Consider the following 42,842-nt stretch of genomic DNA (forward strand, 5'->3'; position numbering starts at 1 on the left):
GCCGCTCCACCGGCTCGCTGGTGACGTACTTGCGCAGCTTGGCGGTGCCCAGCACATGCCACTCGGTGGTGATGTCCAGGCGCTCCTCGCGGCAGGTGATCTCCACCGGGCCGCTGGGGGAGGAGGCGGCGGGGCCGCCCTCGGGCTGCGCGCTGCCCGCGGCGGGCGTCGCGGCCGCGCCGGCCGGGGCGACCGACGGGGCCGCCGGGGTGTGCGGACGCGGTTCGGCGGCCTGCTGCGGCGCGGAGGGTGTCGTGGTGGTGGGCAGGGGCGTGGCGAGGGTCCGCACGGGGGCCTCCGGGGCGGGGTCGGACGGCTTGCCGAGGTCGGCGGCCGGGCTCGGGACGGGAGTGGGGGACTGGTGGAGGCCGAGCGGCTTGGCCGGATGCGCGGTGCCCGTGCCGTTGGTCGTGCCGATGCCATTGGCGGTGCCGGTGGCGTTGGCGTTGGTGGTGCCCGTGGCGTTGGCGGCGGCCGCGCCCACCGCGGCCGTGCCGGCTGCCGTGCCCCGGTCGGCGGTGGTGCCGAAGTCGAGGTCGGCCGGTTCCGAGCCCGAGCCGTCACCCGCCGACGGCCGGCCGTCCACCGGGGTGTCCAGCCCGTAGTAGCGGTAGAGCTGGAGCTCCTGGGCGGGCGACAGGTGCTGGCCGACGCCGAAGTCCGGTGATTCCTTCACCAGGGACTTGTCGTACGGCACCCTCAGCTCGTCGCCGGAGAACTCGCTCGTGGTCAGGGGGACGAAGGCGTCCCGGCCGAAGATGCCGGTCCGCACGGCCGCCCATTCGGGTCGGCCGGTGGCGTCGTCGAGATACACCTCGTCGATGGTGCCGATCTTGTCCCCGTTGCGGTCGACCGCCTTGTGGCCGATGAGGTCCCGGGGGTCGATGTCGGTCTGCACTCTTTCCTCCAGTGCGGTGATCCTGCGGAACTCCCGCAGGACGACGGCCGGCCCGCCCGCCCGGTCCGCCACTTCACACCAAAAGCCATGAACCGGACCCGCGCGACCGGGGCGGGGCCGGACGGGCGCGGCGCTGAGCCGTCCGGGGCAGGCCGGGCGAGCGGGCCCCGGCGGCGAAGTGACCGGACGCACCCGTGATCGTCGGCCCTCCCGCTGGTACCCTGGGCGCGACCGCCGAGCCCGCGCGGGAGAGTCCCCGGCAGTGGAAACCGCTGGTCGGGGCGCCGAAGGAGCAACTCCTCCCCGGAATCTCTCAGGCATCCGTACCGTGCGGGATAGGTCACTCTGGAAAGCAGGGCAGGAACGCGGGCGAGGGAGCCGGCGGACCCCACCCTCACCGACGGTGCAAGCCGGCGGGGCGTCCCACGGCGCCTCCGCGCGGGCGAAGCTCTCAGGTCCCGATGACAGAGGGGGAGGCCTGTCGGGTTCGTCCGACCGGGTCCTCCGCTGTTGTCCGCAGCGGCGAGGCAGCCCGGCGTGCGCACCCCCGCCGGTCCGTGACCAGGAGGCCTCGACCACCATGAACGCCCAGCCGAACTCGGGACGCCCGACCACCCCCGCGACCCTCACCGAGCTCGAACAGGCCAGCCCCTTCGAGAACCGCCACATCGGCCCCGACGCCGCTGCGCAGGAGAAGATGCTGGCCCACGTCGGCTACGGCTCGCTGGACGAGCTGTCCACCGCCGCCGTTCCCGAGGCGATCCGCTCGATCGCCGCGCTGGACCTGCCCGCCGGCCGCTCCGAGGCCCAGGTCCTGGCCGAGCTGCGCCAGCTGGCCGACCGCAACTCCGTCCTCCGGTCGATGATCGGCCTGGGCTACTACGGCACCTTCACCCCGCCGGTGATCCTCCGCAACGTCATGGAGAACCCGGCCTGGTACACGGCCTACACGCCGTACCAGCCGGAGATCTCGCAGGGCCGCCTGGAGGCGCTGCTCAACTTCCAGACCCTGGTCGCGGACCTGACCGGCCTGCCCACCTCCGGCTCCTCGCTGCTGGACGAGGGCACCGCGGCCGCCGAGGCGATGGCGCTGGCCCGCCGCGTCACCAAGGTCAAGGGCGGTGTCTTCCTGGTCGACGCCGACACCCTGCCGCAGACCGTCGCGGTGATCAACACCCGCGCCGTGCCGACCGGTGTCGAGGTCGTCGTCGCCGACCTGTCCGAGGGCATCCCGGCCGAGATCGCCGAGCGCGGCGTCTTCGGTGTGCTGCTCCAGTACCCGGGCGCCACCGGCGCGGTCCGCGACCTCGCCCCGGTGATAGAGCAGGCCCACGGCCTCGGCGCGATCGTCGCCGTCGCCGCCGACCTGCTCGCGCTCACCCTGCTGAAGTCCCCGGGCTCGCTCGGCGCCGACATCGCCTGCGGCACCTCGCAGCGCTTCGGCGTGCCGATGGGCTTCGGCGGCCCGCACGCCGGCTACCTCGCGGTGCGCGCCGACTACGCCCGCTCGCTGCCCGGCCGCCTGGTCGGCGTCTCCGTCGACACCCACGGCAACCGCGCCTACCGCCTGGCCCTGCAGACCCGCGAGCAGCACATCCGCCGCGAGAAGGCCACCAGCAACATCTGCACCGCCCAGGTGCTGCTCGCCGTGATGGCCTCGATGTACGCCGTCTACCACGGCCCCGACGGCCTGGCCGACATCGCCCGCCGCACCCACCGCTACGCCGCCGCGCTGGCCCAGGGCCTGCGGGCCGGCGGGGTCGAGCTGCTGCACGGCGAGTTCTTCGACACCGTCACCGCGGTCGTCCCGGGCCGCGCCGCCGCGATCGCCGCCGCCGCCCGCGCCAACGGCATCAACGTCTTCCAGGACGGCGAGGACCGGATCTCGGTCTCCACCGACGAGACCACCACCCGCGAGGACCTGGCGGGCGTCTGGGCCGCGTTCGGCGTCGAGGCCGTCGAGGTGGCGGAGGACGCCGACACCCTGCCGGCCGCGCTGCTGCGCGAGGACGAGTACCTGACCCACCCGGTCTTCCACAGCCACCGCTCCGAGACCGCCATGCTGCGCTACCTGCGCCGCCTGTCGGACCGGGACTACGCGCTGGACCGCGGCATGATCCCGCTGGGCTCCTGCACCATGAAGCTCAACGCGACCACCGAGATGGAGTCGGTGACCTGGCCGGAGTTCGGCCAGCTGCACCCCTTCGCGCCGGTCGACCAGGCCGCGGGCTTCCTCACCCTGATCCGCGGCCTGGAGCAGCAGCTGGTCGAGGTGACCGGCTACGACGCCGTCTCCATCCAGCCGAACGCCGGGTCCCAGGGCGAGCTGGCCGGTCTGCTGGCCGTCCGCGCCTACCACCACGGCAACGGCGACACCCAGCGCGACGTCTGCCTCATCCCGTCCTCCGCGCACGGCACCAACGCCGCCTCCGCGGTCATGGCCGGCATGCGGGTGGTCGTGGTCAAGACCCTGGTCGACGGTGACGTCGACGTCGAGGACCTCAAGGCCAAGATCGAGCAGCACCGCGACAACCTGTCGGTGCTGATGGTCACCTACCCGTCCACCCACGGCGTGTACGAGACCCAGATCACCGAGATCTGCGGCCTGGTGCACGAGGCCGGCGGCCAGGTCTACGTCGACGGCGCCAACCTCAACGCCCTGGTCGGCCTCGCCAAGCCGGGCAAGTTCGGCGCGGACGTCTCGCACCTGAACCTGCACAAGACCTTCTGCATCCCGCACGGCGGCGGCGGCCCCGGCGTCGGCCCGGTCGCGGTGCGCGCGCACCTCGCGCCGTACCTGCCGAACCACCCGCTGCAGGCGGAGGCCGGCCCGGCCACCGGTGTCGGCCCGATCTCGGCCGCCCCGTGGGGCTCGGCGGGCATCCTGCCGATCTCCTGGTCCTACGTCCGCCTCATGGGCGGCGAGGGCCTCAAGCGCGCCACCCAGGTCGCGGTGCTGAGCGCCAACTACATCGCCAAGCGGCTGGCCCCGCACTTCCCGGTGCTCTACACCGGCCCCGGTGGCCTGGTGGCGCACGAGTGCATCATCGACCTGCGCCCGCTCTCCAAGGAGACCGGCGTGACGGTGGACGACATCGCCAAGCGCCTGATCGACTACGGCTTCCACGCGCCGACCATGTCGTTCCCGGTCGCCGGCACCCTGATGATCGAGCCGACCGAGTCCGAGGACCTGTACGAGATCGACCGGTTCTGCGACGCGATGATCGAGATCCGGGCCGAGATCGAGAAGGTCGGCTCGGGCGAGTGGGCCGCCGACGACAACCCGCTGCGCAACGCCCCGCACACCGCCGCCACCCTGGCCGGCGACTGGGCGCACGGCTACTCGCGGCAGGAGGCGGTCTTCCCGGCCGGCGTGAACCCGGCGGACAAGTACTGGCCGCCGGTCGGCCGGATCGACGGCGCGTACGGCGACCGCAACCTGGTCTGCTCCTGCCCGCCGATGGACGAGTACGGCGCCTGATCCCGCTGCGCCGTCCGGACCGGACGGCGCACGGAACGGCATGTGGCAGGGCCCCGGCGGTGCTTCCGCCGGGGCCCTGCCCTGTGGTGCTCCGTGGTGCCCTGGTGTGCCCGGTGGTGCTCGGCTGTCCGTGCGGCTGCGGCTGCGGCCGGTGCGGCCGGTGCTGCCCGGGGCGCGGTCGGTGCGTCGCCCCCGGGTCGGCCCGGCGGCTCAGACCACGCTGGCGGCCGGACGGCGCGGGGCGATCACCCGGCCGTCGGGCAGCAGCTCGCCGGTGTCCTCGAAGAGCAGGACGCCGTTGCAGAGCAGGCTCCACCCCTGTTCCGGGTGACAGGCCACCGTGAAGGCGGCCTCGCGGTCCTCGGACTCGGCCGACGGACACTCAGGACGGTGCTGGCACATACGCGTACCCTCGCTTCGCTCCGCGATCCTCCCCGTGGTGCGGTGCCGTCGGATGGCCGGCGGGCGCCGCCGCGGCGGTCGGATCCTGTCCGGCGCCGGGCCAGGTGTGGACCGGCGCTCAAGTGGGTAGGACAGGAGGTCCTTCCACGCTGGTTCCCAGTGTCGGCATCCCGGGACCCGCGCGCAGCGATTTGGTGACACGCGCCACAACCCCCGGCCAGAGATCACCCGTTCAGGTGGTGAGCGGCCGGAATCGATGCCGAACGGGTCAGAGGTCCGACGGCCCGTCCGGGCCATGCCGGATGGCCCGGACGGGTGGGTCCGGACGAGTGAACCGATCGGGTGGGTTCCGACGTCGGGTCCGGAGGTCGGGTCCGGACCGGAGGTCGGCGACGGGTCAGAGCGCCCCGGAGGCGAGCCGCGCCGGATCGACGGGCGTGCCGAGGAGTACCGGGCGGGCGATCGGCGAACGGGCGAGCGGTCCCCGGGCCAGCACCGGCAGCAGTTCGGCGGCCGGGTGGGCACGGTGCGCGGTGACCCCCATCGGCGCCGGGGCCAGGGGGATCAGCAGATCGGTGCCGGGACCGCCGTCCGGACTGTGCAGCCACAGCGCCGTCGCGTACTGGCCCGGGAACGTCAGCAACCTCGGCTGGCAGCGGGTCCGGGAGGACTGGGCGAGCTGCCACGCCTGGCGCAGTGCTCTGACGGTCGAGTCCAGGTAGGGGCCGGCGGTGAAGTGCGAGAAGGTATGGCCCTCGGCCCCCTGAACCACCTCGGCCGCGGCCGCGACCTCGGTGCCGTCCTTGATCAGGAAGCGCCATCCGGTCCGGCGGGCGGCGGCGAGTTCGGCCCGCGGCCCGTCCAGGACGTGGACGGCGAGCGGGTGCGCGGGGAGGAGCGGCCCGGTCGGACGGCGCAGCGCGGCGGCGGCGGGCTGGCGCAGCGCTGTCTCCGAGTCGAGCGCGGCGAGCACCGCGCGCAGGGCACTGGGCGGGGGCTGGGGGGTCTGCAGAGTCATGGCAAGGTCGCCTCTCCGTGCGAGATCGGCGTGCGAGTGCGGCATACCGGCATGGCGGGTGCGTCGGCGGTGACGGGACCTGGGCCTTGTCCGGTTGGGCAGGATCGCGGTGCCGGCGTGGCGGCCGTCCTCGGGTCTCGGGCGATGGCCGACCGCGCCGTGGCGCAGTGCGAATTCTACTCGAACAGGTGCGCAGGGTGACCTGTTTATCACAGGCGGTGGCGTCGGGCAAGTCGGCAGTTGAGCTGAAACGACGTCAGTTCCCTTGCATTGCAAGCCATTCGACGCGTTCGGGTATCGATCTTCGGGGTGGGCATGATGCTTGCACGGTCGAGGGCCGGCCGGCTCAGGAGGAGGGGACCATGGGCGAGAAGGTCGTGGCGACTCGAGCGGAACTGTCGGACCGGCAGATGTACCGCCGCAAGCTCCAGTCCTGCCTGGAGACGCTCGGCCGGATGCTCCGCGAGGACCGCTTCGACCGTCCGAAGGCCGTGATGGGCCTGGAGATCGAGCTCAATCTGGCCGACGAGCAGGGCCTTCCGGTGCTGAACAACGCGCAGGTGCTCACCTCGATCGGCTCCGCCGACTTCCAGACCGAGCTGGGCCGCTTCAACATCGAGGTCAACATCGCGCCGCACCGGCTCGGCGGACACGTCTTCGAGGAGCTCCGCGAGGAGATCGACACCGGCCTGCGCTACGCCGACCGGAGGGCCGGGGAGGCCGGTGCGCGGATCGTGATGGTCGGCATCCTGCCGACCCTGGAGCTCGACCACACCGGGCTCGACGCGATGTCCCACAACCAGCGGTACAGCCTGCTCAGCGACCAGATCCTGGCCGCCCGCGGCGAGGACATCACCCTGGACATCGAGGGCGTGGAGCGCCTCGAACTGGACTCGATCACGATGGTCGCCGAGGCCGCCGCGACCTCGCTCCAGCTCCACCTCCAGGTGACCCCGGAGCGGTTCTCCTCGGTGTGGAACGCCGCCCAGGCGATCTGCGGGCCGCAGCTCGCGCTGGGCGCCAACTCGCCGTTCCTGTTCGGCCGGGAGCTGTGGCGGGAGACCCGGCCGGTGCTGTTCCAGCAGGCCTGCGACACCCGTTCGGCGGAGCTCAAGGCCCAGGGCGTGCGGCCGATCACCTGGTTCGGCGAACGCTGGGTGGACTCGGCCTACGACCTGTTCGAGGAGAACCTGCGGTACTTCCCGGCGCTGCTGCCGATCTGCGACGACGAGGACCCGGCGAAGGTGCTGGCCTCCGGCGGGGTGCCGCGGCTCGCCGAGATGCGGCTGCACAACGGCACCATCTACCGGTGGAACCGGCCCGTCTACGACGTCAGCGGCGGCGTGCCGCACCTGCGGGTGGAGAACCGGGCGCTGCCCGCCGGGCCGACCGTGGCCGACACGCTCGCCAACGCCGCCTTCTACTACGGCGTGGTGCGGGTGCTGGCCGAGCAGTCCCGGCCGATCTGGACCAGGCTGCCGTTCGAGCTGGCCGACGAGAACTTCCGGCAGGCGGCCCGGTACGGCATCGACGCGGTGTTCCAGTGGCCCCGCTCCGGCCGGGCCGGGCGCGGCGGCGGGACGACCACGATCTCCGCCGTCGACCTGGTGCTCAACGAACTGCTGCCGATGGCCCACCAGGGGCTGGACGCGTGGGGGGTGGAGCCGGCCGACCGGGACCGCTACCTCGGCATCATCGAGCAGCGCTGTCTGCGCCGGACCAACGGCGCGGCCTGGCAGAGCGCGACCTTCCACCGGCTGCGCGAGCAGTACGGGACGGACCGCTCGTCCGCGCTGGCGGCGATGACCCGGCGCTACATGGAGCACATGCGGGGCGGCGAGCCGGTGCACACCTGGCCGGTGGGGTAGGCCTCCCGGTCCGCGCCCGGGGCCCGCGCGGCGGGCTGTGGCAGGATGACCGCTCCGGTCCGCCGTCGTCGCCCGCCGGCGGCCGGAGCACCGTCCGCCCGCCGCCGTCCGCGCTGGAGCACCCCCGTGACGACCGTTCCGACCGCACCGGAGACCGCGAAGCCGACCCGTCGGCTGCTCGGTGTGGAACTGCTGACCGTCCTCGGCCTCTCGCTCGGGGCGAGCGGGATCGGCGCGCTGATCAGCTTCACCGGCTCGCTCACCGAGACCCTGAAGCTGGGCCAGCAGGTGGCCACCCTGAACGGCTCGCGCGCGCCCGGCCGCCCCTGGCTCGACCTGGTCTGGCAGCTCTACTACATCGGCCGCGGGCTGATGCCGGTCGTGCTGGTCGGCTATCTGCTGGTCCGCGAGGACGTGTCGCTGCGGGTGCTGGGCTTCGACCTCGGGCAGAAGCTGCGCGACCTCGGCCGTGGCGCGGCCGTGGCGGCGGCGATCGGCGGTTCCGGGCTGGTGCTCTACCTGGGCTCGCAGGCGGCCGGCTACAACCTGACGGTCGCGCCGTCCGGGCTGCCCGACGTCTGGTGGCGGATCCCGGTGCTGGTCCTCTCGGCCTGGCAGAACGCGATCCTGGAGGAGGTCGTCGTCCTCGGCTACCTGCTGCGCCGGGTGACGCAGCTGGGCTGGACGTGGCCGGCCGCGGTGGCGGCGAGCTCGCTGCTGCGCGGTTCGTACCACCTGTACCAGGGGGTCGGCGGGCTGGTCGGGAACATCGTGATGGGTGTGGTGTTCTGCCTGCTGTACCGGCGGTGGGGGCGGGTGATGCCGCTGGTGGTGGCGCACGCGCTGATCGACACGGTGGCGTTCGTCGGGTACGCGCTGCTGGCCGGGCACGTGAGCTGGCTGCCCACCGGCTGACCGGGGAGGGCACGGCCCCGGCCGGGTGCGTCAGTCGGCCGCCCGGTACTTGACCGAGGACATCGCGCCGGGGCGCGGCGGGCGGGCCAGCAGCCGGTCCACGTGGCGCCGTTCGAGCCCCTCACCGGGGTCGATCGGCAGCAGCACCCGGTCGCGCCGCCAGAGCGAGCCGCGGACCAGACGGGGCGGGATGACGTCGTCGATCCAGGCGAAGGGGCGGCCCGCCGCGTAGCGCAGCAGGGGTGCCCACTTGCGGGCGGAGAACAGTTCCATCAGCGGGACGCGCGGGTCGCCGGGCTGCGGGACGTAGCCGGTGAAGCGGACGAAGGGCAGCTCGGGCAGGCCGATCGCCGGGGAGATGTGGGTGTTGGCGTGTTCCTCCCAGAGCGCGGGGTCGCCCTTGCACCTCCGGGGTGCGGGCACGCGCTGCTGACTGGAGAGTGGAACCATGGCACGCAAGGTATCGGTTGCGGAGCCGACCCGGTACGTTGACCTGCTGCTTCGCAAGTCTCAGGTGGTGCGGGGTACGGCTACCCGGGACATCCTGTCGCTGAAGGCACAGGAGGTGAAGGGCCGGGCGTGGGCGAAGGACAACCGGTACGAGATCCGCCGTATCTTCCGCGAGAACCTGTCCGCGTACAAGAAGGGTGTGGCGCGTCCGGAGTTCGACGCGGCGGTGCACGCGCTGCTCGACGGTGACTCGGATTGCCTCTGGGTGTATGACTCCTCGCGGTACTCCCGCCAGGGTGCTGGCGACGTGCTCAAGATCCTGGACGTGCCGGGCAAGCGCCTCGTGTTCGACCTGGACCGGTTGGACACGGACATCCCCGCCGACCGTTCCCGCATCGTCGGTAAGGCGGAGGACGCCCGCGAGTACTCCCGGGTGCTGTCGGAGAAGGTCCGCGACACGAAGGCCCAGCAGCGGGAGGAGGGCAAGTGGCTGTCGGGCGCGCCGTACGGGTGCAAGGTCACGAAGAAGCGCAAGCTCAAGCCCGGTAAGTTCTGGGAGGTGATCGTACGCATCCACAACGAGGCCGCCGAAGGCTCGTCCAACCGGAAGATCGCGCTGGGGCTGACCGCCGACGGGTACCGGTCCTCCAAGGGCGGGCCGTTCCGGTCGAACACGGTCGGCAAGATCTTGCGCAACCCGGTGTACCTCGGATGGCAGGTCTTCACGGTGAAGGGGCACCACCACCTCTACCTGAACGGCAAGGGGAAGCCGGTGCGGGTGTTCGCCAAGGGGGCGGAGACCATCCCGCAGGAGATCTTCGACAAGCACCGCCGGATCGCGGCCGGGTTCGAGCGGCGCAAGAACCTGCCGACCGTGGAAGAGCAGCAGAAGACCCCCGAGCGGTCGCCCGCGTCGGGCCTGATGTGGTGCGACGGCGGCGGCCGTGACCCGAAGAAGGGCCACACGGCCACGATCCACGGTCAGTCGTTCCGGTGCGGCCCGCTCAACCTCGGCCTGAAGACCTGCCCCGATCCGGTGTCGGGGATGCGGACCTCGGTGGAGCGTGTCCTTGCCGAAGAGTGGCGCAAGAAGGTGACCACCACCAGCCCCTCGGACCCGGTCATGCTGGCTGTCGCGGAGGGATGGGTGGCGCTGTCCCAGCCGGAGGAGAGCGAGAAGGAGAGTGACGCACGGGGGCAGATCAAGCTGGCGGAGGAGGCCGTGGCCCGACTCGACCGGCTCAACGCCGCCGGGGCCTACCCGGGCCGCGACGGCGAAGCCACGTTCATCGCGCTGCGCCAGGCGGCGGTGGAGGACGTGGAGAGCGCCCGGAAGGACTGGGAGGCGGTCGCCAAGCCGATGGGTGACATCTCGGTGCTGATCGACCCGGAGCGCTGTCTGAAGCTGTGGGAGACGTCGGACGAGCACTTCCGTGGGCAGTTGCTTCGGCTGGCGATCGAGCGGGTGTACTTGAAGAAGGCCCCGTACTCGGGGGCGCGCCTGAAGGCGGACCGGCTGGGCATCGTGTGGAAGAAGCCGCGCGGGTGGAAGCCGCCGAAGGAGGAGTGGGAGGAGAAGCCCGGAGCGGGCGAGTCCTGAAACGCAAAATGGGCCCCCGGTCAGCACTGTGCGAACAGTGCCGGCCGGGGGCCTTGGCGTGGGTGGGACGGGTGTCACCAGCCGACGGATTCGATGCTGGTGGCGAGGTCGAGTGCGATGTGCTCCGGGAGGGGGACGACCGTTCGGGTGATCTGGCCGGGGGTGCGGTGCTCGGTCTCGATGACGATCACACGCTCGCCTCCGGGGGTGCGGGCTTCGTAGGCGCGGGCGGCCTGGTGGACGACGGCGTGGGTCACGGTGAGGCTCATGCCGTCCCCTTCAGCAGGTAGTTCGCCATGGCGATCTTGGAGGCGACGCCGGAGTCCGGACCGAGGAGTTCGGAGGCGCGCAGGAACGCGCGCTCGCGCTGCGCGGTGGTGTCGTTCTGCGGGAGCATCGCGTTCGCGAAGGTGACCGGCTGCTGGGGCTCGGCGAAGACGGGCTGGGGGGCGGTGAGCTGGTCGGCCAGGACCGGCTGCGGGAAGGCGACGGGCGAGGTCGAGCCGCCGGCCACCAGGTAGGGGTGTCCGTCCTGGCGGGCCTGCTCGGCCTGGCGGGCGGCCTCCATCTCTCCGAGGCGTCGGGCGGCTTCGGCCTCCTCCTGGCGTACGCGCTCGATCTCCAGCGCGGTAGCGCGGGACTGGGCTGCGGCTTGGGCCAGGGTGTCGCTCAGGGAGTCAGCGACTTCGGGGTTCAGGTAGATGGACACCATGGTCTGGCCGGAGTTGACCAGGAGACCGATGTCGCCTTCGCCGTCCACGTGGGTGCGGGCGTAGTCGCGGGGCCCGTCGTACTTGCAGGGGAACCGCTGCTCGTCCAGGTGGACGGTGTGCTGCTCAGGGGTGGTCGTCATCGGTGTTCTCTCCGGTGGGCGGGGTCAGGTAGTTGGCGATGCGCAGGACGGCGCTCACCCGGGCGTCGAGCGGCTGGTCTTGGTAGCCGCGCTGGTTGGTGGCCATCTGGGTGACGGTCTGCTGGGCGAGGGCCAGGGCCTCGGTGCGGGTCATGGCTTCTCCCAGTGGGAGTCGATCCCGAACAGGGGCGGCGGCGCGGGGCGGTCATAGAGCCCGCCGGCCGCCTGCTTGGGGGCGGAGACGCGTTCGACCTTGGCCTCGCGTTCCAGGACGCTGGCCTGGCGGGCGAGGTAGGCGGACAGTTCGCGGCACTGGTCGGCGTCGAGTCGGGCGGGGCGGCCGGTCTGCGCGCCGACGGACAGGGCGAGTACGCCGCTCATCCGTTCGTTGCGCACGCCGACAACAGAGCCGTGGCGGACGGTCAGGGTGGCCTTGTGCTCGGTGGTCTCGATCACGGTGTTCTCTCTTTCCTCGGTCAGGTGGCCAGGTTCAGGAACGCCTGGACTTCGCGGGCGGAGTGCCCGCCGTCGTAGCGGACGGTTTCGCCGTCGCCAGTGATCTCCAGCCGGTAGCCATCGCCGCCGTCGGGGGTGACGTGCAGGGTCGCGCCGCCGCGCAGGGGGAAGATGCCGACCGGGTTGTTCATCGCAGGTTCCTTCCGTGGGGGTTCGGAAGGGTTGAGCCGGGGCGGTTAACAGCGGTCCTCACGAGGCGTCCCGCAGCTTCTTCACGGCCCTGGACCAGGTGGCCTTGACGGTGCCGGGAGTCTTGCCGAGTGCTTCGGCTATCGCGGTGGCGTCGAGTCGGCCGTCGTCGGTGAGCATCGGGGGCTCGCCGTCGAAGCCGAACGCGGCTCTGGCGATGGCGGCCTCGGTCGGGGACATGGTGGCCAGCAGCTCGCCCGCCTTGACCTGGGCGGCTGTGGCGAAGCGGGCGGACGTCTCGGCCTCGGCGTCGCGGTCGACGATCGCCCCGGTGGCGTGCTTGCCGCGCTTGGTGCCGGTGACCCGGACGCCCTTGCAGCGCACTGCGTCTCGGCTGATGGCGATCGGGTTGAGGGCCAGGGAGGGCTGGAGGTCGGTGCACCAGCCCGCGGTGGTGGTCCAGGCCACCTCTTCCCGGCCGCCTCGGACCTCGGTGTGGACGCGGCGGGTGCGGGGGGCGGTGCCGAGCGGGGTGTACTCGACCAGGCGGTCAGGGTCCTGCGCGGTGGAGGCGTCGAGCGTGTTCTCCGGGACGCTGTCCAGCGGCAGGGGCCGGGTGAAGGACGCGGCGGCGAGGTCGGCCTGCTCGGCGGAGAACCGGCGCTTGGTGACCGGGTGGTTGACCAGTTCCTCCTTCGCCGCCTCGAAGTCGCCCTTGGAGCGCATGAGAGCACCCATGAACGCGCCTGCGGCGTCGCGGGACGCGTCGGGGGCGATCTCGCGGGTGGCGGCTGCGAGGCCGTCCAGCTTGGCCCGCTGGAACGCGTAAGAGGTGAACTCGGCGCGGTTGTCGGCGTCGACGTCCCATGCGTGGATCGCGCGCCAGAAGCTCAGCCGCATCTCCTGGGCGATGTCCTGGGCGGCCTGGTGACTGTCGCCCTCCATCTGCTGGGCGCGCTTGCGCGAGACGGACAGGGCGATGCCTTCGAGCCCGTTCAGGATCTCCTCGGTGGCGACGCGGCCCCGGTCGAGCTTGCCCACACCGGTCAGGGCGCTCAGGGGCTTGGGGGTCTGGGCGAGGGTGATCAGGGCGGGCGTGATGCAGGGGGAAGGCATGAAAGTTCCTTGGCATGTACAGGTCATATGGATGGGCGTGCGGCATCGGCGCGCGGCGGGCCGCAAAAGGGCATGGCGAAGCCAGCGGCCGGCGAGTCGGCCGCGTCAGGGCATGAAGAAGCCCCGGCGGGCTCGGCGGCCGCGTCGGGGCATGAAGAAGCCCCTGCCGGTTCGGGTCAGCCGAACGGCGGGGGCGGGCAGCGGTGTGACGTCAGGTCAGGCCGCGGAAGGTCCCCAGCAGTATCGGCAGGCTGCCGGTACCCCGGAGAGGGTGAGGCGTCGGGAGAACAGCGCCATGCAGCGGGCCAGGCGCGCAATCATGGCGCGCAGGGAATGGGTCCTGCGCGACGGGGGAAGGCTGATCCGGCGGGTGTTGAGCCCCGCTAAGATCGCCCGCACCTTCCTGGCGCGGGCGCGTTTGGCCTTCCTCGGGGGCAGTGCCTCCAGGCTGAGGCGGCTCCCGTTGGTGACGCCCATGGCGCGGCGGACGGCCAGCGCCTCGGCCGGGGTGATGGTCTCTGCGACCTCCCGTCGAATGCGGCCGATGCGGCGGAGGTGCCACTGCATGCCAGCAGCCCGGGACCATCCTCCCCGCCGCATCTATTACTCCTGGTCACCGGCCGCACGTCCCTTGGTGCAGCGTGTGAAATGAGACTAAACAGAGTCTTATAGGTGCTCAAACGACAGGATTACCCCAAAAAGGGTCTTTCGTCCCGATCAAGGTCGCCACCTGGTCTTTTGTAGGTAAAGTGCAGGTAATGTGACTTGTGCCTCACTTGCCGTGTTCACGTAGGTATGTCGCCCCTTGGTCGAGCCGGGCGGAGGAGTCCCCGAAGTGACCGAGGGCGGCGTTCTCCCCTCTGCACAACAGCCTTCTGACGGCCTGTCCGTGGGGTCTGTCGTGGTCGTGGTCCACGACCAGGCGGTCCCCGGCCACAGCCTTCTGCCCGCAGATCGCGCACCGCCACCGCTGGCGGCGGCCCATGGCCTCGTAGTCACTCAGCGTGATGCCGTAGACCCTTCGCAGCCAGGTGTCCCGGCGCTTGCGGACCACCTGCGGGTCGCGGTTGGCCTTGTTGTTCGCGGCCTTCACGCATGGCCGGCAGACGTTCGCCCGGCCGTTCGGCGAACGCTTGCGCTTGCCGAACTGGCCGAGCGGCTTCTCGTCGTCGCACACCTCGCAGAACTGGGTGTGCGCGCTCTCCGGCTCACGCCGCATAGGCCCACTCCTTCGGCAGCTTGTAGCCGTCCGCCCAGCTCGGCCCGTACACCTCGGGGTCCGTGTCCAGCGGCACGCCCAGCAGGTCCATCTTCATGGCCTCGGCGCACGCGCGGGCGACGTCTGCGGCCTCCTCCTTCGGAGCGGTGCCCACGACCTCGTCGTGCACCCACATGGTGAGGTAGGGGGTCAGGCCCTGGTCGTCCATCCGGATCAACGCCTGCCCCATGGTGTCGCGGGCGGTGGACTGGCAGGCGTAGGCGACGGACTTGTAGAGCTTGTCCCGGTCCAGGTGAAGCCTGCGGCCGGTGACCGTGGTCATGGTGCACCGCTCCGCCAGCGCGAGGCGCTGCATCTTGCGGGCCCACCTCTTGATGCCGGGGAACGCCCGGCTGTAGCGCTGGAGGGTGTCGCGCATAACGTCGATGCCCTGGCCGGTCTGCTTGGCCAGCGTCGCGGCCCCGCCCTGGTACGCGGTCCCCAATCCGGCGATCTTGGCCAGGGTGCGCTGGGCCTTGGTGTAGTCCTCGCCGAACATCATCGTGGCCGCGAACCCGTGCAGGTCCGCGCCGGAGGCGATGGCCCGGATCATCCTGGGCTCCTGGGAGAGCGCGGCCAGCACCCGAAGCTCGACCGCTTGCTGGTCCACCGAGAAGTAGGCGTGCCCCCGCTCCGCGACCACGGCGCGACGGATCTCCCACCCGTGGGAGGGGAGCTGTGCCATCGCCGGATCGGAGTGCGAGGCGCGGCCGGTCTGGGCGCCCAGCGGGTTGATCTTCGGGTGGATGCGGTCGAAGGCGTCGCGGTTGTTCAGCATCGCCTCGGCGTAGGACACGGACCACTTGCCCGCGCGCTTCGCCCGCAGTACGGCGTCCGCGAGGACGTTGGGCTCGCGCATCCCAAGCCGCTGCCAGTCCTGGTCAAGGTCGGCCATCGGCAGCAGCACCGCCTTGGCGACCGACAGCGCCCCGCTGTCCGTCTTCTCGGTGAGCCGTTCGCCCATCCCGGCCAGCGCGCCGGCCACCTGGTCGGGCGAGTTCACCGAGTCGACACCGAAGCGCGCGGCCACGGCCGCGAACTTCTCCTTCTGCCGTCCGAGCCGCCCGATCAGGCCCTCGGTGTACTCGGGGTCGATCAGCATCCCGGTGCGCTGGAGCTTCGCGCACACCAGCGCGAGCCGGTGTTCGTAGGGCAGCAGCGCCGAACGCAGCCCCTCGGCCTTGTAGCGGTCCAGCAGCTTGGGCAGCAGCCGGGCCACGAGTAGGGCGTCGAGCCCGGCGTACAACTCGTAGACGGGGTGCGAGAGGCTGATGCCCGCCCACCCGGTCGCCTTGGTGAAGCCCAGCCCGTTGAACACGCGGGTCAGGTCGCCCTGGGTGTCGGGCGCGGTGGGGTCGACGTACCAAGCGGAGAGCGGTTTGAGGGACAGGCCCACCCCGCCCTCGTAGTCGTGGCGGCTGTCCAGGAGATGGGCGGCCACCCGGGAGTCCCGGGCGCGCGGGTAGAGCTCTTCGAGCCGGATACCGAACTCGGTGTCGACCTTCAGCGCGTCGAACGCCAGGTTGTGCGCCACCAGGTTGGGCAGCGCGGCCAGGGCCTCGATCGCGGCCTCGCGGAACGGCCGGCCGAGTTCGACGGGGATCACCCACGCCGTGTGGGTTTCGCCGAACTGGACGAGGCGTATTCGGTCGGTCCAGGCAAGGCCCGTGGTCTCGGTGTCGAAGCCGATCAGGGTGCCGGCCGCCGCGTGGGTGGTCCACCAGGTGCGGAACTCCCGCAGATCCTCCGCTCGTTCGGGGACCTTGATGACGACCGGCTCTTGGGCCAGTCGGTACGGGTGTACCCGCATGTGCTCTCTTCCTAGTCGTTGGTGGTGTCGAAGATCCCCGGGCCGGACGGCGACGCCTCGGCGGCGAAGCGCACACCGAGCAGCACACGGCCCTTCGTCATGCGGTGCTGGCGGATGCCGCGCTCGTCCAGCGCGGAGATGAATCCGCGGCGGGTCCATGCCTTCTCGCCCTGGGCCTCGGACCAGTCGCGGTAGGCGTTGTAGGCGTCCTGGGCGGGGACGTGGCTCTTGTCGTCGCCGGTCTTCACCAGGACGTCCGTCAGGAACTCCGCCAGGGCGTCGCTGTTCTCCTTGAAGTTGGAGGTGGCGGTCTTGATGGAGTCGGGCTCCTTCAGGCCCTCGGCGTACCACTCCACGGCCCCGGCGACCGCCCAGGCGGCGATCCCTTCGGCCTCCTCACGCAGGTCGGCGAAGATGCCGTGGTCCCGCTCCTCCGGCTTGAAGAAGCGGTCGAACTTGATCAGCTTCACCCGACGCCACAGGCCGGCGTCCTGCGATCGGAAGGCCGGGGTGTGGTTGGAGGCCAGCCACAGCAGGAAGGTCGGCTGGTAGGTGAAGAAGTTCTCGCGCATGAAGCGGGCGGTCAGCTTGTCGCTGCCGGTCGCGCGCTTCAGCACGGACTCGCTCATCGGCTTCCCCGCCTCGCCCTCCGAGGCCATCACCATCCGGGCCCCGCGCAGCGCGGCCAGGTCGGCGGGGATCGAGCTGCCCCGGTCCTCGAACGTCTCGAAGCGCGTCGTCTCGGACAGCGCGCCGAACACGTGGCTGAGGGTGTCCAGGAACACGCTCTTGCCGTTCGCCCCGATCCCGACCAACACCGCGAACGCCTGCTCGGCCGTCGAGCCGGTGATGCCGTACCCGCACAGGCGGTGGATGTAGGCGGGCATCAGCGGCTCGGCGGGGAACACCTCGTCTAGGAACCGCAGCCAACGCGGGGCCTGCGCCTTGGGGTTGTACCTCCACGGCAGGGACTTGGTCAGCATGTCCGCCGGATCGTGCGGCTGGGCCGCGCCGGTACGAAGGTCCACCGTGCAGTCGGCGAACGACAGCAAGTGCGGCCGGTTGTCGAAGGCGTCCACTTCGCAGTGCACACCGCGCACCGACGCCAGCTCGCGCATGAGGTCGTCAATGCGTCGGGCCATGGTGAAGCCCTTCGACGCCTTGGCGAGCGGCAGCGCGGCGACCTGCTTCTCGTACTCGGCGTCCAGCGCGTCCCCGGCGAGCTTCAGCGCCAGGGCCTCGCGGATGACCGCCTTCTCCCTCGCCAGGGTCTCCACCATCGCGGCCCCGAGGTCGTGGGCGGCCTGGCGCACCAGCACTTCGTTGCGAACCCAGTGCGTCCCCGACCAGACGTGGAAGCCCACGCCGTCGGCGTACTTGATGCCGCCCTTCATGAACTGCACCAGGGCGTGGGCGTTGACGATGTCCGAGGCCCCGTACCGGGACGCCGCCTCTCGGTAGGCGGCCACCGCCTGCTCCGGGGGCAGCGTCAACGACGGCCGGTCTGGTTCGAAGGGGGTGGTCAGACTGTCGATGGCGTACGCCGTCATCGGTTCTCTCTCCATACTGCGTAGTCCTTGAAGCCCTCGGGCAGGATCAACTGCCGGGCGTGCACCTCCCGTTCGTGGAGGGCGGCCAGAATGGTCCGGGTGAACTCCCGGCCGGAGCGGTCGTTGTCACCGCACACCCGCACGTCGCGCCCCGAAAGGCCGGCGGCCAGCGCGTCGAGCGTGGCGGGGTCGTTGTTCAGCAGCGCGGCACCGCGCACCCCGATCGCGTTGTAGCCGTCGGCGACGATCGCCAGCGGATCGGACAGACCCTCGGCGACGACCCACGGCGCGCCGGGGTCCGGGCCGGGGAACACCCCGTACCGCTGCCACTCGAACCCGTCGGGGTTGGCAAGCGAAATCCACCGCACCGGGCAGCGCCCCGACAGGTCCCGGCCCTGCGCGCCCCGGGCCACTCCCGCGAAGTCGGCCATCGGCACGACGAGGCGGGGATACCGGACGAACGAGGTCGGAACCCACTCGGGGCACGGCTGCGGGCCGGGCCACCAGCGCAGGCCCAGCCGGTCCTGCTCGCCCCGGGGCAGGCCGAAACGTTTCTGCGCGTAGCCTGCGGCCGGGGCAGCGTCGTCACCGGCCGGCAGAGAGTCCAGCCACACCCGCAACGCCGCCGTCAGGAACGGGGAGACCGGCTCCGGGCGCGCCTCGGCGACGACCGCCAAGCCCTCCGGGTCAACGTTGAACAGGTGCCTCGGCAGGAGGTCCATCCCGGCGACGATGTCCTCGAAGCGGCACCCGGCCCGGCAGGCCATGCCCACCATGCCGCCGCTCTTCAGGTTGATCCACAGCGACGGCTTCCCGTCGTCATGGGCAGGGCAGCGGGCGACCCACTCGCCGGGCTGGTAGTCCCGCCACTCCTCCAGCCGGTCCAGGATCTCTGACATGCGCACAGCCCGCTCCTCAGCCGTACAGCCGCTCGCACAGCGCCTGCCCGGCCGGAGTGGCATGGACGGTCCGGTGGCCGTCCGCGACGAACATGCCCTCGGCCTCCCGCGTCGGCCGGTACATCGCCCGCCCGCCCGGCGTGTGCTCCACCGCCAGGTAGCCATCCGCCACCAGGGCCGGACGCAGCAGGTGATGCGTCACTCCGAGAGCCTTCGCCACGTCGTGCAGCAGGTAGCCGCCCGCGTTCTCGCTCGCAGCCCGCTGGGCCTTGAACGCCGGAGTGATCTCCTCCACCCGGTCGGCCAGCACCTTCATCTGCTCGGCCAGCGCGAGCACCGCCGCATCACGCGTCGGTGCCTCCGCCCGCTCCTCCACGTTCAGCAGGTAGCCGCGAACCTGCCGCGCCACCGGCGAGTCACGCAGCAGCATCCCCACCAGCAGGACCGCACGGCGAGGGAAGAGGGTGACCGACGGGCGCCCCCTGCCCAGCGGGTAGTTGGTGGACACTATGTCCACCAATTCACTCTTGCTCGTCAGGGTACGAAGTCCGTGGTCCTTCAGCTCGTCCTTGTGGCGCTGTACAAGCTTGTGGACGACCTCTGTGTCCACGTTGTAGAACGCGGCGACGCCAGCCCGGTCCACGTGGATGCCGTCCGGCAGGGTGGCCAGCGCTCCGACCTTGTCCAGGACATCGGTCTTCTCGACAAGCCCGGCACGGGCGGCAGGGGACTCGGTCAGAACCATCTCGTTGATCATGTTTCTCTCTCCTTGTGAAACTCAGTAACCAGCGGCCCGGAGGGCCTTGACGATCGCCGCGTGCGTGCGCAGCGAGGTGACGGCGTACCCGTCCTCGGTCTTCGCTCGGGGCCGCTTCACGTACGCGACCCCGAACAGTTGGCCGGCGTTCTTCGCCTCGGCCTCGGCCTGGCGGACGTAGGAGGCGAGGTCGTACGACTTCTCGGCCTTGCACTCTCCGGTGAAGGGGCGCACTCCGAGATCGCCGATGTCGGCCGCGCCCTCCTGGACGTTGCGGCGGACGTTGTCCCCGTCGGTGGGGTCCTTCCAGCGGACTGCGCGGTCGCTGTCCTTCCAGAACTCCCGGTATTGGCCGAGCTGTTCGTTCAGGTAGTCGGCCACCGAGGTCTCCCAGCTGGTGCCTTTCGCCTTGTTGCGGTTGGCCACTAGGCGGTCACCACCGTGAGCCCGGCTCCCCGGAAGACAGCCGTCGCGGCGGCCTCCCAGTAGCGGGCGAAGTCGGCCCGCTCGCGGGCGTCGTGGAGGAAGAGGACAAGGTCCCCGGGGCCTGCGGTACGAAGGTCGCCGAGCGCGGGGGCGATGCCCGCCCCGATGCGGAAGGTCATGTCTCCTCCGGCGGCCGGGGCTCGCGGAAGTCCGCGACGTGGGCGGCGTCGGACGCCCGCAGCAGCCGCGAGGGCCGCACACCTTCGGCGGCGAGCGCCCGTGCTCGGGCGTGCAGGAAGGTCCGGCGCTGCTCGGGCGGGACCTTCCACAGCGGGGTGGAGTGGTCGGTCAACGCTCAGCCCCTCTCCGGCAGATGGGCCCAGGAGGTCCGGTGGGCGATGTGGCGGCACGCGCGCTCGGAGATGTTGAACGCCTCCGCGAGAGCGGACAGGCTGGCGCCCAGGTCGGCGGAGCGGCGGATCGCGTAGACCTTGCGCTCGGTCAGCTTGGCCTGCGAGTTGCGGGTGCCGGCCGACGGCGGGCGCGGCGATTCGCGGAAGGCGGAGCGCATGATCTCCTGCGCCCGGTCGGTGCCGGACAGGGGGTTGATCAGCCGGGCCGGGATCGGCTCGGCGCTGGTCGGGGTCTGCACGGGGCTCTCTCCAGGGAAACGGGAGCGGGACCGGCCTCCGAAGAAGCCGGTCCCGCTGGTGTGGTGCTGCTGGGGGTGGAGCGCCGGTTAGAACGGCGGCTCCTCCTCGATCGCGGCCGACGGGCTGTCGGTGATCGCCTGCTCGTACGGCTTGATGACCTTCACCGCAGCCTTCTGGTAGTCGACATCACGGCCGGCCTTGCTCGTGTACTGCACCCGCTCGTTGATGAGGTGGGCGAGCGATGGGCCGCCGGAGCGGGCCAGCGCGCCCTTCAATGCGGGCAGTTCGGCGATCAGGGACCAGCCCGAGGTCTTGAAGCGGAAGCGGCCCAGCTCCAAGGCATGAGGCAGCGTGAAGTCGATCTCGATGGCGGGCTTGGGGCCCCGCTCTGCCTTCGCGCGGTCCTTCAGCTCGGCGATGGTGCCGGGGCAGCGGCACGGAACGCCGACGTCCTCCGGCGGGCTGAGGAAGGACCGGGTGTCGCAGTGGTGCGCGAGCTTGCCGTTCACCCACTGCTTGAAGTCCAGCCTCACGGCCTCGGGGCCGTCGATGACGACCTCGACCCGGTCGACGTCGGTCTTGACCGCCATGGCGTCCTCGGCCTCGGTCTCCCGCTCGTACGGGGTGCCGCCCAGCAGCTCGGCCACGGCCTCGGCGGTGGACGGCAGCGCGGTGGTCACCATCCACTCGTGCTGGGCGATCGGGAAGCCGCCGTCGGGGGCCGCCTCGTAGTTGCGGAAGACGCCGGCCAGGTCCGGCCGGGCGTTGGCTTCGGCGCGCTCCGCGCGCTCGGCCAGCTCCGGGTCGGAGGCGAAGATGTTGTCGAGTGCGTCGCTCAAGTGCAGTCCGTTCATTCGGGGGCGGGGCCGCCGGTCGGTCGGCCCCGTGGAGGTTGAGCCGGGGCGGTTAACACCGGCCCGTGGGGATTGAGCCGGGGCGGTTAACAGGCAGCTCAGGAGGCACGGCGGGCGGTGCCGGTCTGGTGGCCAGCGTCGTTCTTCCAGGCGACGCGGCCGATGATCCCGGCGTCCGAGGCCCGGTCCTCCGCGAAGCGCTTGCGCAGGGTGAGGAACCGGTCGAAGATCTCGCGGTCGATCTTCACCGGCCGGAACTCGGCCCGCTGCGGGGTGACGTGCAGCACCGCCCCTGCGTCGACCTTCGGAAACGGCACGATCTTGCGGTCCACCGTGATCAGGTCGTCCGCGTGGGCGTACGCGGCGAGCTGAGTGGCCACCGACAGATACACGCTCTTGGAGGTCTTCAGGTCGCCCAGGACGACCTTGCCGTTGATCTTGACGAGGAAGTCGAAACTGCCCGCGTACTCGTGCTCGCGCGACCAGGCGACGTCTTCCGCGTGCAGCAGCTCGGGCTGGTAGCGGTCCAGCCACGCTTCGATGTGCGGCACGTACGGCTCGACGTCGTGGTGCGGGTACGGGACCTCTTCACCGCGCAGGCGCAGCTCGAAGAAGTCGTGGACCAGGCTGCCGACGTCGGCGCGCAGCTTGGTGTACCTCTTCGCCGCGAACTTCAGGAAGTCGACGGCGGCCTGGCGGTCGCGGGAGGCGATGCGCTGGACGACCTCCAGGTCGGTGATGGCGGCCTCGGCCGCCATGCCGGCCGACCAGTTCTGGAGGAACGGCTTCGCCTCCATGTTCAACACCGACGTCACCGAGGGGGCGAGGTCGCCGCTCTCGGGGTGGACGTAGTAGCGCGAGCCCTTCTGGTGGATCGTGCGGACGCCTTCGGACATGGGCTCTCTTCTCTGTTTCGGGGCATGGGAAAGGCCCGCCCCGGGAGGGGACGGGCCTGGAAGTGGCGGGTGGTCAGGCCGCGGTGGTGAGCGCGGGCAGCGTGTCCGCGAAGCCGGGCACCTCCGCCTCGACGCGGGCATTCGCCGCCTGCTCGTCGGCCTCCCGCTCGTCCGGGGTCAGTGGGTCCGGGACGGGGGTGTAGATGAAGACGACGTTCTCGATCGCGGTTGCGGTGCGGTCGATCGCGTCGAAGCGCTCGCGCAGGGTCATTGGGCCTCCAGGGCTTCGCGGATTCGGGTGTGGAAGGCGGCCAGGGTGCCGGTGTTCGCCACGGTGACGTCGGCGTGCTCGGGGCCGAGCTGTTCGCTGGGGTGGTCGCCGTCGGCCCCGCCCCGGTCGATGAACCAGACCGTGAACCCCGCCTTCCGCAGGGCGGCCACCTCGTTGTCGAAGCGCACGTCGGTGACCACGGCCGGACTCTGCGCGGCGGCGGCGGACCGGAGGCACTGGTCGATCCAGAAGTCCGGGTCCACGTGTCGGCGGATGCCCTCGGTGCCGAGCCGCTGCAAGAGCCTGCGGGCCTCCGGGAACCTGTCCTTCACCGTCTCCCAGCCGTAGCGGTCCACCGCGTCGGCCAGGCGCACCGGGACCGGGGCGTTCACCCCCAGCAGCTCGGTGCCCACCATCGGGTCGATGTCGTAGGCCATCTGCTTGAGCGGGTCCGCCAGCGCGAGCCGCACGTACCCGTACTCGGCCAGGACCCCGGCCGTCGTGTCCTTGCCGGATCTCGCCCGGCCGATCAGTGCGATGTTCTTCAAGTCGGCACGCTCCTTCGTACTCGTTAAGCCGCACCGGTTAACAAGCTCCCGAACAGGCCCGGAACGCGAAAAGGCCCCACCCTCCCCGAGATGGGGAAGGCGGGGCCTGGGGTCGGAGATCAGCTCAGCGCGTCCTCCAGCGCGAGCAGCGCCGCACGGGTCTCGCTGAGTTCCTGACGGAGCTGGGAACGGGTCTCGACGTCCACGCCGTCGAACAGGTCCGGAGTCAGGGCGGTGGCAAGCCGGTGAACGGCGTGGACCGCCTCCTCGCCGTCGGCCGGCGCGATGGGCGGCTCGTCGCCGGACAGGAGACTACCGAGCTTCTGAAGCGAGATTCGGTGGTTGTACCGGGCGATGCGGATCTCGCGTTGGGCCTTCGGGATGATCTTGTAGTACTCGAAGATTTCCACAGAGGAGGAGAAGCCTGGGAAGAGGCGTTCGCGCTCTTCGGGGTGGCCATCGAGTTGACGGACGAAGGCGACGCGGACCGGGGAGAGGGCTTCGCGGATTGCCTGGGCCAGGCTCTCCCTTTCCCTCGCCACCTTCTTCCGTTCGTCCATGGGGGCAAGCCGTGGAGGGGCGAACCCGATGGCGTCCAGTAGGTCAGCCATCCATGCCCGCGCCAGTCCTCCACTGCGGCGCAGGTCGGGCAGACCCTTCGGAGTGGTGAACAGCAGCGTCGTCTGGAGCACTACCTCTGCGATCGGGCCGCAGTCGCGTGTCTCCTTCGCTGCGGCGGCCAGTGGCAGCGCCTTGTCCATCAACTCCTGCGCGCCGGGAACGTCGTGCCAGTCCTGCGCGGGCCTTCTCGGGGCCATCGGGTCGGGTCCTCCTTTTAGTGGACAGCCTGTCCACCAATGCTGTTGGTGTTGGACCGTTGTGCAACCAACGGCCCCCACGATCCATTCCACCACGCCCCGCACTGCAACGAGAAAAGGCCCCGACCTGCCCGAAGGCAGGCCGGGGCCCGGGTTCATCGCTTGATCTTCATGCCGTCACTGCCGTACGCGACAGCCGGGCCGGGCGCTTCGTGCGGGCACGCGCAGCACTCGGCGAGCGCTTCGACGCGGGCCGCCTCGGTGCGGGCAGCGTCGGTGGCGTGGGTGACGACGCGCTTACCCGCGGAGTGGCCGGCGGCCAGCGTGGCGATGGTCAGCAGCAGGCCGATGACGGCCTCGTTGGTCTCGATGCCAGCCAGCCTGGGCACGACGGTGCCCAGCGCGGTCAGCGCGGCGACGACGGCCGACCGCGCCTTCACGGGGTTGGCGGTGAGCCAGGTCTTCAGGTCTTCGATGGTGCTCAGCCCTTCAGTCGTGCGACCACGTCGGTGATCAGTGCGGTGCCTCCGGCGAGTCCGGAGGCGACGACGCCGTACCGCCACCGCTCCAGCGCGCGGACGCGGTCTTCGTGGTCTTCCAGGACCGCGTCCACGGTGTCGCGGCTCTGGGCGAGCGAGCGCACGTCCTCGCGCACGCCCACCAGCTCGTCGTAGATCTCGCGCGGTCCGATGACCACGCCGCCGAGCTGGTCGTCTCGGGCCATCAGTAGCCCCCTTCGTTCCAGGCGATCGACTCGAACGAGCCGTAGGTCGCGTTCGCGTAGCGGACCCCGGCGATGATCGAGTCGACGGGGTTGAGGATGTTGCGGTGGCCAGGCAGGGCGTAGGCGTCGAACGTGGGCCGGATGGTCTGGAGCAGGCCGAACGTCCCGCCGTACGCGGCTTCGTTGCTGTCCCAGTGGTTCTCAGCCTTCGGGTTGCCGCCGGACTCGACCATCGCTCGGTGCTCGATCGCACCAGCGGACGGGACGAGGTCGCCGTTGGACCGGAGGATGTCCCGGGCCTGTTCGATCCACCCAGCGAGGTCGTTCGAGTAGCCGGTGCTCGGGGTGGTCGGCACCTGCTCGACCGGCGGGGCCGGGGTGGGAGCGGGTACGGCCGGTGCGGGCGCGGCGGGCTCCGGGACCGGGACGGGGGTCTTCGGCACTGCCGGGCGCGGTACGGGCGCGGAACCGTCGGGGATCACGATCGCCTGCCCGGGGAAGATCAGGTCGGGGTTCGCCACGGTGGACGCGTTGGCGGCGATCAGTGCTTCGAGCGTGACCCGGGAGCACGCGGCGATGTCCCACAGCGTGTCGCCCGGCACGACGGTGTGGACCGGCGGCGCGTCGGCTCCGGCAGTGGCGGTCGGCAGGCTGACGACCTGGCCGACCTCGATCCGGTCCGGGTCGGCGATCTGCGGGTTGGCGTTGACCACGGCGTCCAGGCCGACGCCGTACCGCTTGGCGATGGCGGACAGGGTGTCGCCCCGGGCAACGGTGTGGGTGGCCACGCCCGGGGCCGGGGTCGGCAGCAGGTCCGGTGCCGGGGTAGGTGCCGGGGTCTCGGCCGGGGCGGGCTCGGTCGGAGCCGGGCTCTCGACCGGCGGGGCCGGGGGCTGCGAGGCGACGGCCGACGCGGAGGTGGCCGGCACGGTGATCTGCTGGCCCTCGGTGATCCGGTCCGGGTTGGAGATCTGCGGGTTCAGCGAGAGCAGCCCGGCAACCGTGGTGCCGAGCGCCACCGCGATGCCGCCCAGGGTCATGCCCTTGCGGATGGTGAAGGTGTGGGTGGCCGGCCGGGGCGGGACGGGCGGAAGCGGCTCGGTTGCCGGACCGAAGTCGGCGAGGAGACGCGCGAGCTGCTTGGGGCCGGGGATGCCGTCGGCGTCGGCGGTGTCGCCGAGCTTGAGCTGCCAGGCGCGGAAGCTCTCGGTATCCGCGCCGCCCCAGACCGGGCCGGGGCCCTCGGCGTAGCGGGAGCATCCCGCCCGGACGAGGGCTCGGCCCATGGCAGTGATGTGCTCGCCACGCGAACCCGGGCCGTACGCCAGACCGTTGATGGTGACGGCCTGGCCGCTCGGGGTGCTGGTCCTGCCGCCGCTGGTGGTGAAGGCGGGGCGGCCGACGCCGAGCACGACGGAACGGGGCCGGGTCTTGCGGGCGACGTAGCCCCCGGAGCCCTGGCCCGCACCGTCACCTCGGGCGGTGTTGCCCTCGACAGTCTTGACCTGCTGGCCGGGGGCGGAGTCCTCCAGCACGATGCCGACGTGGTCGGCGGTGGGGCCACCGTCCCAGGTGAAGAAGATGACGTCGCCCCGCTTGAAGGCGGCGTGGCGGCCGTACCACTGGCCCTTGTTGCGGAACGCCTGGACGTGCGAGGGACAGAACGCGTAACGGCCGACGGCTGCGGCCTCGCCGCCCTTGTTGGCGCACCAGCTCACGAACATGTCGCAGTACGGCTCGTGGTTGAAGCCCGGGGCGTACCAGCGCCCGAAGGGGGTGTCGTAGTACTTGCCGTTCGGGGAGAGGCCGCCCCGATAGTTCTGGTCGGCCCACTTCAGGGCTTCGGTGATCATTGCTTCGCGGGAGATGAAACGGGTCCTTTCAATGGCGAAGCCCCGCCCGGGACTTCAGGGCGGGGCTGCTGCGCGGGTTGCAGCGGGGTCAGGCGTAGCCGGGCGGGATCGGCACGGGGGTCCAGGTGCCGGCCTCGGTCGCGGCGGGGGCCTGGTTGAAGGGCAGGGCCATGGCCACGCCGGGATCGACGGTGCCGCCACCGGTGACATCGGTCTTGGCCTGGAGCAGGAGGCGCTGCCACTCGCCGGGCTGGCCGCCTCCGGTGGGCAGGACCCAGTCCAGGCGGACCCATCCGTTGTTGAGTGCGCCGCCGGTGTACTGCCATTCCGCGGTGACCGCGCGGGCCCGGTCGACGTCGAACAGGCGCAGCCAGACGTTGGCGCCCTGCTTGGAGGAGACGCGGCAGTCCAGGCGGATGACGGGGTGGGCGATGCCTGCGGTGGGGATGGTGGCGGCGGCGCGCCAGGTGGTGGCGACGTCCAGGCCGGGACGGTAGGGAGTCATGGGCAGCACCGCGCCGAGCGCGCTGGCGGTGCGCTCCATCGCGGACAGCCGGGTGCCGATCCCCTGGAACTCGTCGGCCAAGGTCGGCCGACCGTAGACGGTCACGCGGCACCTGCCAGCTGTCCCTGGACCCAGTCGTCCACCCGCGCGAAGATCGTGACGGGGACCAGGGCGAGGGTGGTCTCCTCGCCGCTGCTGGTGACCTTGGTGTTGATCTCCTGGATGACGTACTCGGCGGCGATGCCGGGCCAGTTGGCGGTGCGGGCGCGCACCCGGATCTTGTGGCCGACGCGCAGCTCGGCGGCGGAGTACTCACCGCCCGGGTGCAGGGTGACCTCGGGGACGACGAGCGGGAACGCGCCGACGGCGGTCATGCGCTCGGCCTGCGCGGTCAGGGTGTCCACGCGGACGACGCTGTTGTTGGTCTCGACGGCGGACAGGCGCGGGATGCGGCGGCCCTCGGTGGTCTCCAGCGGGCCGTTGTACCACCAGCTCTTCAACTGGCTCCAGCCTTCGCCTGCGCCGTTGACGCCGGTCTCGGTGCACATCTTGTCGCCGTCGGAGGTGACGGAGGTGACGGTGCAGTTGGTGCCGTGCTCCAGGACGATGCCGGTGTCCACACCTCCGGCCGGGTAGAGGAAGCGGAAGCGGTTGCGGATCACGCGGGCGTCCACGTCCCAGTCGTGGTCGATCCGGAAGTCGAAGCCCTTGATCACCGCCCCGAGCTGTTCGACGGCCTCACCCACCGACTTCCACTCGTACCAGGGGTAGGTGCGCTCCCGCCTCACGGACGCCAGGTCCGGGTCGAAGGTGAGCGCGCCGGGGCCGTTGCTGCCCCAGTAGCCGAGCTGGCCGGGGGCGGCCGGCGAGGGGTTGTCGGCGAAGGTCTGGATCAGCTCGCGGGCGATGGTGGTCTGCTCGCGCGGCGTGGTGCCGGTGGAGTACCCCAGGTTGATCATGTTGCGGCGGTAGTACTCCCACAGGCCCACGCAGTCGAGCGTCATCTCCTCGGCGGCCAGGTCCACGGACCAGGTGAGCAGGGGGCCGCCCCACAGGACGCGGCTGCCGCGCTGGACGTGGGCGATGATCCGCCACGGGGAGATCAGCGACCAGTCGAGGCCCGCGAGGGGTTCGGCGGCCAGCGGCACGGTGAAGGAGGCGGAGCCGGGGGCGTTGAGGATGGAGCGGAAGGAGAGGCCCGAGACGGGCAGCTCGGCCAGCAGTCGGCCGCCCTTGAACTCGGAGAGGATCACGCGGTAGCCGTTGTTCTCGCTCATCAGGCCGCCTGGACGATGACGGCCTCGGCGTAGGAGGTCCACGCCGCCTTGAGCTTCACGTTGTTGTTCGCGGTGTTGTCGGGGCGGCAGGTGGTGCTGACGCTCATGGGCGTCCCGGCGGGAACCTTGACGGTTGCCGCTCCGCGCGCGTCGCGGGCGTCGCCCGCGCGGACGTACTGCGGCCGTCCGGCACGGCGGCTCTCCCCGTGTCCGAAGACCACGGGGGTGATCCAGCCTTCGCCGAAGTCACCCTGGTAGGTGCATTCGAAGGTGACAGTCACCAGGCGTGGGTACGGGGCGGCCGGGGCGGTGAAGGTGTGCCAGCCCTCACCTCCCCAGGCGTTCTCGGGGGCCTGGTAGGAGGCGTCCTGGCGGACCGCGCCCGGCAGGACGGGGGCGGTGGTGCCGGGGCCGGTGACCTTGTACAGCGCGGTGGTCACCGAGTCGTAGACCAGACTGCCGGCCGGGGCACCGACGGCGGCCTGGGCGATGCCCTGGGCTCCGGCGGTGCGGAGCTGGCGAAGCGGTGTGGTGTCGAGCTGCCCGGCGACGACGAAGCGCTGGTCCTCGATCCCGGTGATGCCGGTCTGGGCGATGTTCACCACCGCGAGGCGGATGCAGTTGGAGGGCACCGGCCAGTCCTTCGCGCCGGGGGTGGACTCGGCGAGGACCGCGATGGACCAGCCTTTCGCGCCCTCCTTGGTCAGCTGCGTGCCGGAGGCCGCAGCGGCGGCGGCCGGGGCTGCGTAGGGGGTGCCGTCGGCGGCGTAGGTGACGGGCTGCATGTAGCGGTCCGCGGTGGTCTTCATGTCCATCAGCAGCGGGCCGGCCGGGGCGCTGTCGGGGTCGGCGAACGCCACGACCAGGTCGGCGCGGGCGGCCTCGCCCGGCTTGGGGGTGGAGCACTGGAGCTGAATGCTGGCGTCCAGGTTGGCGAAGTGCACCGCGCCCTTGTGGGACACGGCCACGTCGTCGGGCAGCCACACGGAACCGGCGGCGACGGAGACCCTGGGGGTGGGGTTGTCGATCTTCTCGACCAGCAGGGCGGTGGGTCCGGCGACGCCGACGTGGGCGCCCCGGGTGCCGCCGATCATCGTCCGCAGGTCGAGCGCGTCGTAGCGGCCCTGCTGGACGAAGAGCGGGGCGCGGAGTTCAACAGCCAAGAGAGGGGTCCTTACATCCAGGCGGAGCGCCATGAGACGTCCGCCGTGACCCCGTCGGGGCCTTCCAGTACGTCGAGTTGGAGGGTGCTGCCGCCGGGCGGGACGGAGAACCAGAGGGAGGTCGGATCGACCTGCCCGAAGCGGGAAGCGCCGTTGAGGGTGATGCGGCGACGCCCCATGTCGATGACCAGAGCGTCGCCCCGGCCGACTCGCAGGCCCCGGGTAGCGAAGCGCTTGCGCTCGCCGTCGTGGACGAGGGTCAGCGACGGGTCGCGGATCTCGCCGGTGGCCGGGGTGATCCGCACGACGGGCCAGGTGTCGACCGAGCCGGTGTTGGCGATGTCCGGGGCGGAGCGGGTGGCGGGGCCGTTGCCCATGTCGAAGGGGAACGTCAGTGGGAAGATCGGCCGCCCGCCACGGGGGACGGCCACCGCCACGGTCGCCCGCGCCTGGTCGGCCGAGTACAACCGGGGGTCGGTGGCGACCAGTTCGACGGTGACTCGGCGGCGGCCCGCGTGGAACTCCTTGTCCACGGTGACGGCCCGCTTGCGGACCCGGGCCATGAGCCTGGACCGCCCGCCGGCCACCCCGGGGAACGCGAACTCGAACGGCTTCTCCGGCCCGCCCGGGGCGAACGCGGCCAGCAGGTCCGGGACCTCGTGGTCGTCCAGGGCCAGCATGGTCAGGGTGACCGTGCGCGCACCCATGTAGTCGGTGCCCGGGGTCAGGCCGTCGCGCTGAAGCAGCTCGGCGTCCGAGGTCCGCACCTCGGGGGCGTCCAGGAGGCCGCCCACTTCCTCCAGCACGACGGAGGAGTCCTCACCGAGCAGCAGCCCGCCCCACGTCGCCGTCCACGGCGCTGCGGTGTAGGGGTTGCGGGCGCTGGGCTGGCGGCCGATGTCCGGGCGCTTGGGTGGCGGCAGGTCTGGCAGGGTCCGGAAGGTGACCGGGTCCGACCAGGAATCCAGACCGGTGCCGGTGCTGTGGTAGCGGACCCGGTACTCGGTGTCCGGCTCCAGCTGCGGGTCGTCGCCCAGCGGGCCGCCGTCGCCGACCAGGGCGGTGCCCGGCCAGGTGGGGTCTTCGGCGTCGTAATGCGCCTTGCCGGTCTTGGTGTTGGTGGTTTCGACGTCCGTCCACGCGCCCGGCGTCTTCGTGTAGAAGACGCGGGCGGTGTGGGCGGTGACGTCGCCGATGAAGGGTGGGGAGAGAGCCCCGATCTTGCTACCTCCCGGAGGTCTTCAGCTCCCACGCGATCTGCTTGCCGATCTCGTGGGGGTTGGCGTTGGTGGTGGCGTTGACGGTGATGTTCGGGCCGTAGCGCTCCCGGCCTGCGGCCTTGGGGTCCGGCGGGCGCAGGCTGGCTGCGGCGCGCTGGCCGTAGCCGTAGGAGTCGAGCGAGCGCAGCCCCGAGGTAACCGGGCGAAGGGCTTGCTCCAGCGGGCTCGCGTAGGCTGCGGCCGGCATCGCGGCGAACGCCATCGGCGCGGCTATCAGCGAGCGCGGCGCGGCCACCGGGGCGGAGGCGGGGGCCGAGCGGAACGGGTTGAGGCTGTCCACGATCCCGGAGACGATGCCGCCGACGCTGATCGACTTCATGCCGTTGACCAGGCCCTGGATCGCGGACTTGCCCTTGTCGTACAGCAGCGAGCCCAGATCGCCGATCGCACCGAGGATCTTGCCCGGCAGGCTGGAGACGTAGCCGACCACCGTGCCGATCCCGGACGAGACTCCGTCGGCGATCTTGGACCAGGCCGACGAGACGAAGCCGACGCAGGACTCCCAGGCGGACGAGGTCCACGAGGTCACGTTCCGCCAGGCTGCCGAGACGGCCGAGCCGACCGACGAGGCCGCCGACGACACGGTGGAGGTCACCGATGCCCAGGACGAGGCGGTCCACGAGGTCACGGACGCCCAGGTGGACGAGGTCCATGAGGTCACGGACCCCCAGGCGGACGCGACAGCAGAGCTGGCGGACGACGCCGCGCCGGAGACCCAGGACGTCACGGACGACCAGGTGGAGGACGTCCAGGAGGTCACGGACGCCCAGGCGGAGGCCGTGGCGGACGTCAGTCCGTCCCAGGCGGCCTGGACGGTGTGCCAGGCGGCCACGGCTGCGGTCGCCAGCAGGTCCCAGGCTTGCATGGTGACCGAGAAGCCGATCACCAGGGCGCGGAGTCCGAGGTCAACCAGCCGCATCAGGGCGGCAGTTGCCTGCGCGTTCTCCTTGAAGACGTCGAAGAACTGGCGCAGTGTGTCCGCGAACCAGCTGATCGACGCGGCGATCTCGGGGGCGAAGGCGACCGCCAGGGAGGCGATCCCCTGGAGGAAGGCGTCGAGCAAGCCTACCAACGGGCCCAGGATTAGCTGGAGTTGGCCGCCCCCGTTGGACAGGGTGAGGAAGAAGTCCCCCAGGGCAGCACCCAGGGCGACGAGCGCCACCGGCAGTTGCTCGGTGAACGCCTTCATCCCCGGCGAGGACATCGCCGCCGTGAGCTTCGGGAAGAGGACGTCTGTGAAGTCGGTGATCGACTTCACCATGGGGCGTACGAACTGCGCCCCGGCGTTGAAGAACGCCCGGATCTGCGGCTCGGCCTGCTTGAACCAGGCCGTGACGTCCTTGACCGCGCCGCCAAACTCCTTGCGGATGGCGGCAGTTGCTGGCTTCAGCGCCTCCGAGGCGCTGGTCATCGCTTCCTGGGCGGCCTTGCCCAGGGCCTTCATGTTCCCCGCTGCCGCGATGGCGGCGAGGCCGATCGGCAGGACCGGCAGCGCGGCCAGGGCGATGACGGCGATCAGCCCGGAGGCGACGACCGTCACCCAGGAGGCGATGGCGGTGACCGCGACCAGCAGGGGCAGCGCGGCAGCGGCGGACTGGGCGAACCCGGCCGCCATCCCGGCGGCCCCCTGGGCTGCCGAGCTGATGCCCGACCCGATGCCCTGGAGGGCGGAGGCCGTCTGCTCGATCGAGAGGGTGAAGAGCCGGCCGAAGTTGCGGCCGATGTCCGCGACCCCCGAGCCCAGGGTCGCCAGGCCCGACTTGACCCGCTCGAACCCGCCCCGGGCGAGGTGGACGTTGATGCCCAGCCGCCAGCGGCGGCCGGTAAAGCGGCGGATCTGCCCGTCCGCCGGGACCGTGTCGACCTCGGCCCGGATGCGGACCCGTCGCTCGCGGGTGAGGGCGGCGATCCGGGCGGCGGCCTCGCCGGTGTCGGCGACGACGTTGACCCGGACCTGGCGGTCGTGGGTCAGCTCTCGCAGCCGGGCGCTCATGCCCGTGGTGTCGAGGTCGACCTTGACCTTGATCTTGGTGTACTTCTCCAGCATCTCCAGGTAGCGCTTGAGGCGCTGGCGGAAGTCGCTGGTGTCGGGCAGGACGCGTACGTGGACGCGCCCGACCTCTTTGCCGCCGGGGCCGGCCAACGGCTCACCTCCTACGTGAGTCGGACCGGTGCGGGCCTGCCCGGCGCGGCGGAGCGCGCGAGCACGGCCGCCGGTAGGCGGAACGTTTCTGCAAGGGGGGCTGACGCCTCGGCGAGCACCGGACCCCCACCCTCGCCGACCTCACGCTGGAGGGCGGCGGCGAAGGGGCTGGTGCCGGCCGCCGTGCGGGCCTTCTTCGCGTACGGGCGCGGATAGGGCTTCGGACGCTCGACGGTGCGGGGGTTCTTCGCGCTCTTGGCGACCTGGACGTGGGTGAGCGCCTGGACGGCGTCCACCAGATCCGCCAGGACGTACGCCTTGGCGTCCCAGCCCAACGCTTCACGGCCACCGCGCACTGCGGCCATCGTCGCGGAGTCGTCGGGGAGAGTCCCGATCAGGGCGAGGACGTAGCGGGCGGAGTGGCGGCCCCGGACCCAGTCCAGGACGTCCACCCCGCAGTAGCGGCGCAGGTCGGCGGTGATCTGCGCGCCGTACTCGTCCAGCAGCCTGATCAGGCTGCGGCTTCCCCCGGCGCGGCCTGCTCCATCCATGCCTCGACCACGGTCATGGCCTGCTCCAGCGGCAGGGCGTCCACGCTCTCGCGCATGGCCTTCTTGTCGGAGGCGACCGCGACCAGCAGACCGGTCATCGCCTCGATCCGGCGCTCGTTGGACACCTTCTTCGACTGCACCGCGTCCAGCAGGGACAGCGCGGTCTTCAGGTCACCGCCGGGCAGGGCCTCAATACGGCGCAGCCGGACCTTCTTGCCGTTCTTGGCGACGAACTTCAGGCCCTTGCCAGTGTGCTTGCGCTCGGCCTCGGCGGCGAGGTCGGCGAAGTCCAAGGTGGTGCTCAGGGTTGATCTCTCCTAGCTGGGGGTGGTGTGGATCAGGCGGCCGGGGCGGTCAGGCCGGCGGCCAGGTCGAACACGGGAGTGACGGAGCCGAGCGGCGTGCTCTGGTTGAGGGCCACGACGGTGGCCTTGACCGGCATCTCGCCGAGTGCGGCAGGGTCCATGGTCACCGCGTCCGCGCCGATGATGGAGGTCTTCGGGTAGTGCCACACGACGGCCTTGCCGCCGTCCACGGCGGCGATCAGCAGCGCCCGGTTCTGGGCGGTGGGGCTGGTCGGGATCGAGAACAAGCCCTTGGCGTCGAGTCCCTTGTCGGTGCCGTAGTAGAGCTTGTAGGACTCGGCGGTGAAGTCGGACAGGTTGATCGTCACCGCGTAAGTCTTGCCCGGGTCGGTCGTCTTCAGGGACTTGTTCTGCCAGGACCCCAGCACCTCGGGCTCGTCGCCGTCGACGCTCATCTCGATCCCGTTGTCCAGCGAGGTGTTGCCGATGGACTTCCACGTCAGGCCGCCGGGGCCCCACTTGGTCGAGTCCTTCGGGTCGAAGCCCTTGCTCAGGTCCGGCAGCGCGGTACCCGGCGGGGCGACGTAGATGTATCCGGTACCCGGTACCAGGACCGGGGTGTCGTCAGCGATGCTGACTCCCTTCCGGCCCGTCAGCGGGGCCTTGTAGCGATCATGTAGTTGGCCGAGAAGCGATAGAAGCCGGTCTGGGCCTCGGTCATCGGGTCGGTGGTCATGAACGGCCCCGTCGCCTCGCGGAAGCGGGACAGGTAACCGTCTGCGTTGCCGAACTGCTCGAAGGTCAGGCGGACCAGGCCGGCGCGGGCCCGGCGGGCGAGCAGGGAGGCGTCCGCGCGCGAGGTGGCGTAGGTCTGGACGGTGAACATGCCCTCGTCTATGAAGCGCTTGTCCTTCATCACGCCGCCGACCCGGCGGGCGATCACCAGCCCGCCCGTCTTGCGCAGCGCGAGCTGCCAGTCGGTGGGGAGGTAGACCGCGCACCGGTGCTCGGGGAGCACGGTGCGCAGGGCTTCCAGGACGATGCGCTCGGAGTCGGGCATCAGGTACGGCTCGCGGCTCACCACAGGGCGGCCTCCATCGCGTGGATGCCGTCCACGTGGCGGTTCGCGCGGTGGTTGAAGCCGCCCCAGTTCTTGTGAGCGGCCAACGGGTCCTCGTTGACGATGGCGTAGCCCTTGGCGTGCCGCTTGATCTTCAGCCCGGCGATGAACTCGCCGGTCTCGACGTGGAGCGCAGCCTTCGCGGTGATGCGGGCCTTGCGCTCCTCGGCTTCGAGCTTGAGCACGCCCATCACACCGGGCAGGCCCGCGACCACGGCGTCCAGGTCAGGACGGATCTCCGCCACTCTGGCCACCGCCTTCCACGATCACGGTCACGAACCTCATCCGGTCGGAAGCGCCGTGGTGGGCGCGAGGGGCGTCCACCACGGCCCAGCGGGTTCCGGGGTCGCCCTCGTCGGCGAACTCCAGCGACGACCACTTGTCGATCACCACGTCCGGCGGGAAGAGCACCTTGCGGCGCACGGGCGGGGACCAGCCGACCTGAGCGCCGACCGGGGCACGCCAGCCCGCCGCGTCGCCGACCGGGGCGACCCACGCCGAGTAGACGGCGCTCGGCCCTGGTGCCGGCCGACGGTCGCCGTAGCCGTCATCGACCATGCGGACCGTGTGGACGGTCACCCGGGTTCGGCCGCGCTCCAGGAGGCTCACACCGGCCCCCAGGCGTCCTCGGGGTCGGGGAACGGGTAGCCGGTGCGCAGGCCGCGCGAAACGGCCGAACGCTGGCCCTGGACGGACTTGAGACCACCGCGGCCTGCTACCCGCTCGATCAGCGCCTGCTCGCCCCGGGTGAGGGCCAGGCCCATCGGCGAGCCGTCCGGCATCCGGTAGGAGACCTCTCCGGCCTGCTCCTGCACGTACCCCTCGGGGTTGCGGAAGCGGCGGTCGGCGACGGCCAGGGCCAGGGTGCGGATCACCGGCGGGTGGCGCTGCGGGGTCCAGGCCCGGTGGCCGGTGGCGGCGATCACCCAGAAGGCGTCTTCGAGCGCGGCGTTGGCCCGCTCCCAGTCCGGGGTGCCGGAGGCGGGAGCGGGCTTGCCCAGGCGCTTGAAGAGGTCGGCGACGTCCAGCGCCACGGGCCCCCCTTACTTGGCGACCGGGGCGGTCGGCTCGCCGGTGAAGGTGACGCGGATGCCACGGACCTTGACCAGGTTCTTCGGGTCCTGCCAGTTGGTCTCGTTCTTCTTCAGGTCGGTGACCAGGGTCGCGCCCCAGTACGAGGAGAGGAACGAGCGCTCCATCGCGGCACCGGAGTTGTAGTCCTTGATCCAGCGCAGCGCGAAGCCGTCAGCGGCCTGCCGGCCGCCCTTCGCGGACTCCGGGACCGACGGCGCACCCGAGACGAGCTGGATCGCGGAGCGGTGGAAGGCGTAGACACCCAGCGGGGCCAGGACGTCGTTCGTGGACTCCACGATGTCGAAGCCGTACAGGTTGCCGATGGTGGCCTGACGGATCGCCGCGCCGCCGTTGGCGGACTCATTCGCCCGGGAGATGTTCGGGTCGTTGAGCACGTAGTACGCGGCCTCGGAGCCGAGTACGGCGGTGCGGCCCTCGGCGGGGACGTTCTCCTTGTTGAGCTGCACGCGCAGGCGCGCCAGGCTCTTGCGGATTATCTGGCCGGCCTGCTCGTCGCTGGTGGCCTTGGTTAGGTCCACCGGGATCTTCGCGGTGGCCGCCACGTCGGGGAACTCGGTCATCGCGCTGGCGACCTTGTCCTCAAGGCGCTCGGTGATGCTGTCCACCTGCGGCACCATGACCTGCTCGCCGAACGACAGGAGGTCGAGCGAGAGTTCAGCGTCGGACAGGTCCACCGCCGAGTAGGCGTGGGTGTCGAACTTGACCGTCAGCAGGCCCTCGTTCAGGTTCTCCGACTGAATCCACGTGGCGGTGTCGTTGAACTTGCGCTTGGCGTCGATCCGCTCCTCGGCACCCTTGAGGCGGGCGGGGCGGCGGATCGAGAGCACCTGGCCGGTGGCGTTGACGAACTCCTCGGCGGCCCGGCGGTCGAACTTGTGGGCCAGGAGGACGGAGTCCTTCAGGTTGGCGATGGCCTGGGTGACCAGCTTGTCCGGGTTCTGGAAGGCATTGGCACGTGCGGGGTTGAGAGAGATGGCGCTGTTCCTCGGGAAGACGGAAGGCCGCCCCGGGGCGGGACGGCCTATGCGGTACGGGGGTCTCAGATGCCGAAGCGGCGAAGGCGCAGCTTCTCGGCCAGGCCCTTGTACGGGTCGGGCTCGGAGTGCGGGGTCAGCCCGCCCGCGCCCAGCAGCGGCTTCGGCGCGGCGACTGCGGCCAGCTGCTCGGCGTGCGCGCGGACTGCGGCCTCGTCGGAGCCCTGGACCAGGGCCGCGAGGACCGGCGGCAGAGCGTACTCGGCGGCGATCCGGTCACGGAGACCCTGCTCCTGGAGCTGGGCGACCTGGGCCCGCAGCTCGTCCGCCTCGACACCGGCCTCGGTGGAGCGCTCGCGGGTGGCGTCCAGGTCAGCCTGCATCTTTTCGTACAGCGCCTTGTAGTCCGGCTCCACCGGCTTCGGGGCGGGGCTCTCCTCGCCCTGCGGGGCCGGGGCCTCGGCGGGCGGCTCGACGGCCGGCGCGGTGGACGGCGGGGTGGCCGGGTTCGCCACACCGCCGGGGATCGCCTCGGACGGGGTCGGGGTCTGCTCGGTCAAGCTCTCTCCTATGTCTTCGTGGTCTTGCCGTAGTAGGTGCGCCAGTCCGCCAGCGACCCGCCCCCGAAGTCGCTCCACATCCGGGAGAACGTCCCGTTCTCGGCGGGGAGTTGGTAGCGGCGGGAGAAGATCGGGACGGCCTGGCAGTGGCAGTGCGGGTGAGCGCCGAACGCGGCGGTGCGCTTGGACTTGTAGACCGCGCCTCGGCCGGCCATCAGCGCGCAGAAATAGCAGGGGCCCGCGTCGGTGACGCGGAAGTAGCCGATCGCGCCGGGGTCGTCCTGCAACGCGGTGTGGATCATGTCCCGGCCGCCGTCCTGGACGAGCATCCCGCCCGCCCCGGTACTGCCGGTCTTCACCGACTCCAGGAACTCCTTCTCCCAGGCCACCAGCTCCGCGTCGTCCAGCGCCGCCGAGCCCCGGCCGGCGCGTTCGCGCTCGTGCTTCTCGACCCGGACGGCGACCTCATGGCGGAACGTTTCTTCCGCCCTGCGTGCTTCGCGCGCCAGATCTTCGGTGGGGAAGGGGTTGCGGGTGTCCACCGGCAGCTCCTCGCGCGGACCGGAGCCGGTCCGCTTGCCGGAGGCGCGGTTGAAGTCGGCCCACAGGGAGCCGAGCGAGGAGTTCGGGCGGTATCCGGGGCCGCCAATCACCCGGCCGGTCTCCAACGCCCGGACCAGCCGGTAGAAGGCGGCCGACAGGCCGTAGGAGGCCGCCGCGGATTCCCGGATCGCCGCCGCGTACTCGGCTTCGAGCTCGGTCAGCGAACCGGCGATCTCGCGGGCCTCGACGGCGGCCAGCACCTCGGCCCAGCGGGCGGCGAACTCACCGGCCAGCGCTTGCTGCGCGAGCTGGTACGCGGCCACCGCCCGCAGGATCTCGGCCGTTCTTGGAGTCCACGCCACCGGCTGTCGCCTCCTTCTGCTGCTTCAACGCCTCGGCCTCGGCGGCCTCTGCCTTGCGGGCGGCTTCCTCGGCGGCCTTCACCGCCTCGTCAATGTCGGCCTGGCTGAAGCCGGGGACCTTGCGCAGTGCGACGCTGAGCGGGACACCCTGCTGCATGAGCTTGACCATCGCGTCGGCGGCCTGGGCCAGCGACCGGATCGACTTCTCGGCCCACTCGACCTGGCTCTCGTCCTGCTCGATCTCGCCCCGGCCGGCCGCGACGGCGCACAGCCGGAACACCGACTCCCACGACTCGCCCAGCGAGTCCTGGAGCGTGGACAGGAACCTCTTGAACGAGGTCTCGGCCGCCGCGAGGGCATCGGCGGAGAGGTTCACCAGGTTCGACCCGGCGAGGTAGTGCGGCGGCACATCGGCCAGGCCCATGATCTCCTCAACGGTCTGACGGCGGGAGGCCAGCAGATCGCCGGTCGGCATCGCGGGCAACTGCCCGAACTTCGCGTCGGAGTTGGGCGCCATCAGCAGCGTGGACGGGTCCAGGGACGGCACGTCGTACACCGGCTCGCCGGTCTCCGTATCGCGCAGCGGGTCACCGGTCTCCGGGTCCAGGCGCTCGGAGGGTGCCAGGCCGGTGGCGAAGCGGATCGCGTGGGCACCCCAGTGCTCGTTGAGCAGCAGACTCAAGGTCTGCTGGTTGAGGCGGTCCTGCGAGACGATCAGCGGCTCGACCAGGCCCCGGGTGCGGCCCCGAAGGTCCACCGACGGGGAGAACCGCACGACGGGGCAGACGCCCATGCCGTGAGGTTCGGAGGCGAGCACCGCGGAATCAGGCTCGGCGTCCAGGTCGACGGTGTACTTCGCCAGGTCGTCCCACAGGTAGGCGAGCGTTCGGTGCTCGTCGGGCTGCTGCTCGGGCACGTGCAGCGCGTACACCGGGAACTCGTCCCAGGCCGGGTCGGCGTAGACGGCCACCGTGCTGATCGCGTCGTACGCGCGGATCAGCGGCTCCCGGCGGCCCTTGCGCGGGTCGGGGGTGACCACGACGTACGCGGCCCCCGAGGTGAGCGCGGCCCGGTGGACGGCGTTCTGCCGCTCGTCCAGCCGGTTCTTCTGCCAGTACTTCCACTCGTAGGCGTTCTCACCGCTGCCCGGCTTGCGGAAGCCCTGGACGCGCAGAGCGTTCAGCGGGGCCTCCACCGCCAGGGAGGAGACGTTGACGATCGAGCGCTTCACCAGGTCCTTGAACTCGCTGTTCGCCTTGGCCGGCATCCACGGAGCGCGGTGCAGGCCCCGGGCGTAGCGGTCGACCAGGTTCAGCCGGTCGGCGTCGCGGTCGACCAGGCCCTTGGCGTGCCGGGCACGCTGGAGTACGGCGGGGAGGGACATCAGAACCCTCCTCGGGTCTGTAGCTGGCCGGGGGCCTTCGGGGGCTTGAGCTTGCCGCTCTCGGTGAGGCGGCGGTGGGCGATCCAGGCGAGGACCATGCAGGCGTACAGGTCGACCTTCAACCTCGACTCGCGCGACTCCTTGCCGAAGCTGAAGCCGTACTGGTTCGGGCGCTTGCGGGCGTTCATGGAGTGGCGGGTCAGCGAGTAGTCGCGCACGTGCGGCAGGGCCACCGTCTCGATCGCCCCGACCAGCGCCATGTGCTCGACGGTGATCTCTCGCTGGTTGGCCCGCATGTCGTAGCCGACCGTCGACTTCCCGGACGCCTTGATGAGCAGCTTCGGGCCGTACTTCTCCGACCAGTCGGCGATGTAGGACTCCCAGCCCGCGACATCGGCGAAGAACGCGACGACGGTGTACTTCTGGAAGACGTGGGCCACCATGTCGTTGACCTCGGTGCCGTCCACTTCCCAGTTCTTGCCGGCCGGGCCGTCGGGCTTCTCCCACAGGGCGAGCTTCTGGACCGTCTTGTCCCGAACGCGCATGGCCAGGAGGCCAGTTGAGTCGTCCGTCTTGCCGCCGTCGAAGGACAGCACGATGCGCTCGCCGGGGCGTATGCCGTCGGCGGGCTCGACCGTGGCCAGGTCCCAGGTGTCGCGGTCCACCAGCGCGTCGTCATGGCTGGAGAGCTGGTTGAGGTACTTCCGGCGGCTCTCGTCCTCGGACGTGCTGGCCGACCAGATGTCCTTCATCACCCGGTCCGGGTTGATCCACACCGAGTCGCCCCGGGCGCACAGGATCGCTGCGCGCAGTTGGTCCTCGTCGGCGAGATCGACCCCCGGAGGGGCCTCCACGCTGTCGTAGTAGATACCAGCGTCGCGGTTGACCCCGTCGCGTTGCTTCTCGAAGGCGTACCAAGTGGTCTCGGCCACGCTTTCCTCGCCGATGACGGGGGCGTTGGTGATCTCCAGCGTCCGGCCGCCGACCTTGGTGGCGTTGGGTCGGATGGTGGCCGCGAGGCGGGGGCCTCCGGTGGCGGCGACCCAGTGCCACGTCTCGTTGAGCAGGGAAAATGATGGGCGCCCGCCCTCCGCAGCGCGGAAGGAGCTGGCCTTCGCCTCCAGACGGCACTGCCGGCCGTCGGTGTCGACCTGGCTCGCGTAGCAGACCTCCTGGCCGAGCTTGATCGCGTACCGGTCGATGGCGGCCTGGCTGAAGATCGTGGAGAACGCCGACATCGTGTTGACGTTCTGGCCGGCCGCCGTGGCGAAGATCTGCACCCACGCCTCTTGCGGCGGTCCGCCGATCGGCGAGCCGTCGGGGCGGAAGCCGACCAGGCGGCACGGGCCGACGAACTCCATCGCGCAGACCGACGCCATCTTCGGGTCCTTGCCCCACCCCTTCAGGCGGCGCAGGGTGCCGGACTCCCAGCGGAAGGCGCGACCCCAAGTCTCGGGGTCGTTGGGGTCCTCGGGAACGGCGTCGTCGCTCAGCTCGTACCAGCGGGCCAAGATCCTGACCTGCTCCGGGGTGTACTTCCAGTCCGGCCGGAACGCGTAGGCGCTCCAGCGCAGCAGCTCGCCCGCGAGGGTGCGGTGCGGGTGCGGGACGGTGTCCGCAAGGGTGCGGACCGGCTCGTAGGTGATGGTCAGGACGGCCACCTCCTACGGCTGGGCTGCCTCCTGGCGGGCGCGCAGCTCCAGGGCTTGGGCCATCGCGGCGGAGACGTGCTCACCGGCCTCGAACGGGCGGGTCATGTCGTGAGCCCACAACTCCCGGGCCGTCTCGTGTGGCACGGCGGCGTCCAGGCAGGTCTGGTAGTAGGTGATCGTCCGCGCGATGCGCAGCGACTCGTCCGAGGGGCCAGAGGCCCGGGTCTTGCGGCGTGCCACGGCGGGCTCCTCTCAGACTCGGTTGCCCCAGCGGGCGCCCACGGCGTCGCGGGCGTTGTGACCTCGGCGGTTGCCCTCGCCCTCACCGCGGATCTTGGCGAGGTGGCCGGCGGCCTGGGTTCGGCTGAGCTGGGCCTGCGCGATTCCCGGGTGCAGGACCATCATTCCGGCCCGGTTCCCGCCGGGGATCATCTGGCCTTCGCGGCGAACCACGGCGTCGAGCTGGGCGGCGCGCGCGAGCATCGGCGCGGCGATGTCGATCAGCGCGAGGTCGGTCGGCTCAAGGTCCAACTCGGTCTCGTACAGCTCGACCAGCGCGGCGCGGATCTTGGCCGCGTCCTTCTCGGTCGGGTCGACGTTCAACGGACCTCCCCGGGGTGCGTGCGGCGGTTTCGGATGGGCTGCCAGCGGTCCGCGGTGGCCCTCCGGCGGGCTCGGCCGGCGTCGGCGGCGTCCTTGCGCAGGACGTGCCAGTCGCACAGGGCGCGGAGGTTGGCGGGGGTGTCGGAGCCGCCTTCGGAGGCGGGGACGACGTGGTCGCAGTGGCGCGCGGGCTCGCCGCACAGCTCGCCGGTGTCGTACCTCAGATGTCGGCACATCCAGGCGTCGCGATTCAAGACCGCGCGGCGAAGACGAGGCCAGTGAGGGGGAAGCGGGACTGTACGGCGGGAGGTCACGAGATCACCCCATTGCGAGTGAAGGTCCTGATGCGATGACAGTTCGCGCACACGGGGTCGCATTTGGCGACCTCGCGCGCGACCACCTCGGCCCTCCGCCCTCCCGACTTGGAGGGGTCAAACACCTTCACTTCTCCGGGGCGGTGGTCCAGATCCATCACCACCGGATGAAAGGTACCGCCGCAGTCCAGGCAGGGGCCGGCCTTGGCTGCGAGCACCAGTGCGTAGTTACGTGCCCGGATAGGCCGGGAGAGGGCGACACGGCAGGGCCGGCAGTAGTGCTGCCTACCGTCTTTCCGGGATGCGTCCCGCCCGAAGGCAGCAAGAGGCTTGGTCTCTTGACACCGGGTGCACGGCTTCACTCGACTCCTTGGAACGCAGGGCCCCGCCAGGTGCTCGACCTCGACCGGGGAGAGAGGACCGGAAGGGGAGCGGTGCCCTGGCGGGG

Annotated in this window: 51 protein-coding genes, 1 pseudogene and 1 riboswitch; of the genes and pseudogenes, 4 read left to right on the plus strand and 48 right to left on the minus strand. The window is 71.1% G+C overall.

The genetic code is table 11. The features are described from left to right. Nucleotides 1-514: 514 nt before the first annotated feature. Nucleotides 515-898: pseudogene (locus BI06_RS48955) on the minus strand (PRC-barrel domain-containing protein); the annotation flags it as partial. Between the two features lie 235 nt (nt 899-1,133). Continuing rightward, nucleotides 1,134-1,237: riboswitch (glycine riboswitch) on the plus strand. Between the two features lie 241 nt (nt 1,238-1,478). Between BI06_RS48955 and gcvP the strand changes: the two are divergent. Beyond that, nucleotides 1,479-4,379 carry an aminomethyl-transferring glycine dehydrogenase gene (gcvP, locus tag BI06_RS40880; RefSeq protein ID WP_030397892.1) on the plus strand — a complete coding sequence of 967 codons (2,901 nt, stop codon included), beginning with the start codon at nt 1,479-1,481 and terminating at the stop codon, nt 4,377-4,379. 210 nt (nt 4,380-4,589) lie between these two features. Here gcvP and BI06_RS40885 read toward each other — a convergent pair whose 3' ends face one another. Then, the gene (locus BI06_RS40885; protein ID WP_030397891.1) at nt 4,590-4,781 is read right to left on the minus strand and encodes a DUF5999 family protein; all 192 of its coding nucleotides are present in this window, start codon (nt 4,779-4,781) and stop codon (nt 4,590-4,592) included. 397 nt (nt 4,782-5,178) lie between these two features. Then, entirely contained in the window at nt 5,179-5,799 is a 621-nt protein-coding gene (locus tag BI06_RS40890; protein ID WP_051742888.1) for a hypothetical protein, read from the minus strand. 362 nt (nt 5,800-6,161) lie between these two features. Between BI06_RS40890 and BI06_RS40895 the strand changes: the two genes are divergently transcribed. Both BI06_RS40895 and BI06_RS40900 read left to right on the plus strand, forming a co-directional pair. Further along, entirely contained in the window at nt 6,162-7,667 is a 1,506-nt protein-coding gene (locus BI06_RS40895) for a glutamate--cysteine ligase (protein WP_030397889.1), read from the plus strand. Nucleotides 7,668-7,793: 126 nt separating this feature from the next. Next, nucleotides 7,794-8,582, plus strand: coding sequence for a CPBP family intramembrane glutamic endopeptidase (locus tag BI06_RS40900; RefSeq protein WP_030397888.1), 789 nt, complete (start codon nt 7,794-7,796; stop codon nt 8,580-8,582). Nucleotides 8,583-8,612: 30 nt separating this feature from the next. On the opposite strand, the gene BI06_RS40905 is transcribed toward BI06_RS40900, so the two are convergent. After that, nucleotides 8,613-9,032, minus strand: coding sequence for a hypothetical protein (locus BI06_RS40905; RefSeq protein WP_199523447.1), 420 nt, complete (start codon nt 9,030-9,032; stop codon nt 8,613-8,615). On the opposite strand from BI06_RS40905, the gene BI06_RS40910 reads away from it, so the two are divergent. Continuing rightward, a complete protein-coding gene (locus tag BI06_RS40910) occupies nt 9,031-10,632 on the plus strand; it encodes a recombinase family protein (RefSeq protein WP_043477101.1) in 1,602 nt (533 codons plus the stop codon). The two genes, BI06_RS40905 and BI06_RS40910, sit on opposite strands and share 2 nt — an antisense overlap. Before the next feature lie 74 nt (nt 10,633-10,706). On the opposite strand, the gene BI06_RS40915 is transcribed toward BI06_RS40910, so the two are convergent. From BI06_RS40915 to BI06_RS54405, 44 genes are all read right to left on the minus strand, one after another. Continuing rightward, nucleotides 10,707-10,901, minus strand: coding sequence for a hypothetical protein (locus BI06_RS40915; RefSeq protein ID WP_043477103.1), 195 nt, complete (start codon nt 10,899-10,901; stop codon nt 10,707-10,709). Beyond that, the gene (locus BI06_RS40920; protein WP_043477105.1) at nt 10,898-11,485 is read right to left on the minus strand and encodes a hypothetical protein; all 588 of its coding nucleotides are present in this window, start codon (nt 11,483-11,485) and stop codon (nt 10,898-10,900) included. The genes BI06_RS40915 and BI06_RS40920 overlap by 4 nt, the downstream gene beginning before the upstream one ends. Next, nucleotides 11,469-11,639: a hypothetical protein gene (locus BI06_RS51910; RefSeq protein ID WP_158516526.1), complete on the minus strand. Its 171-nt coding sequence runs from the start codon at nt 11,637-11,639 to the stop codon at nt 11,469-11,471. Before BI06_RS51910 ends, BI06_RS40920 begins: the two co-directional genes overlap by 17 nt. Continuing rightward, nucleotides 11,636-11,941, minus strand: coding sequence for a hypothetical protein (locus tag BI06_RS40925; RefSeq protein ID WP_043477107.1), 306 nt, complete (start codon nt 11,939-11,941; stop codon nt 11,636-11,638). Before BI06_RS40925 ends, BI06_RS51910 begins: the two co-directional genes overlap by 4 nt. 20 nt (nt 11,942-11,961) lie before the next feature. Beyond that, entirely contained in the window at nt 11,962-12,132 is a 171-nt protein-coding gene (locus BI06_RS51915; RefSeq protein WP_158516527.1) for a hypothetical protein, read from the minus strand. Nucleotides 12,133-12,190: 58 nt separating this feature from the next. Then, the gene (locus tag BI06_RS40930; protein ID WP_043477110.1) at nt 12,191-13,246 is read right to left on the minus strand and encodes a sigma factor; all 1,056 of its coding nucleotides are present in this window, start codon (nt 13,244-13,246) and stop codon (nt 12,191-12,193) included. Nucleotides 13,247-13,462: 216 nt separating this feature from the next. Then, nucleotides 13,463-13,813, minus strand: coding sequence for a hypothetical protein (locus BI06_RS40935; protein WP_043477113.1), 351 nt, complete (start codon nt 13,811-13,813; stop codon nt 13,463-13,465). Between the two features lie 205 nt (nt 13,814-14,018). Further along, entirely contained in the window at nt 14,019-14,465 is a 447-nt protein-coding gene (locus BI06_RS40940; protein ID WP_051742889.1) for an endonuclease domain-containing protein, read from the minus strand. Then, a complete protein-coding gene (locus BI06_RS40945; protein ID WP_043477116.1) occupies nt 14,455-16,314 on the minus strand; it encodes a DNA polymerase in 1,860 nt (619 codons plus the stop codon). Before BI06_RS40945 ends, BI06_RS40940 begins: the two co-directional genes overlap by 11 nt. A gap of 11 nt (nt 16,315-16,325) precedes the next feature. Then, nucleotides 16,326-17,879 carry a phage/plasmid primase, P4 family gene (locus BI06_RS52730; RefSeq protein ID WP_199523448.1) on the minus strand — a complete coding sequence of 518 codons (1,554 nt, stop codon included), beginning with the start codon at nt 17,877-17,879 and terminating at the stop codon, nt 16,326-16,328. Then, complete coding sequence (locus BI06_RS52735; protein WP_051742891.1) at nt 17,861-18,763, minus strand: toprim domain-containing protein; 903 nt, start codon at nt 18,761-18,763, stop codon at nt 17,861-17,863. Before BI06_RS52735 ends, BI06_RS52730 begins: the two co-directional genes overlap by 19 nt. A 16-nt stretch (nt 18,764-18,779) precedes the next feature. After that, entirely contained in the window at nt 18,780-19,520 is a 741-nt protein-coding gene (locus BI06_RS40960) for a hypothetical protein (protein ID WP_051742892.1), read from the minus strand. A gap of 21 nt (nt 19,521-19,541) precedes the next feature. Continuing rightward, complete coding sequence (locus tag BI06_RS40965; protein WP_051742893.1) at nt 19,542-19,946, minus strand: hypothetical protein; 405 nt, start codon at nt 19,944-19,946, stop codon at nt 19,542-19,544. Next, complete coding sequence (locus BI06_RS40970) at nt 19,946-20,125, minus strand: hypothetical protein (RefSeq protein WP_043477119.1); 180 nt, start codon at nt 20,123-20,125, stop codon at nt 19,946-19,948. Before BI06_RS40970 ends, BI06_RS40965 begins: the two co-directional genes overlap by 1 nt. Beyond that, nucleotides 20,122-20,298, minus strand: coding sequence for a hypothetical protein (locus tag BI06_RS51920; protein WP_158516528.1), 177 nt, complete (start codon nt 20,296-20,298; stop codon nt 20,122-20,124). The genes BI06_RS40970 and BI06_RS51920 overlap by 4 nt, the downstream gene beginning before the upstream one ends. 3 nt (nt 20,299-20,301) lie before the next feature. Beyond that, nucleotides 20,302-20,598, minus strand: a complete 297-nt coding sequence (locus tag BI06_RS40975; RefSeq protein WP_043477122.1) for a hypothetical protein — start codon at nt 20,596-20,598, stop codon at nt 20,302-20,304. 87 nt (nt 20,599-20,685) lie between these two features. Next, entirely contained in the window at nt 20,686-21,438 is a 753-nt protein-coding gene (locus tag BI06_RS51925) for a hypothetical protein (RefSeq protein ID WP_158516529.1), read from the minus strand. A gap of 113 nt (nt 21,439-21,551) precedes the next feature. Beyond that, nucleotides 21,552-22,349: a hypothetical protein gene (locus BI06_RS51930; protein WP_043477125.1), complete on the minus strand. Its 798-nt coding sequence runs from the start codon at nt 22,347-22,349 to the stop codon at nt 21,552-21,554. Nucleotides 22,350-22,422: 73 nt separating this feature from the next. After that, nucleotides 22,423-22,620, minus strand: coding sequence for a hypothetical protein (locus tag BI06_RS40990; protein WP_043477128.1), 198 nt, complete (start codon nt 22,618-22,620; stop codon nt 22,423-22,425). Beyond that, nucleotides 22,617-23,168 (minus strand): hypothetical protein, encoded by a 552-nt coding sequence (locus tag BI06_RS40995; RefSeq protein ID WP_043477131.1) that lies wholly within the window; start codon nt 23,166-23,168, stop codon nt 22,617-22,619. Before BI06_RS40995 ends, BI06_RS40990 begins: the two co-directional genes overlap by 4 nt. 119 nt (nt 23,169-23,287) lie before the next feature. Next, the gene (locus tag BI06_RS41000) at nt 23,288-23,986 is read right to left on the minus strand and encodes a hypothetical protein (protein WP_043477134.1); all 699 of its coding nucleotides are present in this window, start codon (nt 23,984-23,986) and stop codon (nt 23,288-23,290) included. A gap of 155 nt (nt 23,987-24,141) precedes the next feature. Continuing rightward, entirely contained in the window at nt 24,142-24,426 is a 285-nt protein-coding gene (locus BI06_RS41005; RefSeq protein ID WP_043477137.1) for a hypothetical protein, read from the minus strand. A 41-nt stretch (nt 24,427-24,467) separates the two neighbouring features. Next, nucleotides 24,468-24,710, minus strand: coding sequence for a hypothetical protein (locus tag BI06_RS41010; protein WP_043477140.1), 243 nt, complete (start codon nt 24,708-24,710; stop codon nt 24,468-24,470). After that, on the minus strand, nt 24,710-26,563 hold the full coding sequence (locus tag BI06_RS54400; protein ID WP_051742895.1) for a LysM peptidoglycan-binding domain-containing protein: 1,854 nt from the start codon (nt 26,561-26,563) through the stop codon (nt 24,710-24,712). Before BI06_RS54400 ends, BI06_RS41010 begins: the two co-directional genes overlap by 1 nt. Before the next feature lie 88 nt (nt 26,564-26,651). Then, the gene (locus BI06_RS41020) at nt 26,652-27,173 is read right to left on the minus strand and encodes a hypothetical protein (RefSeq protein WP_043477143.1); all 522 of its coding nucleotides are present in this window, start codon (nt 27,171-27,173) and stop codon (nt 26,652-26,654) included. Beyond that, on the minus strand, nt 27,170-28,345 hold the full coding sequence (locus tag BI06_RS41025; protein WP_043477145.1) for a hypothetical protein: 1,176 nt from the start codon (nt 28,343-28,345) through the stop codon (nt 27,170-27,172). Before BI06_RS41025 ends, BI06_RS41020 begins: the two co-directional genes overlap by 4 nt. Beyond that, nucleotides 28,345-29,508 (minus strand): hypothetical protein, encoded by a 1,164-nt coding sequence (locus tag BI06_RS51935; protein WP_043477150.1) that lies wholly within the window; start codon nt 29,506-29,508, stop codon nt 28,345-28,347. Before BI06_RS51935 ends, BI06_RS41025 begins: the two co-directional genes overlap by 1 nt. A gap of 11 nt (nt 29,509-29,519) precedes the next feature. Next, nucleotides 29,520-30,314, minus strand: a complete 795-nt coding sequence (locus tag BI06_RS41035) for a phage tail domain-containing protein (RefSeq protein ID WP_051742896.1) — start codon at nt 30,312-30,314, stop codon at nt 29,520-29,522. A 418-nt stretch (nt 30,315-30,732) separates the two neighbouring features. Then, nucleotides 30,733-32,931, minus strand: a complete 2,199-nt coding sequence (locus BI06_RS41040; protein ID WP_043477153.1) for a hypothetical protein — start codon at nt 32,929-32,931, stop codon at nt 30,733-30,735. A gap of 11 nt (nt 32,932-32,942) precedes the next feature. Further along, a complete protein-coding gene (locus BI06_RS41045; RefSeq protein WP_051742897.1) occupies nt 32,943-33,482 on the minus strand; it encodes a hypothetical protein in 540 nt (179 codons plus the stop codon). Further along, nucleotides 33,443-33,775 (minus strand): hypothetical protein, encoded by a 333-nt coding sequence (locus BI06_RS41050; protein WP_043477156.1) that lies wholly within the window; start codon nt 33,773-33,775, stop codon nt 33,443-33,445. The genes BI06_RS41045 and BI06_RS41050 overlap by 40 nt, the downstream gene beginning before the upstream one ends. Before the next feature lie 44 nt (nt 33,776-33,819). Then, entirely contained in the window at nt 33,820-34,242 is a 423-nt protein-coding gene (locus BI06_RS41055) for a hypothetical protein (protein WP_051742898.1), read from the minus strand. Between the two features lie 197 nt (nt 34,243-34,439). After that, nucleotides 34,440-34,868 carry a hypothetical protein gene (locus BI06_RS41060; RefSeq protein WP_149030645.1) on the minus strand — a complete coding sequence of 143 codons (429 nt, stop codon included), beginning with the start codon at nt 34,866-34,868 and terminating at the stop codon, nt 34,440-34,442. Next, complete coding sequence (locus BI06_RS41065; protein ID WP_043477159.1) at nt 34,865-35,152, minus strand: DUF5403 family protein; 288 nt, start codon at nt 35,150-35,152, stop codon at nt 34,865-34,867. The genes BI06_RS41060 and BI06_RS41065 overlap by 4 nt, the downstream gene beginning before the upstream one ends. Next, nucleotides 35,133-35,465, minus strand: a complete 333-nt coding sequence (locus BI06_RS41070) for a hypothetical protein (RefSeq protein WP_206743652.1) — start codon at nt 35,463-35,465, stop codon at nt 35,133-35,135. The genes BI06_RS41065 and BI06_RS41070 overlap by 20 nt, the downstream gene beginning before the upstream one ends. A 47-nt stretch (nt 35,466-35,512) precedes the next feature. Further along, nucleotides 35,513-35,941, minus strand: coding sequence for a hypothetical protein (locus tag BI06_RS41075; RefSeq protein WP_051742900.1), 429 nt, complete (start codon nt 35,939-35,941; stop codon nt 35,513-35,515). A 9-nt stretch (nt 35,942-35,950) separates the two neighbouring features. Beyond that, the gene (locus tag BI06_RS41080; RefSeq protein ID WP_082559055.1) at nt 35,951-37,045 is read right to left on the minus strand and encodes a P22 phage major capsid protein family protein; all 1,095 of its coding nucleotides are present in this window, start codon (nt 37,043-37,045) and stop codon (nt 35,951-35,953) included. Then, the gene (locus tag BI06_RS41085; protein ID WP_051742901.1) at nt 37,042-37,536 is read right to left on the minus strand and encodes a hypothetical protein; all 495 of its coding nucleotides are present in this window, start codon (nt 37,534-37,536) and stop codon (nt 37,042-37,044) included. The genes BI06_RS41080 and BI06_RS41085 overlap by 4 nt, the downstream gene beginning before the upstream one ends. Before the next feature lie 8 nt (nt 37,537-37,544). After that, the gene (locus tag BI06_RS41090) at nt 37,545-38,402 is read right to left on the minus strand and encodes a hypothetical protein (RefSeq protein ID WP_051742902.1); all 858 of its coding nucleotides are present in this window, start codon (nt 38,400-38,402) and stop codon (nt 37,545-37,547) included. Further along, nucleotides 38,362-39,825, minus strand: coding sequence for a phage portal protein (locus tag BI06_RS41095; protein WP_051742903.1), 1,464 nt, complete (start codon nt 39,823-39,825; stop codon nt 38,362-38,364). Before BI06_RS41095 ends, BI06_RS41090 begins: the two co-directional genes overlap by 41 nt. Beyond that, a complete protein-coding gene (locus BI06_RS41100; protein WP_051740223.1) occupies nt 39,825-41,486 on the minus strand; it encodes a hypothetical protein in 1,662 nt (553 codons plus the stop codon). Before BI06_RS41100 ends, BI06_RS41095 begins: the two co-directional genes overlap by 1 nt. A 3-nt stretch (nt 41,487-41,489) precedes the next feature. Continuing rightward, on the minus strand, nt 41,490-41,717 hold the full coding sequence (locus tag BI06_RS41105; RefSeq protein WP_043465243.1) for a hypothetical protein: 228 nt from the start codon (nt 41,715-41,717) through the stop codon (nt 41,490-41,492). A gap of 12 nt (nt 41,718-41,729) precedes the next feature. Next, nucleotides 41,730-42,080, minus strand: coding sequence for a hypothetical protein (locus BI06_RS41110; RefSeq protein WP_043465246.1), 351 nt, complete (start codon nt 42,078-42,080; stop codon nt 41,730-41,732). Next, complete coding sequence (locus tag BI06_RS54405) at nt 42,077-42,316, minus strand: HNH endonuclease (RefSeq protein ID WP_051740224.1); 240 nt, start codon at nt 42,314-42,316, stop codon at nt 42,077-42,079. Before BI06_RS54405 ends, BI06_RS41110 begins: the two co-directional genes overlap by 4 nt. Between the last annotated feature and the right edge of the window lie 526 nt (nt 42,317-42,842).

The sequence above is a fragment of the Kitasatospora sp. MBT66 genome, from assembly GCF_000710405.2.
GTDB classification, from domain to species: Bacteria; Actinomycetota; Actinomycetes; order Streptomycetales; family Streptomycetaceae; genus Kitasatospora; species Kitasatospora purpeofusca.

What these genes read in the sequence shown, in the direction of transcription:
- gcvP (WP_030397892.1), top strand. Translation starts at nt 1,479, where the DNA reads ATGAACGCCCAGCCGAACTCGGGACGCCCGACCACCCCCGCGACCCTC.
- BI06_RS40885 (WP_030397891.1), bottom strand. Translation starts at nt 4,781, where the DNA reads ATGTGCCAGCACCGTCCTGAGTGTCCGTCGGCCGAGTCCGAGGACCGC.
- BI06_RS40890 (WP_051742888.1), bottom strand. Translation starts at nt 5,799, where the DNA reads ATGACTCTGCAGACCCCCCAGCCCCCGCCCAGTGCCCTGCGCGCGGTG.
- BI06_RS40895 (WP_030397889.1), top strand. Translation starts at nt 6,162, where the DNA reads ATGGGCGAGAAGGTCGTGGCGACTCGAGCGGAACTGTCGGACCGGCAG.
- BI06_RS40910 (WP_043477101.1), top strand. Translation starts at nt 9,031, where the DNA reads ATGGCACGCAAGGTATCGGTTGCGGAGCCGACCCGGTACGTTGACCTG.
- BI06_RS40905 (WP_199523447.1), bottom strand. Translation starts at nt 9,032, where the DNA reads ATGGTTCCACTCTCCAGTCAGCAGCGCGTGCCCGCACCCCGGAGGTGC.
- BI06_RS40915 (WP_043477103.1), bottom strand. Translation starts at nt 10,901, where the DNA reads ATGAGCCTCACCGTGACCCACGCCGTCGTCCACCAGGCCGCCCGCGCC.
- BI06_RS40920 (WP_043477105.1), bottom strand. Translation starts at nt 11,485, where the DNA reads ATGACGACCACCCCTGAGCAGCACACCGTCCACCTGGACGAGCAGCGG.
- BI06_RS51910 (WP_158516526.1), bottom strand. Translation starts at nt 11,639, where the DNA reads ATGACCCGCACCGAGGCCCTGGCCCTCGCCCAGCAGACCGTCACCCAG.
- BI06_RS51915 (WP_158516527.1), bottom strand. Translation starts at nt 12,132, where the DNA reads ATGAACAACCCGGTCGGCATCTTCCCCCTGCGCGGCGGCGCGACCCTG.
- BI06_RS40930 (WP_043477110.1), bottom strand. Translation starts at nt 13,246, where the DNA reads ATGCCTTCCCCCTGCATCACGCCCGCCCTGATCACCCTCGCCCAGACC.
- BI06_RS40935 (WP_043477113.1), bottom strand. Translation starts at nt 13,813, where the DNA reads ATGCAGTGGCACCTCCGCCGCATCGGCCGCATTCGACGGGAGGTCGCA.
- BI06_RS40940 (WP_051742889.1), bottom strand. Translation starts at nt 14,465, where the DNA reads ATGCGGCGTGAGCCGGAGAGCGCGCACACCCAGTTCTGCGAGGTGTGC.
- BI06_RS40945 (WP_043477116.1), bottom strand. Translation starts at nt 16,314, where the DNA reads ATGCGGGTACACCCGTACCGACTGGCCCAAGAGCCGGTCGTCATCAAG.
- BI06_RS52730 (WP_199523448.1), bottom strand. Translation starts at nt 17,879, where the DNA reads ATGGAGAGAGAACCGATGACGGCGTACGCCATCGACAGTCTGACCACC.
- BI06_RS52735 (WP_051742891.1), bottom strand. Translation starts at nt 18,763, where the DNA reads ATGTCAGAGATCCTGGACCGGCTGGAGGAGTGGCGGGACTACCAGCCC.
- BI06_RS40960 (WP_051742892.1), bottom strand. Translation starts at nt 19,520, where the DNA reads ATGATCAACGAGATGGTTCTGACCGAGTCCCCTGCCGCCCGTGCCGGG.
- BI06_RS40970 (WP_043477119.1), bottom strand. Translation starts at nt 20,125, where the DNA reads ATGACCTTCCGCATCGGGGCGGGCATCGCCCCCGCGCTCGGCGACCTT.
- BI06_RS51930 (WP_043477125.1), bottom strand. Translation starts at nt 22,349, where the DNA reads ATGTCCGAAGGCGTCCGCACGATCCACCAGAAGGGCTCGCGCTACTAC.
- BI06_RS40990 (WP_043477128.1), bottom strand. Translation starts at nt 22,620, where the DNA reads ATGACCCTGCGCGAGCGCTTCGACGCGATCGACCGCACCGCAACCGCG.
- BI06_RS41000 (WP_043477134.1), bottom strand. Translation starts at nt 23,986, where the DNA reads ATGGCCCCGAGAAGGCCCGCGCAGGACTGGCACGACGTTCCCGGCGCG.
- BI06_RS41010 (WP_043477140.1), bottom strand. Translation starts at nt 24,710, where the DNA reads ATGGCCCGAGACGACCAGCTCGGCGGCGTGGTCATCGGACCGCGCGAG.
- BI06_RS54400 (WP_051742895.1), bottom strand. Translation starts at nt 26,563, where the DNA reads ATGATCACCGAAGCCCTGAAGTGGGCCGACCAGAACTATCGGGGCGGC.
- BI06_RS41025 (WP_043477145.1), bottom strand. Translation starts at nt 28,345, where the DNA reads ATGAGCGAGAACAACGGCTACCGCGTGATCCTCTCCGAGTTCAAGGGC.
- BI06_RS41045 (WP_051742897.1), bottom strand. Translation starts at nt 33,482, where the DNA reads ATGGATGGAGCAGGCCGCGCCGGGGGAAGCCGCAGCCTGATCAGGCTG.
- BI06_RS41055 (WP_051742898.1), bottom strand. Translation starts at nt 34,242, where the DNA reads ATGAGCGTCGACGGCGACGAGCCCGAGGTGCTGGGGTCCTGGCAGAAC.
- BI06_RS41070 (WP_206743652.1), bottom strand. Translation starts at nt 35,465, where the DNA reads ATGGTCGATGACGGCTACGGCGACCGTCGGCCGGCACCAGGGCCGAGC.
- BI06_RS41095 (WP_051742903.1), bottom strand. Translation starts at nt 39,825, where the DNA reads ATGTCCCTCCCCGCCGTACTCCAGCGTGCCCGGCACGCCAAGGGCCTG.
- BI06_RS54405 (WP_051740224.1), bottom strand. Translation starts at nt 42,316, where the DNA reads ATGTGCCGACATCTGAGGTACGACACCGGCGAGCTGTGCGGCGAGCCC.